Genomic DNA, 48,068 nt, shown 5'->3' with positions numbered 1-48,068 from the left:
TCACTCTCCACCACGGCCAGCCTTTCATTTTCGGTGCGGGTCATTTGCGCTTCCATAGTGCGAGCGCGTCGCCGATGAGAATGGCAGGGATGAGGATGTTGGCCGCATCCCAGATCCGGGGCGGGATGTCCAGAATGACGAGGGACGTGCCGAACAGCGGATTGATGATCGACACGACAAAGATGGCCGTCCACCAGATGCCCCACGGCAACACCACCAGGAGCCGCCCGATCCGCGTCGCAGACCAACGGTCTGATGCTTCGGCGAGCGCGATGTCGCGCGCCGCCTCCAGCCTCGCTATGGTCTGTTCGGCCTCGATGCGTGCCGCATCATTAGTCGCCGCCTGCTTCGCCTTGTAGGCATCAAGCAGCGGACCAGTGAACTGCTTGATAATCCCGCCGCCGAGCCAAGAGAGAATGGTGGCGAACATCAGGTGGCCCAACCCATGCGCTTGGCGAAGCCGTACCAACCTTCGGCAACGGCCCACAGCGTGAAGCCAAGGCCAGCCTCGGCGACCATGGCCACGTTCGGGTCATTGGTGACGAAGTCGAGGCCAGATGGGGACAAATAGCCCTTGGCCATCAGCGCGCCGGCCAGCACGCGAAGCAGGATGCGCGACAGTGGCCCGGCCTGCGCACGAAGCCAGCGCATGACCATACGAAGTGTGTTCATCGCTTCGCGCTCCTCTTGAAGATTGTGAGCAGGATGGAGATCAATGCAGAAAGCAGCGAGCCGACACCGACTGACTTGGTATCAAGTACGGGCTCGGGTGCTGTCGGCACGACAGCCGCCGCGGGCACCGGCGCAGCCACGGGAGCGTCGACTGCGCCCCACCCGGCAGCCATCAGCGCAGCGAGGAACACCGCGTGATAGTCGGAGATGGTGCGTGCCTTGTCCGTGCCGTTGATAATGCGGCGGGCATTGACCGGGTCGTCAGACTGCGCTGAGAAGTAGTGCACCAGCTTGCGGCCGGTGAACCACCCTTCCGCCATGCCCTTGAACATGATCGCCGCCGCGATGTCGGGGCGGAGCGCGAGGTCGAAATTCTTCAGCAGCGAGCCGCCGAGCCCGAGCTCCTTGTCGGCACGCTCGTAGTTCTCGTCCCACGTCAACTGCACGTAGCCGCGGCCATAAGCCACCTGACCGTACTTGCCCTTGACGCCGTACTTCTTGCCCTTGCCGCGCCCGTATTCGGCGATCGGCTGCATGGTACGTGCGGTCTCATGGAACGTGGTCGCCAGCGCATAGGCCAGATGACGCACGTCCTTGACGCCGTATTTGCCCGCCGCATCGATGAGGGTCGTGAGGCCGTTGACTTGGGCTTGCGAGAGCGAGCCGCCAAACGGCGACACTCGCACGCGGTCGAAAAAGACCGTGCGATTCATGGTAGGCTCCAGATTGTCAGGTGGCGATGAGAGGCGATATCTTGGCCGGCGTCGGGCCGGGCTCATCACGAACTGGTCACGGCCACGACCAGGCCGGGCGCCATGTGTGTCCGGCCCGAGACGTCGGTCGGGATGCGTTCCGCCCGGCATTCCGCCGGGCGCGCGAGTAGGCACACCCACAGCATGAGCGTCATGGGATGGTTCCGGGTTGTCAGGGGATGGAGGGCGTGAGGCGGCTCGCTACGCCGCCATGCGGGGCTCCGGACATGAAAAAGCCGCCTGGAGGCGGCTTGGTTGTCATTGCGAGCGACTATGGTGCCAATGCACTAAATATCGGCCCATGTCGTCCCGTTGTAGACCCTATATTTGTGGCTAACGAGGTTCCAGTACACGTCACCTTCCAACATTCCCGAAGCTGGATCGTTGTTAAATTGCGGCCCCACTCTTGCGCCATGACGCGACAGCGCAAGCGCATTAACGAGAGAAGAACCGTTTCGAACCTGAAACGACAAAGCGCCGTCAAAACTGGACCCAGAAGGAGTGCTGTCAATAACGCTCTCCACGAGCGCCGCTTGCAGCCAAGTCTCGTTAACGCGGGCTTGGTGATCCCACCGGGCAACTCGGTCAGCAAGAGTTAGATCGCCGGGAGATGCCGCTGTGCCCCTGGACCGACGCTGGACAAGATTTTGCCCGTTGGCATTAGCAACGTAGCGCGTCAGTTGAAGCTGGTCCGGCGTGAGAAGTAAGGTATCTATACCGGCAAAATTGACCCGGAAATTTGTTCCGTCAGACCGGTCCATTCTGACGACAGAGGTGGCGCCGCCGGTAAATTGTGTTGTTGTCTCCGGATATGTATTGAACGCAACGTATCCAGCCGTCGTGCCGGCGCTGAGATCGAAACCGACATCCATGCCACGAAACATATTGCCGATAGCATGGATGTTTCCAACGTTGCCTAGAGTCTTCAGCCCGGTGCCGGGGCCTCCGAGGCCGGTTATCTGGAATGTCTGGTTGCCGATATACGTGATGCCGGATGTAGTTCCTCCAGCCGACTGATCGAGAAGTAGGCCAACATATTCATCAGAGACGACGCCGCCACCTTGGGGTGCTCCATAAAACAAATTATGGAGAACATACACTTGCTGCATGTTAGCGACATGGACAGCACCCTGGTCAGCGTTGAAGTGGCACCCAGCAACGACAAGCTGAGGGCCAATTGTGTCTTTGTCGACCTTCACGACTACACGCATCAAGGAGCTTTGGCTATTAAGGACCTGCACACCCTCGCAGGTCCCCTCTACGTAGACGCCGTTCTCGGCCCCAACGAAATTTGCTCTGTTAACGATAGGATTAATAGTCTGCCCGGAGAACAATATTGACTTACCGCCCATAGCGCTAGTCGACCAACGGCCAGAGTAGCAGAAGTCCTCGATTATCGGGCTTCTAGCGTTGACGAATACTAGCCCGTTATCAAAGTAGTCGTTGAGGATCGTGTCTCCCCGAACTTGCACGCCCGCAATGCGTACTTGTGGCATACGCGCGCTCGTCGCTGGTATAGGATACTCAACGCGCAACGCCTCCGCAGAGCCTTCTACGCCCGATACCAAAGAAAGGTCGAAGGCATCACACGTATACGTCTCGGACGAAAAGTCGAAGTGCAGGCCGCCGGCTGCATCGCCGAACACTAACTCAACCGGCCCGCGCCCATCCCCGCGAATAGAGACAGCGTTGTTGAATACCTTCTCAATCTTGGACCCGATGTAGTAGCGTCCAGGGGGGACGACGATGTGCCCGGTTCGGTCTAGAGCCCGGTCAAAGTCCAGCGAGTTGTCCCGTCCGGTCGAACCGTCCCAGTCTCCTACTGCTCCCTCGTCCTTGATGCTGATCCAGTCGGATGATCTATCAGATGGGCTGCGGGCAGCCGTGGCTCCCGTCGCCAAATACGGCGTCGCCGGGATACCTCGAACGGCATCTCCCAACGTACCCGCTGCATACGTCTCATCTGGATTGAATCCCACAGCCCCCGCCCCCTTCTCCGGGTCGGAGGTGGAGGAAAGGTCGGAGCGGATGGCGGCAACCCGGTCGGCGCTGCCCTGGATGGTGTCGTCAGACTTCTTGACCCACGATCCTGTGCCAGACGCCCCTACCTTCCGGTAAATGCCAGACGCTGCACCATCGTCATCAACCACGCCCATCGTGCCGTCGGGATGAGCAAGATCGGCCTCAAGCTCGGAAAGCGTGTCATAGTAAACGCCGGGGTTGACGATAGCCTGGAAGGCGTCGTCCCTCGCCTCAAGCGCGACGTCGCGCGCATCCATCGCAACATCGCGAGCGGTCTCTGCCCCGACCCGTGCGACTACGGCACCACTGCGAGCAGCCTCAGCACCGGCTTCAGCGACGAGCGCCGCATCGCGAGCAGCCTCCGCCGCCGGCGTCGGATTACCAGGCGCGACCAGTTGCAGCCAATCGGCGCTAGCCCCGGGAACGCCAGACGTATCACGCTGTGCCAGCCACAGCGATCCGAGATGGGTCACGAGAGACTTGCGGCGGTACGTGCCCGCCGCCCACGGGCCGCGCACGTCACCGATGGCCGGCCCTGCCGGCCCCTGCTTCACGACCTCGATTACGGTCGGGCGGAAGGGTGTTGCGTCAGTCATTGTTGAGGCCCCCGATTCCGGAGATGGAGCCGCGCATCCAGACGACCTGTTCGCCGAAGGCGTCGGTCTGCTGGAGCTCGTATTCGGCTTTGGTGATGAGGCGGGATTGCTCGGGCGTGTACGCCCAGGTGAGCGCGGTGAAGGAGCCGCTGGTCTGGATGCCGTCCCGAATGACCGAGACGCCGGCCTCGACTACCATGGCGAGGCTACCGTTCTCGGTGGAGAGCAGGAGCGCCTCTCCACCTGATGGCTGGACCTTCATCTCGAAGATCGATCCGGTGAAATCGTAGGGCAGCCTGAAGACAATAGGCGGCTGGCTCGCGCCGCGATCGACGGCGAAGTTGTAGACGGCGGCCATGATGGGCTCCGGACATGAAAAAGCCCGCCGAAGAGGCGGGCTCGGAGAGGCGGCGGTGCGGCTGGCTTAGCTCAGCGTGCCGTAATACGGACTGACCACAGACACGTGGGCATCGCCTGAGAGATAGGCTTGGTTGATGCCGTTGGGTGTGCCCATCGAACCGACGATCGAGGTGATGTTCCGTGCCCGGTAGAACCCACCGAGGCTGATGGCCGAGGCGTTGAAGCTCGGGCCGTTGAACGTCACGTTCTCGATGTCGAGATCGAAGGTCTGCGGATCGGTCAGCAGACCGATCGTGCCTGTGCTAATCGTGGTCTTGAGATTCAGCCCGCTGATGCGCCCATTGAAGAGCGCGCCGGAGGTCTCAAAACCTCGGAAGCTGAACTGCTGCGCCGTGACGTCGGAGATGATGAAATCCGAGAGCGCACAGTACGGGAAGGTTCCCGGCACCACCGGCGGACCCGGATCATATGGGGTGGAAGCCCCCGTCGGACGCGGAGCGCCGATCAGGATCACGGCGCGCCGACCGCCAAGCGCATTGATGCCACGGGCCGTCCAGCGAGACAGGCTCGCGGTCGCGGCGTGGACGGCGAGTAGGCCGTCCGCATTGGCAGCCGTGGTCTCACCCATGACGCCGTCGATATCCACGACACCAGTGGTGGCGTACCAGTCGGATTTCAGAGCGAGGCCAGCCTGGCCATACTCACGCGCCTTTGTGTTCCTGACGACCCCATTGATGCCCTTAACCACCGTTCCAAACAGGCCTCGGTGGCTTTTCAGCCCCTCAAATTCGAAGCCGTCCAGCCCCTCCATCAGGATCGCGTGCACGCCGGACGTGTTGTTCTTGCAAAGGCCGACGAGATTGCGCGCCCGAATGTTCTTGCGGATCGTGCCGGCCGTGAAATTGTCAACGGCCCGCACGTTGATGGCGTCCGTAGCCGCTGCCGCCCCGAGCACGCCTGCGCCAGCATCGGCACCGAAGTCATCCAGAACAAGATTGTCGCCGTCGATGGCAAAACGACCAAGCCAGCGACTGCCGCCGATGAGCCAACTGCCGTCCGCCGAGACCTGTGGCACGCCGGAGCCCCTGACATAGATGTCGCTGCGGGTAATACCGCCCGGAGGTGCCCGAAAAGATGCTGCTGGGATTTCCAATGCCCCACCAAGGCGGACGCGATCGAAAGCGCGCAGGATCTTCGCGTCGTCGCTCGCGTCGTTCCCGCCATTCACGCCGAAGGCGGCGAGGTCATACCGCGGGCCGATGACCTGCCAGCGCTTTCCGTCCGCTGTCTGGATGTCATAGTCGCCGCCGACCGTCAGTCGGTACAGCGCATCTACCGGGAAGTCCGGCAAGGTCTTGGAGAAGATGCGCAGGATGTTGACGGAGCTGGGCACGCTCGCCGCCTGAGCGTCAGACTGGGTAATAAAGGTCTTTACGCCAGGCGCGTCGAGGCTCTCCTCGATCTCTTCCACGCGCACGGGAAGATTGGCCGACTCCAGGGCTGCCAGGCGCGCATTGAACGCGCTGACATCAGGAGACCAGATCTGAGCATCGGTGACGTCGGTCACCTCAATGACCTCGACGTCCGTCGAAGAGCCGACGCCCATTGTCTGTACATAGGGGCGGAAGAAGCGAGCCGTCGGCGGCGCCACGAATTGAATTCCAGCGCCGGCCGATGTCGACAAGATCGCCGTCACCTCCGTACGATTGTCGGCAGTGACAAGATCGTTGATCGATTGAACCCAGACCGATGGCTGACCAGAGATGTAGTTATAAGAGGATGTGAAGTACGTAATACCGAATATTACGGCATCGCCAGCTGGATCTGGCGTGTTGGCTCGGCGCTGAACAACGTAGCGGACCCGATATGCCCGCCCATTCTCGATCGACCAGCAGCGCCGGGAGGCAACGAGCTCTCCACCGGAGAGTCGGACCGTCCGGCCGGATGTATCGATTGTGCTGGTTACAGCGCCTGGCAGTTCTTCCGGCAGCCCTTCATAGGGGTAATTGGTCCACAGCGATGGCGCCTCGCCCGGCCGCTCCGGCGGGGCGATCTGCTCGCGTACGGTCTTGTTGGCGACGTCGACAAGCTGGTTCGTCGTGCTTCGCACAGCGCCATGCGAAGTGCTGCCCGGCAGGGGGGAGATGGCCATGTTGTCCTCAGAGATCAGAGCGCTTCGACGAGCGTGATGGTCGGGGTAGCGAAGCGGCCAAGATCGAGATCGAGGTCGCCGCCCTGCATGTCGCCAATCACGCAGAGGCACCGAAGGTCGCTAAAACTCACAGGCTGCGAGGCCGCTACGGCTGCACGCAGCGGGGGAAGGATGCGCAGCGAGATTCCATCGCCGACGTCTTCATCCGGCCATGCCTCGGCGTCGGACCATCCTTCGCCATCCTCCCAGTCGCCGCCTTCGTCGACCTGAATATCCAAGATCCGGTAGAGGCGGCCGGCGATCGAGAAATGCAGTCCCGGCTCAACCGTCGCGCCGGCCGGGTCGACTGCGATAACAGTTGCGCCTTTGCTCGCCGCTGCGGTCACGGTGGCGGAATCGCTTCCGCCGACGGCGCGCCACTTGTCGAATACCTTAGCCGACACGTCCCCTCCGGCGCGGAGGTGGGCCAATAAGGCGCGCCACGCCAGGGCTTGCGCCCGTGTGTGAACGGGGACCTCGTAAGTGATCTCCCATCGGCCAACGCCTGCGAAAACACGCTGCTCCGTGCCCACAATCGACCGTCCGCCGGACAGGGCGAAGCTTCGAAGCTCATGCGACATCGACCGCGGCTTGAGAGCCACGGGCCATTGAATGGTCATCGATGTGCCTCGTCAGCTAGTTGATATGAAGGAGCTTGCCGTCCATGCGCTGACCTGGCCGGAATTGATCCCGCCATAGCCCGTGTGCGCGGCCTGGACTTCGTAATCGGTGGCACCGTCAACGTAGTCGGACTTGAACGACCAGTCGCCGTCGTGGCCCATGTTGATCCAGTCCGTGGCGCCGACGATGCGGTACCTGCCGGCCGTGCTCCAGGCCGTGCCAGTTAGGGGATCTACCGATCCAAAGATGCGCAGACCGCCGACTGTGGAAATGCTCAACGCCAACCCGGTAGGAGTCGGCGGGGTTACGTCAATCGCCGCCGATTCTGGCGCTACCGGCGCCGTGCCTTCTTCAGCCGTCGTCCACGCGTAAGCGTCAGACGAAAGAGAGGCGAGGGTCATCGTGCCACCAGAAAAATCCCCCTGAAGCTCGAACTTCTCGACGAAGAAATCCTCGTCGATTTCCAACTCAGGGAGCGTGACGTGCACGATGCGCTCGCCCAACGCGTCAAGCGCCTTGGCATCGACCTGCAGTTCAAGCCGATGACGAGGGTTGCTCTTGTGGCTGAATATTTTTCCCAGCCGCCTTGCCTGCGTGAAGCTCGGCACCTGCGTGAGTGTTAGATCTTGCTGAAGCACACCAACCTGCGCTTGGCTGGCCAGGTCTTCCCAAGGGTCGCACTCGAATGGCTGGTAGTCGGCAGCGCGGAACGTGAACGTCAGCTTAAGGCGATTGAAAGCCGATAGTCCGTCGTTACCCTGTACGTAATGGAAGGCTCGAATATGCTCGGGGCCGATAGTTACCGTGGGCGCGGTCCACTCGCCGCCGCGAATGCCAACCTTGCCGTCAGGCGTTGGATAAAGCTCGGCGTCGCAACTCTGCAGCAACTGTTGCAGGATTTCACGCGGCTCTGTCACCATGTCGTAGGTGAACGCCACACGATATCGAGGCTCTGTCCCGCCAGCCGCCAGCGCTACCGCCTGGTCACATATATTGGCGAAAGCAATGAAGCTGGCGTCATCGATCAGCGCCGAACTGATCTTGAACCCGCGCGGGTGCGTGAGATAGTCGCGGATGCAAAGAGCAGAGTTCTCGCTAAACGCCGTCGCTGCGGTGCGCGGGTCGTATACCTGCGAAGTGCGCGCAACAACACGGACTGACGGCGAGCCGTTCGGATAGGTTTTAGAGAACTTGTCTTCGGCGACGGCCGACAGCCACACCACGGAATAGGCAAGGCCGCGCAACCGATGATCAGCGGTCCACGCCGGGAAGGTCCCCGTCAGAAGCGAAGCGGCCGGCTGGCTGTCGGTTCCGAGGAAACTCTCGAACCGAATGAACCCGGTCCACGGCGCGGTGCTGACAACGCCAGCCACCGGGGCGGCATTCTTGTCGTTCAGCCACCACTCTTCGATGGCGTCCCACGGCCCCTCGCCGTGGATGACGATCTCATAGAGGTTGCCAGCATAGGTCTGGATGAAGGCAAAGGCACCACTAACCTTAACGCGACCATAAGAGCGGGTGCGGGCCGGGAGGGACTGCTTTACGGTGAGCTGCTGCGGGTCGCCCTTCGGCTTGTCCGGGGTGAGCAGAAGCGACAGCCCAACAGTGATGGCAGTGGTCGCGGCATAAGCAAGGACGGAAGCTGCGGCGAACGTGCCGGTTGCAATGCCGAACCCAGCGCCGGCCGCAAGCGATATCGGGCCGACCGCGGGCAGAACAGCCGCGAATATAGGGATAAGAGCTGCGGGCAATTCAAACCGTCCATGCTTTCACGAGCTCATACGGGGCAACGACAACCCCACGCTCCGACTTGCAGGCCCACCCCGTAGAGGTGCGCACAGCCAGCGTCCCGCCCATGTCGGTCAGCACCACGCCAACGTCGCCGGGCTGCGGATCGGAGGTTTCTGCAAGCCCGGCGGCTGCCATGGCGCGGCTGACCACGTCCACGAAATCTCCGCCCTTCCGAATGTGCCGGAGCGCGCCGCGGGCGGTCCTATACCTGCCGCGCCAGGGGGCGCTTGGATCGACGCCGCGCTGTGCCAGCACCCACGAACAGGCCCAGATGCAGCAATCGCACACGCCCCACTCGAAACGGCGTGTGGCGCCGTCTCTGAGGAATTCAGCAAGTGTCATGGATTGGCCTATTAGGCTGGTGTAGGTGGCCGGTCAGTAAATCGGCCACTCAATGGTCTTCGACTGCATCGAAGCCATGAATTCCAAGCCACGGTCACCGGGGAACAGCGTCTTCTGGTCGCGGTCAGACAGATAGGCAAACGGTGGGATCGCGCGGCGCGTAAACAACCACTCGACACTAACTTCAATGGTTCGCGTATCAACTCCAGAGCCATCAATACTCATCTGGTCCATTGTCCCGATGAACAAGGCATATGGGCTATCAAAGTTCTGGAAGTTGCTGTCCTTGAACTGGACATAGATCGCAACACCTCGCCCCTTCACCTCATCAGATGAGTTGAGCGCCTTCGGCACGATCGCCGGGTCGACGCCAGACAGCGTCAACGTGACGATAGGCGCCGTGCCGTTCATCGGCACATCGATCGCCGAGATAGACCCTAGCTTTCCCAGCGCCTGCCACGTCTGCCCGGCGGACACCACGTCCCAGTCGGACAGGCACACCCGGATCGGGCCAGACGTGAAGTCGAGGTAGACAAGGATCACCGCCCACACCGACCGCCCTTCGGCAGCAGCGCGAGCGGTTTCAGAGAGATAGCCCATTGTGCGGGGTCCGCCGTTGTGGTGCCGCAGTTACGCGGCGCTACCGCGTGTCGAGCCGTCGGCTCTGCGTCTGGATGTTGGGCAGGAGCCGCTTGTCGTAAGCCGCCAGAGCCTGCTGCACGCCTTGCGCCGTGGCGGCCTGCGCGATCTGTGCAATCGTGGCGTCGCCGTTGGCACCCTTCAGGTCGATGCTGACACTGATCGGGCCGGGGGTGGAAGAGCGGGCACCGGCACCGCTGGACATGCGTGGCAAGGTTGGCGCCTTGGTCGGCATGCTAGACGGCAGAACTACGCCTCCAGAGGCATATCCTCGCCGTCCGTGGCGCATCGCCTCCACGACGCCGACGCCGCCTGCGCGACGCACGTCGTTCTGTGACCAGACAACCTCGCCCTTATGGACGACGCCAGCCGGCTGGTTCTTCCCGCCGGGGCCGGTGTAGCCGCCTTCGTCGAAGCCGAGCGCAGAGCCAAGTGCGCCAAATAGCCCGCCGCCAATACCGCCGTTCTGGCTGAACAAGGAGTTCAGCGCCATGTCCAGCAGTTTATCGAGGACGCGATCCAGCGCATTCGACAGAGCATCCGCGGCCGAGACACCCTCACGGATATCTGAAATAAAGCCGCTAAGCGCATCCTTGCCGAGGTCGTTCAGATCACCAAACGTCTGCTGTGCACGCTGACGAGATTCGGCCTGCTGCCCATAGGCGTCAGCCACTTCCTTGATCTTGGCTATCTGCTCTGGCGCCAACTGAACGCTCTCGAGGTCAGTCTCACCTTTGCGGCGAGCCTCCTCACGAAGGTCGGCGAGGGCCTGCGCTTCAAGGTCCAGTTGTGCACGGCGCGATTCCTGCGCCGCTACACTCTGACCGATCATCTGTTGTTCGGCAGCTAGCGCCGCGGTACGATCTTTGATGCCCTGCAGATCTTCGCGGAACTTATCGTCCGCGGTCTTGCGCCCGACCTTGGCGGCGGGAGCTGCAGCAGCGCCAGTGCCGTATCCGGCAGTTGGGGCGGAAAGCCCGGCAGCCGGGTTAGCCAGTCTCGTCTCTAGGTCTGCGAGCTCAGCCTTGCGTGCTTCCAGTTTTGCGATGGCAGACGTAACGGCTTCATCATTGAACCCCTGCTGCCCGGCCGCCAAGCCGGCGGCCTCGCCAAAGGCCGGGGCCATCGTCTGGCCGGCAAGCTGCACGGCTTTAGCCGCCTGCAATTGAGCATCGGCGTTAGCCACAGCCGCCTTGGCGGACTCGATGTGTGCGCGCGCCAGTCCGGCAAAACTCTCTTTCGCCCCATCCGCACCAGACTGGGCTAGCCCGAATGCCGTCTTAAGCTCATCGATCGCTTTCTTGTGCTCTTGCGCCGCCTTGTCTGCCGTTTCCTGATTGTATGACAGCAATAGAAGCGCAGCGGCAGCGAGCCCGGCCAAAATGCCTATGGGGCCGAGCGCGGCAGTGAATGTTGCGGCGATGGGCGCGCCAGCACGAAGTGCGGTGAGAAGCGCTCCAAGGGCGGTTACGGCCTGCCCAAGGGTTACAACCATCCCCGCCAGAGCGCGCCCCGTAAGGGCGCCGATAATCAGCGTTGATAGTACGACAACGGAGTCCGCCACAACACCAAAATTAGTGGATAGAGCCAGGAGCGCAGTTACTAGCCCGCGGCTCGCGCCGGACGATGCATCGGCATTTCCGATATAGGCCAAGAACTCATTATTAACGTTGGTGAGGCCGTCGCTTATCGTGGCATTGGTAGACTTGAACTGACGCTCGACCTCGTCCTGAGCATTCAAAAGCGCCCGGAACACGATGTCGGAGGTGATCTTACCCTCCGCGCCCAACTCCTTCAGTTGGGAGATCGACACCCCCATCTCCGCGGCGATTGCCTTGGCTACGACCGGCGCATTCTCTCGGATCGAACGAAGCTCATCGCCCTGCAGCACGCCAGAGCCGAGCGCCTGCCCGAGCTGAAGGATAGCCGCCGTCTGCTCGCTGGTGGACGCGCCACCGACCTTAAACGCCTTGGATACAGTCTCTGTGACCGTAGCAATTTCTTGCTCTGATTTGGCGACGCCGGAGGCATTGCGGATCAGCTTGGCATAGAGATCGACGTAGCTTTCCAGATCAGTACGGGCGGCATTGGCGCCGGCCTTCAGATCGTTAAGCGAACGAACCTGCACATTGGACGCGGTCGCGGCGGCACGTATCTTGTTGCCGGCATTGGTCCATGCGTCGGCGTAGTTGGCAATTTCACGCACGCCGAGCGCCGCGCCGATGCTAGACAAAGGCGCAATCAGGCCATTTGCCGCCCCCCGCCCGATGCCGTCGAGCCGCTTCTGCATGGTCTCGCCGCGGCGCTCGATTTCTCGCGCCTGCCGGTTCATAATGCCCGAGGCGCGGTTCATCGCGTTTTCGTAGGTCTTTATGTTAGCCGATAGGCTAACTACAAGCGTTTCTAGGTCAGTAGCCATAAAGGGGTGGCACCAGCAATGATGGCGTGGACAATCATTGCCGCAACTGCTTTTGTTAGCGGGTGCGGCGTCGCGGCCTACGCAACGTTATTAAAGACACCGAAGGTCGTCGCTGAATGCGCGGAAGTAACTAAGCAATTCGCCAGGACGCCGTCGTCATTCCGAATTTATGAATACAACGATTATTACATCATCCGTACGGCACTTATCAAATACGAAGCAAGCAACGCCTACGGCGCCAAAATAGGCGGTACCGGCAGGTGCGTATTTGATGAGAAGAACGCTCTGTCGGAGTATTCTATAGATGGAAGCGAAGATGCGAAGACGCTGTCTCTGGCCAACACATTTCTTGCGTCTTATAGGGCAGGGTTCTAATCGCTAAGCGCCCATTCTAGGAAGTCTTCGCTCGGCGGTTCGCTATCTTCGGAGCTGTTCGCCTTGGCGTACCCGTCTGCAGCGGCCATGAACTGCCACATGGTCATGTCTCCGACCTGCTGCGGGGTGAAACCCATAGCCGCGCCGGCTCCGTAAATCTGGGCGAATCTCAACTTACCGTTGGGGAGGTCGTCAATTCGCTCTCCACCAGATCCACCCCGTCGGCGTTTCCCAGGTCTTCCTCCGGCGCGCCGTAGAGGGCTGCCATTAGGATGCCTTGGGCGAAAATGGTGCTTTCGGTCGGCGGGCGGTCTTCGACGTAGGCGCGTACCTTCTTGAGAGCGTCGGCGGGCGCCATGCCGCCGCCAATCAGCCCGAGGCGGATTGTGTGGCTGATGTCCTCGACACGCCACGTACCGGACGTCAGACGCTGCAGCACGACGAATGGGCCAGCGTCCGTTTTCTCTTGGAGCTCGGCCAACTGCGCCCAGGCCAGACGGAACGAATACGTCCCGTCGGCCCAATCGAGCTCTATGCGCGCGTCGCGGCTCATTACGCGATCGTGCTAGCGTGCGTCAGCGGGCCGTCGCCCTGCAGGTCGACAGACACGGTGACACGGCCGCCCTGCTCGGCGCCAAGGCCGAAACTGGCAAGGTGGGCATTACCGGTGAACGTGATCGTTCCGGAGGTGAACTGTACCTCGATCTTCACGGCGACAGACTCGGTGCTGTCATAAGCATCAAGCCAAGTCGCAACCGATGCCGCAGCAAGCACGCCCTCGCCACCGACGTTCCAGTCATTGGTCTGAACGTCACGCGCCAGCGCGATAGCAGCATCCGGGTCGTCGCAATCCGGAATCGCGACGTCAGACAGATTCTTGATAAGGTTGAGCGACTTCGAAGTGAACCCGCACGGAGCGGCGTAAACTTCAGGGTCGGCGCCGTTGCCAAGGAGCACACGGAATTTTCCAAAGCGGGCAGTCTGCGGAATCGCCACGCGGGCCTCCAAAAAGAAAAGGCCCGCTCAATGGCGGGCCGTGACATGGGGTGGTTAGGTTGGTTGCGCGGCGCCTACGCGGCCCGCTCCACGACAGCGGTAAACGTCACCGCGGCGTGGCTAATCGTGGCGTCGCTGTCGCGAAACACGCGAGTCTGCCGGTGCTCGAAGAGCACCAATGCATTGCTGTTGATGGCCAGTTCGTCTTTCAGCGCCCGCCGCACCGCGTCTGCAATGCGGCGCACTTCCACGAAGCCTGACTCTTCCGACCAGCAGTCGATCTGCAGCGTGATCTCGTCGGCGTCGATGCAATCTGCATCGTCCGACACAGCATCGCTGGGGCCAAACGAGATGTATGGCCGCGGCGCCCCAAGGGGCACATTGTCATAGACACGCGCGCCGACCAGGCCGGTCACCGTGCCGTCGTTTTTTAGCCGCGCCGTCACGGCACCCTGTATTTCAAGGATTGTGTCAGTCATGCTGCGGCGACCTTCTTGACTGACGTGCGAATGGCCTTGTTGATCCGCGTCTTCGCGGGCCTCCGCAACGCCCGCCACGAGACAAAGAAGAATGGCTGCGCTTTTGTGCCGGGATGCTGTGTCCCCGGAAACATGCCGCCATTTATGTGCGGCGCCGTGGCAAACTCGACTAGATGCGCGTAGCGCACGCGCTCATTGCCGGCGTAAATCGTGATAGTCAGTTGCCCGCCGAGTTTCGACTTGGCGACCGCTATGGCCTGCGCATATTTCGGCTTCTTGCCCCAGGTCCAGCCGATGCTATCGCGTAGGTCGCCGCTATCTTCGGGCGCCAGCCGCTTCATCATAGCGACGATCTCAATCGCGCCGGCCTCCATGGCTGCGCGTATCGAGGTCACAGCGGCTTCCGGCAAACGTCGGAGTTTCTTGTCGAGTTTGGCCAGATTCAGGATTGTAACGGTGCGTGCCATGCGGCCTCCGGCATCAGGCCGCTACGCCTTCAACAACCATGATATCGAGATATGCACCGCGGTCGTCCGGATCGGTGATCGTCTTGACCTGCAATATCTGCCCGCTGCGGGTATCCACGGCACGCCAGTCTGTACGGATCAGCCTCGCCGCCTCACACTGCCGAATTTGCAGCACATAGGGCTGCGTTCCCTGTAGGCGGGAAGCCTGCACGCCCTCACCGCCCCGCATGGGGATGCGCCGCGAATGGCAGCGGTATTGCTCGGCCCAGTCGGAGCGGGTGTTGCCGTAGTCGTCTGGCGCGTCAGGGTTCGTCTCGACGCGCTTCTGCCACGAGAGTAGGCGCGTCATCGCGCCAGCCCCGCTGGGTGCTGCTGCCATTGTCCGGCCTCTGGATTTCTGTAGCCACGCCCGCCGCAATCGCCGCTGCGAGCGCCTTGGCCGTCAACGGGCCGGCATATCCGGCCCGGAATGCGATGGTGATTGCCGGGCGCGGCTTAAAGTCGAAGTCGCGACTAAAGAGCGCCAGCGGCACTACGGCCACCAAAGGCGAACGACGGTTGGAATGGCACCTCGAGTTTGGCGTGTAGGTGTTGCCATGATGGGTGTCCTATAGGGCTAGGCGGACAACTTCTGCCGAGGAAAGTTAAGGTAATAGTCGTCGCCCCACGCCGCATAAGCGGCGGCGTCATAGGCGCTGGCGGCTTCTTCTGAAGATGCGAAGGTGCCAATATGCTTCTCGTTACCGTTTATTTTTATCCTGGCACCCCATCTGGCGCTTTTCTCGATAAACCGCACTCCCTTCATGCCTGACGCTGGCGGACGATTGCGCACTGACGTAGTTGACGCAGCCAGCGCTTCAGGACTCATCTGGCCCATTTTCACGCCGAGGCGAAGAGCGCGTTTTTTCTCCCTTGTATCATGGCTTACGGGCCGTCCTGTTAAGCCAGCGGATATGGCCGTGCGGTGTTCCTGGACAGTTTCACGCCAGACTTAAGCAAGCTCAGGTGATCTTTAAGCCACTGCGGTCGCGGCTTGCCGATTTTTGACGCGGCAATTTTCCCCCTCGCATCCTGAGAACGGGTTGCCCCGCTCGCGCCGTCGCCACCGTCAGTCTGGTTGACCAAACATCCTTCCAGCCTATCGGCCCGCCCGTAGCGCTCAATCAACTCACATTCGTGAGCAAACGCCTGAGACTCAAGGATAAACTCATCAACCATTTCGACGGTGCATCCGCCGTTAGCGTGAATTGCCTTGAACTCTTTTGAGCGCATAGAGACATTGCGCGAGCGCTTGCCGTTGTCGTTTCCGCCCTTGCCGACGTAGAACGGCAAGCCCGCGCTGTCGCGCCAAATGTAAGTGTAGAACACCGAGTATCCCTCTCGATCCAGAAATGTAGGTGCTTGGCAGGAGTGCTGGATGACACTCTTTTCGGGCTGCAGACCCTAGCCAAGCAAACTGTATATAGGCGTTGGCGCCTATACTTTCAAGTTACATACTGACACCTGGGTATTGGATATCGACCGCCAGCGTCGTCGTCGACTTGGCTAAACCGATCTGACACACATATTCTCCAGAGCCGACATCGGCCAGTGGGCAAAGGCCGCCCGGAGTGTCGCTTAGCATCACCGCCTGGCCCGCCGTCAACGTAGCACCGATCGTGATGTCGCCGCTCTTGTGCACGACCACAGGCTGGTTTAGAGACGACCCGGTAAGCGCAATACCAGTGGCCAGGCGCGCCTCGGCAGTCGCGCTGTTCGAGTCGGCTAGCATCCACTTCTTGGTGGCAGCCGCCTTGTAAACCGCCTTGCCAGCGGTGACGGCCTCCCCGGCTAGACCGGATTCGGTAACGGAGTTCGAGCCCGCGACGACACTCGTCGCAGTGATGGTAAGATCGGCCATGGGATTGTCCTATTGCCCTACGCGGGCAAGTTTTTGCAGGAATGAGGCACTAGAGAACGAAGATCGATATCTCCGAAGTGCCGGCTACCCGATCCACAAAGATGCCATTTGGGCAGTCAATCGCGGGCAAGGTGGCGGTCTGCGATGCGTTTGCGCCAATCTCAATGAATGCAATGGCTGGGGCAGCGGCGCTAGTTCCATGACGCAATATGACGGTAGCAACAGCTGCCGATGCGGCGCTTTCCCTAACCGAATAACCGGTCAAGGTAGCCGCCCCGGCCATGGCCTGAGCTCCAACAGTATCAGATGCCAAAGCAATGCTTCTGGGCATCACGCGCTCCTAACCATAATGTTTACGTCTACAGAATTTTGGGAGATAGCCCATAACTCATCACCTGGGCGCACCTTGGTATGGAATGTGTTAGCGCTGCTGCCAAATAGCCGCAGGCCATTGGCCGTGGTTACGCCAGGTCCACCAATAAAATACGTGTCATTCGGGTCAATATTAACCCAAGCGTCAACATCTCCGGCTTGAGCGGAGATGACAAGGGTAGGAACTCCAGCAGCAAGACTAGCGTTAATATTTCTAAATGCCATTGTGGTTCCTATATGAAAGAATGACTTAGCAGGCACAGGCCGGCAATGTGCTATTACTAAAGTTCAGCGCCAAACGCGAAGCGGGTTTAGAAGAGCGGCGACGCCCATTGGCAGTTCTGCCAACTTTGCGTCCTCGACCGCCTCTCGGTTGCGAAACCAATGGCCAATCATGAGCAGAATGGCATGCCGTACCGGCGCGGGGATGCCGTTACCGTATCCAGCTGTGAATTCAACCGTTACGCTTCCCGGATCGCAGTGCGTGCGTGGCCAGTCCTGCCCCAAGGGCGGCAGAACGTAACCTCCGTATGGAGCGCCGACACCGAACACACGGAAGCCGGCAAGAGATTGCTCGGTGCCGCTACCGTCGATATATGAGACCGCCTCCACCGACACCAGGGGCGGCAGAGGGATGCTAAGGCGCCGTCTTCCACAGGGGAATGCGTCGAGGGTCAGCACTAACGACTGCTCGCCAAGCGCCCGCCCAAGCCACCCCTCCGGGCCGTCTATATTGGCGACCGCCGCCCCAACGAGAGAGGCGATATAGGCGTCGTCATCGTCGTAATCGACGCGGAGGTGCCGCTTGGCATCAGGCAACGACACAACGTCGTCGATCGGCGCGGTAACGACGCTCAACATGACTAACTCCTGGACGGACGGCCACGCTTCTTGGGCTGCTCGACATCAGATTCTGGCGCCACGGGCGGCGTTTCGCTTTCGGAGGGGTCTTGCGCTTTGGGCGCCGCGATCAATCCAGCCGACGCCAGCCCTGCCGCAACGGCACCGAAGTCCCGTTCATCGCCAGGCTTGAGCCATTCGACTGTGTAGCCGTCCCCCGCATAGGGGAACGGCATCAGTACGGTAGCCACACTCAAACCGGCGGGTTGGCGGTCGGGGCAAGGGTCGGATGACCCAGCAGCCAGACACCAGCGACGTAAATATTGCCCGCCGCGTTGTTTGCCGGAGTGATGGTCACGCGGACGTAGCGCTTGTTGCCGATGTAGCCAATCTTGCGGATTTCGTTGTCGTCATCGAACGCGAAGCCGGCGAGAGCCTCGGTGCCGAGCAGTTCAGCATCCACAACCGCGGCGGCATCAGAGAGGTTCGAGGCGTCGCCGTCTTCAACGAGCGTCACGAACGTGGCGTCGGCGTCGGTGTTGGCGCCGATAAGGGTCAGCCACTCGACCGAGCCGTAACCGCGAGTGTCGACGATCTGAGAGACATAAGCAGTGTTGTCAGTGCCCGCCGCGGCCGGAGAGATGCCGCGCTTGGCATCAATATTCGAATGAAGGTCAAACTTCGCCATGGAAGCCCAACTCCTTTTTGATGTGGGGAAAAGAAGAGGGGCGCCAGCGCGGCGCCCCTTGTTAGGCTCAGGCCGAGGTAACCATCAGCTTGATGGCTTCGAAGTTCACGACATCACCACCGACGCGGCGGCGATTGTAAAACTTCACGTAGGGCTTGGCGGTCAGGTTGTCGCGCAGCAGGGTGATGCCGAGGCGGTCAACGATGGTGTAGGCAGCGCGGAAGTCGCCGAAGGCAACCGACAGGCTGGAGGCTGCTACGGTCGGCATGTCCTCGCAGCGGTCAACCGGGAAGCCGAGGATCGTCGCCGGCTGGCCACCCTTGATGTCGCCCATCTGCCAGAGGTAGTTGCCATGGCCGTCCTTCAGCTTCATGACGTCACGCACCGAGGTGCGCTTCATCAGGAAGCGAGCATTCTGCGTGTAGTAGTCCTTCAGCTGGAACACCAGATTGTAGAAGGCGTCCGCAGTCAGCGACGTGGCGCCACCAGATACAACCTGCTCGATGGTGCCATTGGCCGTGCCGTTGCCGTAAGTCAGCAGGCCACGCGGCTGATTGACGCCGGTGCCGGTGAAGAACGCAGTGGCCTCAATGCGGCCCAGCTTCTCGCCGACCTTGTTGGCAACCCACGCCTCGATGTCGAGGCCGGCATCTTCCAGCATGTTCTGGGTAACGCGCGGCTCGGCGAACATCTCGTGCGCGAAGATCTTGGACACGCCGAGCTGCGAGGTAGTGGTTTCGCTCGGCGCCGTGGTCTCACCGACCCAGCCACCGTACCCGAACTCACCCTCATCGCGCGGGATCTCAAGTTCCTTGCCGCCGATGGTCTCGACAGTGGCCAGGGCGCGCAGGTTGGAGGTCTCATAGACCTTCTTGATGATGCGCGAGCTCACCGTGGTCGGGACCAGGTAGCCGCCGTCCGGGTCGGAGCCGGTCTGCATCGCAGCCTGGAAGTCACGCGGCATGGCGGCTTCGGTGCGGGCACGCAGATACGACGGGAAAGCCGCGGCATACGCAGCATAAGCCTCGGCGTCGGGCTCGATCTTGGTGTTGACGCCGAGCTTGCCTTCGGCGATCAGCCGCGCCTTGGCAAAGTCGAACGCCGCCTTGGCTTCAGCCGCGGCCTCGTCGCCGGCCCAGCCGCCATTCGCGCCGGGGCGCTTCAGAACGGCGTCGATCTTCTCGACCTGTTCAGTCAGGGCCTTGATGCCGTTCTGAAGCACGTCGTGCTTGACGTCAACCGCTTCGGAGATCTTGTTGACCTTCTCGGAGACGATGGGGTCGAGCTTCTTGCCGGCCGCGTCGAGTTCGTCGCGCAGGGCCTTCAGGTCGCGCTGGGTGTCGTCGCGCAGCGCCTTGAAATCGTCGCCGAACTTGTTGATGTCCTTGGCGATATCGTCGATGGTGGCCATTCGGCCCTCCTAGCTCTGAGAGTGGATAGCCGCACGTGCGCGTGAAAGCGCGGCGGCGAGTGCGGTGAGGTCCACGTCGTCAGCGCCAGGCTTGACTTCGGGTTTACTCGTCGTGGTGCCGGCCCGGATGTCCTTGATCAGGGAACGAGCCTGCGTCCGTGTGCGCCCAGCGTCTCGCATGAGCACTTTTTCGATGTCTTCTTCGGTGTCGTATTCGTCAGCCGTCTCTTCGTCCCAGCACAGCGCCTTGGGCGCGTGTGCATAGACGGACAGGTCGAACATGGCTGAAGGTGTAACGACATGCGCCGCAACGGACGTTGCAAACCCGGACTCCACAGCCTCCTTGGCCGTCATCCAGGTCTCGTCATCCATCATCCGCTTGATTTCACGAATGCCTGACTTGGTCCGCGCCGCGTAAGTCCGGGCCAGCGCATCGTCGATCTTGGCGAGCACCGCCGCCGTATCGCCGAAGTCGTGGCGATTGCCCACCGCGATGGTCCAAGCGTTGTGGATCATCAGGAAGGCGTTCTCGGCCAGAATAACCTCATCTCCAGCCATCGCGATGATGGAGGCGATCGAGGCCGCCATGCCGGTGACTTCCACCCGCACCTTGCCATCGTAGGCTAGCAAGTCGTTGTAAATGGCGATGCCATCGAACACGTCGCCGCCAGGCGAGTTGATCTTCAGAACGATGTCGCCAGTGGTTTCCTTCAAGCGAGCCCGGAAGCCCTTCGCCGTGACGCCCCAGTAACCGATCTCGTCATAGAGTTCGATTTCGGTGATGGCCTCGCCGGCTTTCGCTGCAAACTTGGTGCCGACGGCGCGCGCGAAAAACCGCTCCCGGCGCTCGCCCGCCGGCGCTGCAATGTCTATCTTGTCCATTGATGTTCCTAAGCGGCCTTAGCCGCGCCGGGCGTTGCCGAGGCGGGCTCTGTGCTGGCCGAAGCGGCAGGCTCGTTCACCTGAATGGCCGGGTTCTCGTAGACGTCGCCACCCTCGCGCGGGTCCATATTCTCGCGACGGCGAACCTCGTTCACATTCATGATCTTGTTTTGGATGGCCGAGCTATAAGCCTCGTACCGAGTCTTAATATCGCCACGCAGAATGTCGTCGAACAAAAACTCGGCGAAATATTCGTCTTGCTCAGACGGAGCCAGGAGGTCTTGGCCGATCCTGGACTCAATACGCTTAGCCCAAGGCCGCAGCACTTGGTTCACAAACTCCAGCGACTGGTGCTCGATGTTGTTGTTGGTGCTACGCTCAAGGTCGCCGATCATGTGGGCCGGAACGCGGAAAATACCTGCGATCTCGCTGCGCTGGAACTTCCTAGTCTCCAAAAACTGCGCGTCATCCGGGTTGATGGAGAGCGCTACCCACTCCATGCCCTCCTCGAGGAGGAGCGGCTTGCTGGAGTTCGACAGTCCGCCGTACTTGTCCTGGAACTGCTGACGAAGCGTCTCTGTTGCCTCTGGTCCGATCTTCTGCGGGTGCTTCAGGACACCGCTTGGCTTCACACCGTTTTTGTAGAGGTGCGCGCCAAACTTCTCGGCGGCCATGCCGAGTCCGACCGCCTCGCGCGCTAGCGTAATCAGCGACTGCCCGACATAGCCCTTCGGGAGCGGGCCTCGGATGTGGTGGATCTGCGATGGCCGCATCTTCGATCGGCTGTTGTCCGGCATGGTGGCCGTATAGATCGGCGACCAGTCCCGAGCCTGCTCAATGGTGACGCCGTCAGGGTTCAGCGGGACAAGGCCGATGCAACGACCATCCCGATCACGCTCAACATATGCATAACCGTTGCCGCGCGTGGCCAGATTAATCATCTGGCCTTCGAAATACTCGTAGGAGGTGTTCCACCCATTCGCGCGATCATGCAGAACATGATAGAGCGGGTGATCTGTCGCGCGGTCCTTACCACCGTCGGCGCGGCGCCGGTACAGGATGCACGGCAGGCTGGCCAGGCTTTCGGAGAGAACGCGGACACACGCCAAAACGGTCGTGTACCGCATGGCTATTTCCGGCGAAACGGCAATGCCCGTGTCGGTTTCAACGCCCGCGCCAAGCGCCAGAAGCGCATCGCGCGAGTTCTCTATGCCACGCTCGACAGTGCCAGAGTTGACGATGGCGCCAAAAAGTCCCGCCATTAGCTACCCCTGGACAATGCTAGTACGCCGGCGAGCAATAGAGCTCCGACAACTATGAAGCCTGACGGTTCATAGATCAGCCATGAGCCATATGAAATAGATGCGGCTCCAAGTAACCCGAAACCGTCACGAACGATAACCTTGATATTATTCATAAAGGTCATAGTACTCGCGCCGGTTTGTCGGGGATGTTTATGTAGCAACCAGCACCAAATGCTTTGTGTGCAGCTACATCATATGCGATAGCCGCTTCCACTTGATCATCAAATATGCCGAGATATTGCTGTCTGCCGCCTACGGTAATTTTTGCTACCCAACGACCTGAGCGGTGGAGATTAACACCCTTGAACGGCGATGTCGCACTAGAGCGAGGCGCCCTACGCTGAACAATTGATGCCAACGAAAGCTTATGTTCTTCGGAGTATAGCCGGCCACGTACCGCATCTCCAATTTTACGACGAGATTTAGGAGACATTGTCTTGCCGGTTTGCGTGGCCCGCATTTTTTCTTTAGTCTCTTGCGTGCGCTTCTGCCCGGTATTGGAGGCGGCGCCCTTGGCAATAGATGCGGCCGAACGCGTCACCCCCCGCTTAGAGGCCGACATTTTTGCGCGACTATCAGCACGGTGAACAAGCCCACCCATACCCTCGCCGCCATCAGTAAGGTTGGTGAGTGGGCCGGCGCCCAAGTCTCTGCGCCCACGCAAGGCAATCTCGCGCCTCTCTATCTCGAAGGCATCGGACTCGCTGAGATCTTCGTGAATTCTTTCGACTATGGGCTCAAAACCAAGTTGCTTAAGCTTGTTCACGACATTTGAGAACAGCGGGTTCTTAAGCTTTGGTGTTATGTCGCGCCGACCAGAACCTTTTCCAACATAGAATACTTCGTTGGTATCAGGCCTGGTCCATGTGTAAATGTAGAAGGTCACGTTATCCCCCTAATTTACCGCCTAAAAATCTATGAACCCGCGTTTTGTGTAGACGCTTGTGGTGTCAGGCGCCGCCCCATCCACCGCCGCACCGACCGCCATACAAAGCGCAATCGCCGCGTCGATCTTCTGCGTTGACTTCTTGCGCGACAGCCACTGATTGCCCATCAGCGGATCCGTTTCGACATGCACCGCCATGATGGCGCCAAGCACAATCGGGTTCGCCCGGATACGGATGCGCTCCTCAAGAATGAGCGTTTCCAGCGCCGACATGCTGCCCGGCATCCAGAGCCCCAGCGGGGCCTCCTCGCCAGCCTTGCGCGCGGCCTCAACCTTGGCTGGGTTCGCCTTCGCACGTCGCTGCCCGCCCTGCGGGTGCATCACGCAGTTGATGTCGACGCCGTATCGGTCGATCTCGTCTTCGAACTTGTCGAAGGTGTATCGATCGAACGCTAGCACATCGATGCCGTGGTCGGCGTGAACCTTCGCGATGAAGGCCGCGACATGATCGTGCCGGATGCGCGCGCCTTCCGGCGCGTGCAGATACCCGGAATCATACCACTGCCGATATGGCAGGCTCGACGCCTTGGAGCGCTCGTCCATGGTGTCGCGGGGCGTCCATGCCTCAACCCACGCATCGTAGGTCGGCAGGTCCGTATCTGTGCCGTCGGCGCGCATGACGCGCTTCGTGCCGGACTCAACGACGAACGCAGCCGCAGTCAGATCGATGGCGCCAGAAAGGTCCAGTCCTGCCGCGTTGATGCGCCGGCCCTTGTGAACCTCATACGGATCGAACTCCTCCATAACCCTCTCGACAAGAGGACGGGGAATCCATGTCGTGTCGGACTCAGTCCAGACACAAAAATGCAGGCGAAGGATGCCGCCGCGCTTGGAAAGAATGTCCCGCGCCTGGGCAACGTTCCCCTCCATGTACTTATGATCGAGGATCACGCCAAGTAGCGGGTTTGCCTTGACCCAGCACGAAGGATCCGTAAAAGGGTCGTCGTCTTTGTCCAGTGCGCACACGTAGCTGAACGTGTTGTCGCTACCGTCCCACGTCTCGCCGACGTAGGTGAAGTCTTCGTCCAGTTGCTCCTTCGGCACGCCCGCGGCAACGGCAACGGCGTGCTGGTGCTCATCCCAGCAGATCGACCCGCGGTCGCTACCGGAGTTGGTAATCATGAGCAGGAGCGGCTGGCGGCGGAATTTGAACCCGCGCTCCAGCATCTCGATGACGTCGCCATTCGGGTGCTCGTGCAACTCGTCGCACAGCGCAACAGTCGGACGCGGGCCAGAAGATGCACCCTCGCGCGAGATGACGCGGAAGAACGAAGACGTCTTTAGGTAGGCCAAGTTCTCGACGAACGCCCCGGTGCCGCCAGACGACACGATGCGGCTCGACAGCAGCGGCGACTGGCGCACCATCGACACCGCGTCGCGGAACAGCACGAACGCCTGCGCCTTGTCCTTGCCGCAGGCGTAAATCTCTGCGGATGCCTCTCCGTCCGCCACAAGCCCATAAAGCCCGATCGCCGCCGCCATGGGCGACTTGCCGTTGCCTTTGCCCATTTCGATATAGGCGCGGCGATAACGGCGGAATCCGTCCGCCTTCTTCCATCCGAAGATGGACCCGATAATGAACTCCTGCGAGGCGTGCGGAATGAACGGCTTGCCGTCGAACTGCCCGTCCTTCAGCCTGCAGACCGTGCGGCAGAACCGCAGCACACGGTGGACAGCCTCAATATCGAAATGCAGCCCGCGCTCATGACCTTTGACCAGATCGTCAAGATGCCTGCGGCAGGCATTCCGCACATGCGGGCCGGCGATGATGTCGCCAGCCAATACAGCCTTGGCATACAAGGTTACAGGGTCGTGCAGCAGCGCGTGCGTGCTGCTCTTGCGGGGCGATGGTCTATTCGAAGAACTCTTCGCCGGGCTCTTTTTCGTCTTCATTCGGTTTAGCCCCGGCCTTGCTTGCGTCGGCCGGCGTTGCGCCCATCTGACCCAGGCACTGGCGGAGAAGGTTCATGGCTTGAATGCCGACCTCTTGTCCCGCGATCATCCGTCCGAGTACTACGGAAGCCTCAGCCACAAGTATTCGGTGGCTCGAGTTGAGCCACGGCACTTCCTTGCGAATAGTCGCCCATGCCTGGCGCTGTTTGCTGCCGTCCGTATCGGTCAGCCAGTCAAACGCGGGGCCCAGATCGTCATTGACGATCGGCTCGTTTCGGCCCTCAAAGCGCGACTTCTTTTTGACATCAGAGCCAAGCGCCTTCGCCTTGGCTATTGGCAGCCTTGGGCGCGCCATAAGAATATTAACCCAACTTTTGATTTGGCTTTACGTGCGCGAAACACCCACGCCGGTCCTGAGGCCAAAACGCCCAAAAGAATCGACCCACCCCCAGGTATGTGGTATACCAAGAACAAACGAAAGAATATTGCGCGGAACGCGTAATAAACGCAACTTTATTGCGCATTGATGATGTATTGCATGTTGTATTTGATATACCACGAAATGCGTCCGTGGCGGCAACGCTTATATGCTTGTGCCTGCCTTAGTGTAGTGTCCGCCATAGCGTGCCCTACACTGGCCACCCATCAGGTCCATACGTCACCACTACTTGTCCTCTATCCTCGCGCTGACCGCGCGAGGAGTGGCACGACTTGCATGTGCTGATGAATGGACCACCCCAGAACAGGTCTAGGTCGCCTTTATGCGCCACGGCGTGGTGCACCTCGGTTGCCGGCTCGACCAGGTCGCGCTCGAGGCACCACTCACAAAGAGGCTGCTCGCTCAGCTTTGCCTGCCTGATGTGCTGCCACCTTGAAGTGTGATAAAGTCGCGTCCATTCGGCCCGTCTATCGTACTTAGCCATACATCAGCAATGACCAGCGCAGTCGCCGATGTCGTCCTCGTCATCTTCGGACAGCAGCACCAGCATCTCGGCTGCGAGCTGATCACGCAGAGGGCCCACCCAGCCATCCTCGTCGCTGCCCTCGAACCACACCACGTCGACCGTGCCGCAGTCCTCACAGTAGCTTTCAACGGTCATGGGGCACCCACCGGACACCAGGGCGACAACGTCGCCAACTTCCGGTCCGACGGCAGGGAACAAGCCCCAAGGCGTCGGCGTGTATTCGTCATCGTGGATCATAGAGTCTCCTCAAACATCTACGGGTGTCGAAATAGGCGGTTACGATCAGGGCGCAGCCGACGGCCACCAGGGCAGTCAACATGCGGCCGACGGTGCGTTTGCCGGCACCATTGGCCAGATCATCGCGCCGGTAGCCGTACAGATAAGCATGACGCCGGGGCCGCCAGTCTGCGGGTTACTCGTCAGGAATCGTGCGAGGGCGTGGGAACACTTGAGCAAGGTGACCTGCCGAGATTATGAGGCTGTAGGTTACTGACGCCGGACGCGACGGCCATTAGCCAGAACCAGAGGGCGAAGGGTGGGAGCATGTGGACCTGCTGTAGTAGTGGAGCCGCCTGCCGGAATCGAACCAGCGTCCGCCGCCTACAATGCGGCGCCTCTACCATTGAGCTAAGACGGCTAATTGATCGACGCGGGCGAAATCCGCAACCGTCTTGCCTAAGCTTGGCGGCACGGCCCGAGGGCCATTTCAGCAAGCAACGCGTCGAACTGTATGACCGGGCCGGGCTTTCGCCCGGTGCTGTTCGCAGAAGCTATGCTTTCCGCCGGGTCGCCACACCCTGACCTCGGCTGTCCGAGGTGCCGGTCATCTCGTTGCCCCGAGGGGCTAAATGGTCAGGTCGGCAGGACTCGAACCCGCGGCTTCCGGTTTCCAAAACCGGCACGCTACCAACTGCGCCACGCCCTGATAGGTCGTGGGTAGCGGTCGACTATCGTCTGTCATGTCCGCCTCCAAAATAACCGCCGCTGTTCCCGGCCCACGCTAGGGCCGGTGTGGCTTCGGGCTTGCCAGCCAGTGACGAACCACCAGCTTCCGCCGCTCGCGGCGCTCCACGCTTGAATCGATGGCTCCACATCCGGTATTGTGGCCACGCCACCGGATGCACCGTGTTGTCACGCGTTGATATGCCTGAATCCTTGCGGACGGCAGGGATCGGAGCCTACTTCGCTGAAGTCGCCAACGTGACGACCTCGAATGCGCATCCCGCACATGGCGGGATGCAATCCTAAACGCGCCGGCCTCGACCACACTCGCGAACGCAGGGAGGCCGGCGCAGTCACCGCGGCGAGAGGAGGCGCCAGCGGTGATGGGTAGACCCAGGTACTGCATGACGAACATATCGCCGTGGCTCACTGCGTCTATTAGGTATGAGGCGGGTCGTAGTATTGGCTGCCCGTTGGCTCGCGTGCTCGACGCAGACGCCTCAATCTCGTCGGAGGCTGCATGTCCTCCTACATATACCCGCTTCCGGCCCCAATTTGGTCGGACCAACTACGCTGCGCGTAGCGACGGAGCCGCCTCGTCCATGCGGATACGTTGAAGTTCGGAGGCGACGACATACAGCGCCATGATCACGATCGCCTTTCCGGCCGGGGCGGCGCTTGACTTGCTCGACGCACGACCAACTCCGCGACCGATATCCTCAAGCGTACGTCCTGACAACACGGCATCCTCGAAAGCGTCTACCATGGGTCCGAGAACGCCACGCAGGCGCGCCAACCTGTCCTTGTCGTCGATCATGGCGTTTACCTTGGCATCGCCATTCCACGGCTTCGGCGCCGGTTGTGCGGGCCGCATCATGCCTTCCGTCTGCCGTCCGGCCTGCGTCGGGGCTACGTCGGCATACGCGGCTGACGTCAGCTTGCGCTCGCCCTTGGTAACCACCTCGCCCTCGCGGTTAACCCACGTCTTTTGGTCAAGCCGTACAGGCTCCAGCCCCAGCGCCGTGCCGCCAAGCTGTGATCCGCTATTCGCGCTTGCCTCAATGCGCCGGTATTCCATCGCGGCTCGCAGCAGATGCTCCTTGCCGTCAGCCTTCAGCGCCTTGGCGAGCGGCCAGCCGATGTTGTCGTTGTCCGCTTTGCCGTCCCATCCATCGCCGAGTATCTGCCGATGACGGGCTGGCGCCCCGGCTCGGCGACACGCTTTCGCCTCAGCCTTACGTGTGGCGGCAAGCCCGGCACGGTACGAGGCGTGTGCGGCACTGGCCTTGGCGCGATCGTCGTCGGTCCACTTCTCGGCGTTGTTGTCGTTGTCAGCACACACGGCTGGCTCCTTGGTGGATGATGGGTGTGCGCTGTACTGCATGTAGTGTAATTGGCTTTATTCTGGCCGCGGCGCTACTGGTCGGGTGAAATATTGTTATGCGGCCAGTCGGCAGGGCTCGCCATCATTCGCCACCACACCGCCCATCGCCAGCCACTCCTCGACGGTCGCCTCGACGAGGTCCGCGCATTCGTCTTCAGTGCTGGCGTGGATCGTCACCACCATGTAGCCGAACCCGATGAGCAGGGCATGCCGTTCAAGTTGGTCGTCGCTAGGCTTGCCGCTTTTCGCCTTGAGCTCGATCATGAGCAGCCGGCCGTTGGCTGCGTACACGCGCAGATCGGGGTCCCCGGGCGTCAGGCCGGTCGCCTTGGCCTTGGTTGCCTCCTGCGGGCTGCGACGGCCTGCCGCGAAGTCACCGGCGAGGGTGAACTCCAGGTCGTAGTCGTGCCGGGCCCGAAGCCGGCGCACACTTGCCGCCTGCAGGCGCCATTCGAGATCGGGCGCCTCGACCTTGCGCAACGTCACCACCTTCGTGCCGTTCGCCGTCGTGGTGGTCTTGCGGCGGGTGATGGTGCGGGGCATGGGGTGCGGTCCTGGGGTTGGTCCAAGGTTGTGGGGTTAAGCACGGGGGTCCTTATATAGACCCCCTGAATCAGACGAAAACTACTGAATCTACTATACACTTAACTAAAACCTATAAACCTATATATAGAGTATTAAGATATTGATTTCAGTATAGAATTTTGAATGAGGTTTTCAGTTTTTGGAGGAGGTTTCTAGTTGCTTGAAACCTCCTCCCGAGGTTTCGTGTATCGCTAGAAACCAGTTTCGAGATGCGCGGGAACCGGGGGGCTTTTATGCGGCCCGGTCCATTATCTCGTCGACCCAAAACAGCATTTTGGTGGGCCGCCCGCCCTTCGGACCTGGCATTTTGACTTCCTCAAGGAGCGTGCCCGCCTCCACCATGTCCTTGATTATTTCTTCTCGCTGCCGTGTATCCACGCCGCGCAAGGACTGGATTAGTTTGCCGCGGGGGATGCCCGCCTTGCCTGCTCTTTTTACAATAGCCCCGATGCGCTTGTAGTTAGCCTCGCGCAAGGTGTCTGACAGGTACTGCTCGCCCTGCGATATCATCGTGGACGCACATGTCCACGCGAGCCGCCCGGCCCAATCCATCATGCGCCCCGTTATGCACGGCTGGCCGGGATTAGTGCCCGCAGCCGCTATCATGGCCAGCTTGACCGTGTTCTCTGCAACGCGGCGCACGAAGGGCTGTACCTCGGCAGAGACGGTGTTCTCCGCCTCCTCAAGCTGCAGCCGCAAGCGCTCGAATGCTGCCGTGGCTGCGTCATCCCAGGGAATGCGGATGACCTTGTGCGGCACCTGTCCAGCGTCTGCCATGACGCGCCCCAAGCCCCGCTTGCTGGCCACGTCTATGCCGGCCAGCAACGCCATGCGCTCGAGGATGAACGTCGGAACGTCCACCACCTCACGGGCGGGCGCTGCCGGTTTTGGCTTGTCCGTGACATGAAACAGCAGAAAGCGCGGCAATAGGCCGTCCTCTGCCGAGGCGGAGGACAGCGCGGACCAGAATTGCTCCGGCGTGGACGTGCCATGCAGGCACAGCACTGGGTTGTAGATCTTCTTGGCCGGCGCCCCTCGGTATGCCGCCCCCTCGAAATAGGTGGCGCTGGCACTGTAGTAGTCGCGTAGGTCGGCTGAAATAGCCTGCTGATGCGATCCCGCCCGTCGATCGGTGATGTTGCGGATGAAGCCACCGAACTCATCAATCTGACAGATGATGGAGTTATGTTTTTCCAGGGACTCACGCAGCGCCGAGGCCGACATGATGCGCGCCGGCCCGCCGTACAGGGCGAATACATCGTGTGACACCTCCGGCATAAACAAGCGCTTGATCTGGCTGCGGGCGTGATCCTTGCCGAACCCGGAACCGGCGAGCGCCACGGTGTAGATGTTGGGCCGCGTGTCGCGCGTTCCGGTGCTGTAGCGCGAACCCATCAGGGCCGCGAGCAGCGGCAGCACGCCCGCCAGTGCCAAAGGACGGCACGGGGATTCCGATGACGATACGATCCAATCCACCATGTCTTCGATGAGTCCGCCGGGGCGTGTGAATGCCTCCAGCGGCTCGATGTCGAGCTTGGCGGGGGGGCGGGGCGTGTCGATGGCACGCTCCTCGGCGATGGTCGCCAGGTTGCGTTCGCGGATCTTCGCAAGCGTGTTCTGCACGATCAGCGCGGCGTCGAGTTCCGGCGTGCCCTCATCACGAGCGGCGCGGGGTTCCGGTATGCTGCGGGGCTGCAGAATGCCAGCCTTTAGGCCATTGCTGATGGTGCCATTGGACTTCGGGAAGTTAGGCCACTGCCGGGCGATATCCTCCAGCCAGCCGCGAGCGCTGGATTCCTGAATGGCTCCAGCACCGACGAACGTGCCGACAGCGAAGGCCGCATCGTTCAGGGCATTATTGCGGTTGCCAGGCGGCTCTGACGAGAGTTCGGACAGAATGCGGTCGATCGCCGCCTCGACATAGGCATCGTTGGCATAGGGGCCGACATGAGGCTGGGCAGCCACTGCGGGTGCTGGCTTGCGCACCACGATGTCGAGCAGCCACTGCGGCGCGTCCAGGATGGGCGCGTCGGGGTTGATCCACTCGTAGGACCGGCCGTCGGCCATGACGGATCCAGCCGAAATACAGAATCCGCCATTTCCACGAATATCCAGGCCAGCACCGAGGGCGCCGCGGTTCCTCACCGGCCCGGTGTATTTGAAGTAGTGGTGGGTGCCTCCGCGTGGTGTCCGCACCCGGCGCGTGTCCGGCAGGGGGGCGTGCTCGGCCTCAAGAGCCGCGAGCGTCTTATAGCCGTCAATTCCCTTATCAGGATCGACATCTACGTCGAGGACCCACGCGCCGATCTTTTCCCCTGTCGGAATACCGACCATGGCGCACGGGTAGCGCTCTAGGAACCAAATATCCAGAATACGTCGGCTAGTTGTAGCCCCCTTAAAGCCGTTTGGAGTATTTGGCGTTTTCTCTTTTGCCAGGATAACCTCTCCGGTGGATGTGTCCGTCACCTCTTCCGGCGCTGATCTGCATGGGAAGCACGGCCAACCCATTTCGGCATATGAGATTGCAAGTTCGTGGGGAGTCATGCTGCGCTCCTGGCAATAGGCAGAAGATCGGGGAGATGGGCGCGACGCTCGACCCAGTCAGTGGCTAAATCAGCGGCGGCCATCCATGCCTGCCGCGTCCCATAAAGCCTGCATGTCGAAGATCTGAGGACTTCGGTATCGATGATCTTCACATCTGTGGGCGCGCCGCATATCCATGAAAAAAGCTGAACTGCATATGCGTCATTACCTACTGATCTAATTACCTTGAACTGCCAGTGGATTTTGCCATCGGCGTCCAAGCTGTGCCCATACATGCCAATCAGGCCATCCAGAGAACCACGTTCACGCGGTGACACATCTACATCCTTCACACCTTTTCCTTGGTTGCACTCTGAACATGACGTGGTCAGATTGCCCATATCATCGGTCCCGCCGAGAGCGGCGGCTTTGACGTGGTCGACGTGCAGAACCACCTCTGGCGACTCCCTGCCACAATAGGTGCAACGAAACTCGTCTCGGCGAAGCACATTGAATCGAAGCCCTTGCGGCATCAGCTTGCGTTTGCCACCCATCAGAACGGACTTTCGTTCGCGAGACTCGTAGTCAACGCCACCCGATACCCCGCGATCATCCGACGGCAGAACTCGAACCACTCTTCCTCGGCAAGCTCGGCCATGTCGGACTTCCCGATCTCATCGAGATACGCCCCGGCCGCCTCACCGCCCTGCCCCGAAGCCAGGCTATCCACCCGGGCGAACTGTTCCTGACGCATGCTGTAGGTGTCCTTTGCAATTTGAACGCAGGCCGGGTCGTCACACAGCCACGCTATGGGCGGCTGGCTGCCCCACGTAGGTGGCGGCGCCCATCCGTGACCGGTGCCGGGTCGGGCGCAGACGGCGCAGACCAGGTAGTTGCCGAGGCGGCGGGTGGGGTCGGGGTGTGTGGAGGGGGGTTGGGTCATGCCGCACCTGCTTGCGCTGGAGCCGCACCAAAGAGCGAGAGTTGCGGGCTGTTGTCGTTGTCGGCGGCAGGCTTCGGCGCCATCTCGTCGAGAGCCCAGCGAATGCGTGCCTCGGCGATCGGCATGTACTCGTCCTCGCGCTCGCAGCCGATGAACCGGAAGCCCTCTAAGAGCGCAGCCTTACCGGTGCTGCCCGAGCCCATGAACGGATCCAGCACAACACCGCCGGGAGGAGTGACCAGCCGGCACAGCCACTGCATGAGGCTGGTGGGCTTGACGGTTGGGTGGGTGTTGGCGCGTTCGGTAGCGCCGCGCTGATATGCGTTGTCAGCAGCGACGGCCCGGCCGTCGCTTGTTACGCCTTTCGTGAACCCATCCAACCCCTGCTCACGGTCGGCGCGGCTGGCCTTGGCGGCATAGAAAAAGCGGGCGGCGGAGCCTGAGTCTCCATATTGAGGGCCGCACGGCGCGTTGCTAACACCCGACCATATGCCGCCCGTGCCACGGGCGGCAGTCTCAACCCCGGACTTGCTGTCGGGAAACGCCGCCACAACCTCATCGCTGCCGTCGTGGACGATGTTGGCGGGCCAGCGGCCTGATGATGAGTCTGGCTTAGCCGGTCGAGCGTAGTTCTTTCCGCTCATCGAACCATTTTCGGACTCCTTGCTGCCGGACTTAGACCAGCCGCTGACGAACTCACCCTCAACCCGGCACCCATCAATATTGATCGCCCCAGTGCCGTGCAGCGCCAGATTGGCGGCCACGGTGCTGATGAGCGGCTTGCGGGCGAGGCAGATAGGCTCGTATGCCGGTTTCAGCGCTGTTCCATATCCACCAGGTTGATTGTGACTCTTCGGAAACCCCGACCCGTATTCCCACGCCAGTTCCGAGCCGCCGTCGCAATAGTCGTTCAGCAACTCCAGGAGCGCCCCGCGCTGCTCATCATTCATGCTGTCGAGTAGCGGGCCATATTTGGTGTCGAATGACTGTTCGAACCTGATGCGGTCCCTGATCTCAAAACCAGCATCCTCGATCGCGACAGCCATGCGGTGATAGGTGCGCGTGCCCGAGAACGCGACGACGTGCCCCCCCGGCTTGAGCACCCGCAGGACTTCAGCCCAGAACTCGGTGGCGAAGGCAGTTTCACCGTTGTCCCACTTCTGGCCCATGAACCCGCGCCCAGTACGGCCATATGGGTTTTCGGTGTTTTCCGTCGCCTCACTGCGCGGGCTATTGGCGAACCGCTTGACGATCGACACCAGCGCATAGGGAGGGTCGCAGACGCAACTATCAACGGAGTTGTCCGGCAGGCTGCGCAGCACATCGCGGCAATCCGCATGATACAGGCGCGCGTCGCCGATGATGACGGTTGGGTTCATTCTATACCCCTATGAGTATATTTCCGGGTTATGCGGCTTCGCGTATGGCGCGGCCTAAAAAGGTATGGAATCGTCCAAATCACCCGACCACGTCGGCGCATTCATCACCCGCTTACGCTGCAGCGGCTTACCCATGGCCGGATAGTTGTCGTTCGCGGCGCCGGGGAGCCAATCCTTAACGTCGGTGTACTTGGTGCCGGGGCGCGGCTTTAGGCTGATCTCGCGCGTGATGAACAACTCGTCCACGCGGTCAATCCACTCGTCGACTGTCTTTGGGAACGGCCGCTGGCCCCCGTGCTTAGCCCAATAGCGGTCGGCCTTTGCTTTGGGGTAGCCTGTATGTTCCGGGCACAGCCACTCCTTCTCCGCCGTCATTCCCAGCATATAGTCGCACCGCACAGAGGGCAGCCCGCCAGGCTTCTCATGGCGACGGAAGGTGCGGGCGGTGACGGCATGCCAGACTGGGGCGGCAGTGCTGAGTATCGGGGCGATGTCGGCTTGAGCGGTGAATTTCACCTCTTCACTCGGGGGGAACTCGTGCCCGCAACACGGGCAGGTCATGACCGAGATGTGGACCAGTTCCTCGCACTGCGGGCACAGGCGGACAGGCGCCTCACCCTGTCCCTTGCCTGGCTCTTTCGGTTTGACCATGTCAACCGGCCCGTGCTTGCGCACTAGCCCGGCAAAGTCGAGAACCAGGCAGTCCGGTTTCGGACCAGCAGCGATGGCGGCACGTCGTTCGTCAACGTCTCCTTGCGGCATGCCGGGAGCATAGATTGGCCTTGTGCCGCGCCCCATCATCTGCAGGTAAAGTGACGCGGACAGCGTCGGGCGAAGGGCCGCGATGAGGTCGACACCCTTGTGATTGAAGCCGGTAGTCAAGACCGAGTTGTTTGTGACGGCACGCAGGCGGTAGCTCTTGAAGTCCTCGATGATGCGCCGGCGCTCCTCCTTCGGAGTCTCGCCCGTCACCGTCTCGCAACTGATTCCGTGCCTGCGGATCTCGTCACGGACATGGATGGCGTGCTCGACGCCGGAGCAGAAGCAGAGCCAGGAGCGACGATTGTGGCCTTTGGCGACGATCTCCTGAACTGCTGCGGCAGTAACCGCCTCCTTGTCCACGGCAGCCTGCAGCGCGTTCTGCTTGTAGTCCCCGCCGACTCGTCCCACTCCGGTGAGGTCAAAGCCGGTGTCAGTGCCCTTGCTGGAGAGTGGGGCCAGCCAGCCGTCAGCGATGCCGTCCCCTATGCCGTATTCATAGACGGCATCATCGAATAACGTCCCATCCCCTACAAGTCTCCCGCTATCGAGGCGGAATGGGGTTGCTGTAAGTCCAACTATTTTTAGGTCTGGGTTGATATTCCACAGATCAGAGATGAATTTACCGTACATCGTCTCTGATTTGGCCGGGATGAGGTGGCATTCATCGACCATCAACACGTCGGCGTGGCCGATGCGATCGGCCTTGTTCCAGACCGTCTGGATTCCAGCGAATAAGATACGCGAATGAGCGTCGCGCCGGCCGAGCCCCGCTGAGAATATGCCGGCAGGCGCAAATGGCCATGCGCCGAGGAGCTCGAGGTAATTCTGTTCGATTAGCTCTGCGACGTGGGTGACCACCAACACACGAAGATCGGGCCAGCCGGTCAATAGGCGCTGTATGAGCTCGGCCATGACAAGGCTCTTGCCGCATCCAGTCGCGAGATCGACTAGCGGGTTACCTGGTTTGTCCTGCCAGTAGTCAAAGACCGCCTGTACGGCATCTGCTTGATATGGCCTAAGCTCAAGCGGCATGGCGCACCGCGTCACCACGCCCGCACGCCACAGCAAGACGGCGGCGTTCAGCAGCTTCGATCTGCTGAACACGTGCGCGACTTAGTCCGACCTCCTTGGAGATATCCTCGAATATCTCACCGTTGATGACCCGGCGCAGAATGATCTCACCACCCATGCCGTCGATCTTCCCGACCACCTGAGACAGTTCGACATAGTCTATCTGGTTCGGCTGGCACGACATGCTGCTGGCAAGCCTGTCGTCCGGGTCCTCGACCAGCACGACGCGGTGCTTCAACAGATCTTTCTTGTTCGATGCTACACTGCGCATCGTCCAATAGAGATATGACCAGGCGCTCTGGCCCGGCCGGTAGTTTCGCCAATTGCGTAGGCAATAAACGATCGTATCAGTTACAAGGTCGGATCTGGCCTCGCCGGAATACCCTAGCTTATGTGCCAGATGCGATAGGCCGGCGCGATATTCGACCAGCATCGCATCGAACGCGGCGGGGCGCGGCTGGTTGTCGTTGGCATGTGTGTGTTTGCGCATGGTGGTGTGTCCTCGTGGTGATATGGCAGAAGGCGGGCCGTGTGGTGTACGGCCCGCCTGGTAGTGTGGGTTAGGCCGCAACCGGCCAGCCATCGGCATCGAGCGCCGGCGGCACGAACTGCTCGCCCTTCAGCCCCGCGATATGCCGCAGAAGGCCCTCCGCGGTCCCGGGCATGTTGTCGTTCGCCGGCTGCCGCCATGGCTCATCCTTGGCATCGTCGACCGTCAGGGCATCGATCGCGGCCGCCAGGTTAAACGGCGTGCCCTCTGTGCCGAGCACAACCTTATCGCCGTAGGCGCCGCCGATCTGGTCTTTCAGGTCATCCCACGTTTCGATCTTCACCCCGCGCACGGCGAGCGCGATCTTCATCATATCGCCCTTGCCGATGGTGTATCCGCGCTGCTGGTACTTCAGCACACGACAGGCCGAGGCGAGCGGATAGCGGGTGCCAGGGTTGAAGCGCAGGAAGCGCTGGCTGTTGTGCTTAAGGAAGTCGTCGTGAAGGACGAAGCCGGAGTCTGGGTGCGTACTGTCCGGGCTGATAATCAGCGGGCCACGGTACGCGGGTTGCGGCACGTCACCCAGATCCAGCGCGCCCATCACCACCGTGAAATCGAACGCCGCGAAAATGTCTTCCGCGGTCGAGAAGAAGTCGAAGTGCATGAGTTGGGCGATGTTGTTCGACTGGTCGGCAAACGTCACCGCCCGCTTGCTGGCGGCCACGCACCACAGGCCGTCTTCATATGCCTGGTATACTCCAAGCTCGAACGCCTGCCGCGACTTGAAGTACAGGTCGACGTCGTTGATCTTGGCGCCGGTGAACACGCTGGTGACAGCGCCGCCGGCAACATAGGCATGGTCGAAATGCAGGGGCAGGGCAGACATGATCTGTCTGCGTTCGGCTTCATAGGCCATGGGTGGTGCTCCTCTGTGGTGTGGTACCGCCTAGGCGGCCTCTTGTTCATGCGCGCCATCTATCCAGAGCGTGCCGTCGGCCATGCGATAAGTCACGGTGCCGGCCTCATCATCTGCATCTACCTGTTCTCCATCGATCAGCGTCGGGAGCCAGAGATGGCACGGGCAGGCTTCTTCTTGTTCGGTTATTGACAGCGGTTTCGCATGACGTGCGCAGGACCAACTGCCGCCAATCTCGGGCGCGGAAAACAGACACGTCCGGCAGTTGACGCGCGGCTGAGTGTTCTCTTTGCAAACCGGCTTATGACGGCACCACTGGCACTTGAAAAAATCAGGCTTGTCGCTGATTGGTGGAGGCGTGTCGTGGCTGTCGATAATTCTCTGTGCTTTGGCGAGAAGGCGCAACACGTAGTCGACGTCCAGGTGCAGCCTCTCCGCATATAATTCGTCAGTATCCTTACAGACCGCGAGATAGATTCCACGATCCAGGCCGCGCAGATACATGTAGGTCTGCAACTGCCCGAAATGCAGTTCCTTGGCCTTGCGCACACCGTCCTTCTTTACCCCGGCGAACGACTTAGCGTTGTGCGACTTGATTTCGCCGACGTGGATCGTCTTCGGCGCCTCGGGCAGACCAAGGATTTCCGAGTCGAGGTAGCCGCGCACATGTCCGCCGCATGCCTCCACCTTTATCTGATTGCCGTTCTCGTCGCGGTCCCAAACCTCACACCCGATCATGCGCAGGTTTTCTATCCAACGCTCCTCCTCCCGGACGCCGGTCTCGAAGATGCGCAGCGTTCGGCCCGGTACCTCCTCCTGCGGCGAGCACCAGCGGAAGTCGTACCAAAGCTTGCGTTGGCATTCCTCCGCGAGCGTGCTTACCGATATGGACCGCCCGTCACGCTTCTCTGCCCGCTCCTCATATGCGCGGTAGATGGCAGTGACGGTGCTGGGCTGGGCTTTGGGGATTACGACCACGGCTAGCCGCCAGCCCGAATGAACTGAGCAATAGGACTCGCCGCCGGATATAGGCCGCCCATCGGATCCAGATACGAACCGTCTTCCTGCACACCCCCGCCGAACGCGCCGTCATAGGCTTCATTCTCGGACCATGCGCACGACGTGCAGCCCCACGGGCCATAGATGACGCCGACTCCCACGTCGACACTGTCCTGCTCGCACTGTTCGCTGCAGCGTGGGCACTGACCGGGTACGGTCATGGATTCGTGGTGCATGAGCCTGACTCCAGTTCGATCCGCCTATGGTCTGCCTCATCGAAAGTTCGATATGCGCCGGAGCAGACGCGGGTGCGTGGCCCTTCGCTGGTGGTGTAAGTTTCGATGAGGCGGTAGGGTCTCTGGTTGCTCGCGCCGACGAGACATACGACCTGGATGAGTCGCCATGTGTCAGAAAACTGCATAGGTTTTTCGGACATCACTCTCCTCCGAAGCCGAAGCGTGGGCATTCATCGCACCGCGTAACGTCTGTCGCGTAGCCGGCAGGCGGGCAGTCCTCGCAATGCGGATTAGACTTTCGCAGGGCCTGGATCATTTCATCCACACGCACCCATTCCCTGTTTTGCTCGATAGCGGCATTGCGCATCATGGTGGCCTCGACAGGGGCGCCCATGCGTTCGAAGGTGATGGCTGACGCCTCATTGGCCGAGGCCCACCGGCTCAGGTCGGCGCGCGACTTGACGAGTTCCTTGACGGTGCTGCCCCAGTACTTTTCGCCGAGCATCACGCGGTCTCCGCCTTGTCATAGACATGGAACGACGGCGTGAAATCGGTATGGACGACGTGCCGGGTCCGCAGCCCACACGGGTGCATCACCTCGATCTCGTCACCCTTCGGATAGCCCTCGGTGAAACTGCCAAGGCCGTCCTGATGGCCGCACCATTCGAGCACGGCGTCTTCGGCATCAAGCCCGGCGACAGGGACGGCGGCCCGTTCGTCCTGCTCCCATGTAATGGAGCGGACGCGGTAGCGCTGAAGGTTCATGACAGAAACTCGCGGAGGTCGACAAAGTCTAGTTTTGCGTTATAGACGCCGCCGTCAGGGCCAACAAAAGTGATGGCGGATAGGACTTCGTGGCGTCCAAGCTCTTTGGAGTCTTCGAGCGCAGCGGCAATCTTGTCGATCAGCGTGTAATGATCGAGTTCGTAGCCAGTGCCGTCGTAACTTTCGTTGACGATCTTCTCTGCAAGGTCGCGCATCACCCCACCCTCCCCTTCTCCAGCCCCATCACCTTCTCGTATTCGCGCCGACACTCCGCCTCATCGGCGTAGTGCGGGAAGAACTCGGCCTCGAGCGCGGCAATGCCGTCGTCGACGCGCCCGGTCTTGAGCATGATGAGTGCGTCTAGGATGGACTCGCGGTTGCGGGCTGCCTCCGACCGATTGAGTCCAACGGCGCGGCCGATGAAGTCCACTTGTGCGTTCTCGCCCATCACGCCACCCTCATCGGCATACAAACTGCCAGCAGGCCCACACCCGCCTGAAACACGGCCGGCGCCATAGGATCGGCGAGGCACATGTCCACCTCGGCGCCTGCGAACGCGGCGAGCGTGGCGACCAGATAGGAGCCGTTGAAACCCATAGTGATCGGCTCGCCGCTGTACTCGGTGGCGATGTCAGCGCCGGCTTCACCACCGGGACCGCGCGCCGAAACCTGAATGCCCCCGGGCGCGATTTCCAGGCGCACGGTCTTCGACACGCCGTCCGACATGGTCATGGCGAGATCGGCGGCCTTGCTCAGGGCGACCTTGTCGACGCGCACCACCTTGTCGTTGCCGAGCGGGATGACTCGGCCATAGTCCGGGAAGGTGCCGTCGATCAGCTTGGAGGTCAGCACCGTGTCGCCCGTCGCAACGCGGATCTTCGACGACGACAGCGACACGGTGGCCGGTCCCTTCGGCAGCACCGCGATGGCCTTCTTCGGGATGATCGACGCAGGCACTTCGCCGACGTCAGCCCCAGTGCGGCGGGCCAGAACGTGGCCGGTGGTTGCCACGGCGGTCAGCCCGTCGGCGGTGGAGTGCAGGAACGTGCCGCAGAGATAATAGCGCGTAGCTTCATCCGACTGTGCATAGGCGATCGGCGCGACGAACTCGGCGAGATCGAGATCGAATTCAGTGGTGAACTCGCCAACGTTGAGCGTCGGGTAGTCGTCGGCCGGCAGCGTCGGAAGCTTGGCGCGGTTGCGGCCAGCCTTGAGCGACAGCGTATCGTCGGCGAGCGCGATGTCGATCGTCTCGCCTGCCGCGCGCTTGACGAAATCACCAAGTTTGCCGGCGTCCACGGTGATGGAGCCGTGCTTGGTGATGGAGGCCGGCAGGGTGGCGGCGATCTCGATATCGAGATCGGTGGCGCGCACGGTCAGGGTGTCTGCGCTGGCATCCAGCAGCACGTTGGAGAGAATCGGAATGGTGTTTCTGCGCTCGACGACGCGCGTAACGGCGCCAAGCACGCGCGCCAAATCGGCGCGCTGCACGGTGATGTTCATGTGATGTGTCCTAGGACTGGGGACGGGTCAGGCGCCGAGATACATGGCCATGGCCATGTACAGGTGATAGGCGAGCCAACTGCCGCCGATCAGGGCAATAAGTGCTGCGCAGGCGATGCCGAACATGGCGAAGTAAATGAGTGGGGTGAGGTCGGGCATGCGGCCCATTAGGCGGCCCTCCTCTGGTCCCGCTGGTCCGTAATCACATTCTCAGACAGCCGCTTCATCTCGCTCGCCAGCGGCCCGACGTCCTGACCAAGCTCGTTGCCGAGATCCACGACTTTCGCCAGAGCGGCGAGGAACGTGTTGCGCTTGGTTTCCTCGGCGCTCGGCAGTGCGGCGATGAACTTTACCGCTGCGTCGAGCGCGTCCTGCGGGGTGTCGGCGCCGCAATGCTGATAGGCGTAGTTGTAGGTTTCCGTCCCCTTAAGCCAACAGAGCACGGTCACGGGGCGCTCATTCGCGACCAGCCGGAAGCTGACTTCGGGCTGCCGCAGCCCCTTGTCGGCCATGCGGGCCGGCAAGGCGTTGATGAGGGTCTGGATGTCGGCGGTGTTCATGCTCGTTGCGTGCTCAGCCACACTCTGCGCCGCCGCTGCCGCAATATACGACTTGCGCTTGGTCATCGGGCGACGCGCTCCTCTGTCACCTTGAACCCCGGCACCTTCCGCATCCCGCTGCGCACCGCCTCATCGGCAATCTGCTGCGTCAGGTCGCGGAACCGTTCCGACGCCAGCCCGTAGCCCCAGTCCATGGCGGCCCCTTCGTCCACCATCACGGCGCTCCACACGCTGCGCAGCCCCGTTTTGGTGGTCGCCGCCTTGTCGGCACGCTTGGCCACACGGGCGATGTCCTGCGCCGCCTGGTACAGTTCCTCGGCCTTGTCGCGCTCCTCGAGATTGCCCCGGCTGGCCTGCATGGCGGCCTGTGCCTCGGCAGCGGCGTCAGCAGCCTCCTTGGCCAGCCGGGCGGCCTCGGCACGGCGTTCGGCCTCCAGCTTGTTGCGCCACGGCGTCAGCAGCGTCTGCAGGGCTTCCTTGGCCATGACGGCGCGGCCGGTCAGCTTCGTGGTCTTGCCGATCAGCGCGTTGTATCGACGTTGGATCTCGTCAACGGCTTCGTCCAGCGGGCGCTTTTCTTCCTTGCGGGCTTCGTCGGCGCGCTTCATGGCGTCGGCGATAAGCTCCAGCAGCTCCGTCACCGCGTCGGCCTGCTTCTGGTCGGCTATCGGCTCGCCGTCCGCCCAATTCTTGGCCTCGAGGAATAGATCCTCGATTTCCTGCTTGATGGTGTCGTAGGGCGACGGGGGTGGGTTGTTGTGGCCAACCGTGGGCTGGGTCCAGGAGTCCGGGACGTGGCTCAGGTGCGGCGCACCGTCCGGTGGCACGTACCTGTCGGCTATTGCCTTGGCGTTTGTGTTCATCTATCCAACCTGCAGTGTGTGTGGTGATTGCCGAGCGGCTATGTGGTGTGGCCGCCCGGCAGGTTGCGCAGTGGACTAGGCTAGGCGGCGCGCTTGGCCCACGGCTTCGCGCCGGTGGCCGCCGGACGCTGCTGCGTGGCAGCAGCCTGCGCGGGGCGGGCCACCTGACGGTTGTCGTTCGCGGCGGGCTTGGGAGTCGCGCCTTCGATCAGGCCGAACTCCGGCACCGGCTCCTTGGCCATGTCGTCCGTATAGAAGAACTTGCGAACGGCGTTGCGGTCCTTGTACTTCTCTCCCGGCGCGCCGTTCTTCTTCGGCCCGCCGATCTCGATGTCCACCTCAGCGGCGAAACTGCGGAAGGTGAGGTCGTCGGTGTCGGTATCGGCGTGCAGATCGACGCCGATGGCCCGGCCAAAGGCGTCGAACTTGCCCTTGCCGTACTTGTACTGGCCATTCTGGAACCCTTCCGGGTGCACGATGGTCCAGTAAACCGGGAATTTCTGGCCGGCATAATCAATCGGCTCGATCACTTCGAAAAAGATGTTCGCCTGCCAGCCGCCCTTGCCATCCAGCGTCTCCTTCAGATCAATGCTTTCCGCCTGCAACAGCGCGTACATGTGCGGAAGAAGCTGGAACGAGCCACCCTGCTTTTCGGTCGCGTCAAAGTCCGCCTGGTAGTCAACGCCAGTAGTCACGCCAATCTTGGCCATGTGGTGTGTGCTCCGTGCTGTGTGATGTCAGGCTGCGCGCAGTGCGTCGGCAATGCGCTGGAACTGGTCGGCGAGGTAGTTGGTGAGCGACGATGTGTCGACGGAGAGGGTGACGATCAGGTCGGTGGAGGTGGCGTCACCGGGCCCCGCAGCCGGGGCCTCACGCACCAAGCGCCATGGGCTGGCGTCGCCATCCCTCGCATGGCGGCAGGCGCCATTGGTATTCCAAACGAACCCGTCGCCTACCTTGCGGATGAAGCCATCTACTGCCAACGCGTCGACAATCGTCACGAGCTCTCCGTTTGCGGCCACATAGGTCTTGCCGACTTCGACGGTCAGCCCCTCCACCTTCTCTACGGCATCCAGCGGCAGCCACGAGCCGTGCTTGAGCAGCACGATATCGTCGCGCACCGAGTCCACGCAGGCCGTATAGTTACCAGTGGTGAAGGGCTCGCTGGACTTCAGGCGGACGGTGTCGTTGGGGTAGAGGGTGGGGACGAGCGCCCATTCATTGCCCCAAGCGCCCCATTCTTTTCCGTCGTCATCGATAAAGTACGGCTCGCCGTCACAGGCTACGCGACGGACTACGTAGTTATTGCCCTCGGTATAGCCGAGCGCCGAATCGATCGGCGTGATAACTTCGCCGACCTTGGCCCTGATGTTGCCTTGATAATTCATCATCTCCTCCTCACGCTGCCTTGCGGCGGGTTGCTGCGCCCGTCGGCGCGGTGTCGTTTGCTGACTGCGGGAAATACTTCGACAGTTCGGCGAAGCCGTTGCCCTTTCGATAGACAACGCTGTCAGGCATGGAGTAGCGATTCTTCGCTACGAAGCCTGCGCCTTCATTCAGGTGGATGAGGATTTCCTTTCCACCTTCGGCGTGCGCGATGCTCTTCTTCGGGGCGATTTCCTTTTCCTTGATGGAAACCCGCTTGTTCATGAAGGCGACGATGTCGCACTTGGAACGCACCAGCGGGGCAGCGCGCTTATTGATGCCGATCTGGTACCGATCGTAAGGATCCGTGAGCGGGCTATCGAAGCGCTTGATTTCGGGGTGCGCGATAAGCACCACGAACATGCCCGCAGCGCGCAAGGCGTCGCAGCCATCCATGAAGTCCGTCCACTCGACTTCGGACTCCTTCATGCCGTTGCCGTAGGATGCCGGCGAGCCCTTGGAGTTGTCGTCGATCGAAGCCGCGCCGATCCGGTCGGCTGTCATACGCTCGATGGAAGGGGCCAGACCATCCAGGCTATCAATGATGACGGTCTGATAATCGTGCTCGCCTGAGAGCAAGAAACCGAACGCGGCCTCAACATCTGCCCAGCTTTCAAGCGTGCCGGGAATGTCGATATCGACATCAGACGGCGGGCGCTCGCCCTTGGTGGGCAGATAAACCGGGTTCGGGAATTCAGCGGCAAGACTGGTCTTGCCGATGCCGTCGACGCCATAGATTAGCGTGATGGGCGGCTTGGTGTCGTCGATTGACCGACGCAATTTGTCGAACGATATCGCCATCTACCCGCCCCTACGCCATCGCGTCCGGACCGCGCCCGTCACTGCAAGCGGCGAGCACGCCGATAGCAGCCAGGAGCAATGCGCCGGCCCACATGAAATTGCCGATGGTTTCCAGCATCAGTGCACCGCCACGGCGGCGCGGATCGGGATGACGTTGCTAGCCGGCGCCGAGCTGCGCAGGTGCTCCTCGGGAAGTTCGAGCTGTGCCCCGTCAACGACGCGGCGGGCGGTATAGAAGTCGCCATAGTCTGTGCGGTGCTGCTTCAGCACCGTGGCGAGCTCGCCAGTCTTCGCAATGCGCACGGGTTCGCCGAGCGCGAATCTGAACTGCGTCATGTGGTGTGTGTCCTGGTGGTGTCAGGCGGCGCGGGTGACGAACGCGGGCAACGGCGTGGTGTCAGGCGCAGAAGCCGGCAGCACGAACTGTTCGTCGATGAACTTGTGGTAGCGGTCGCCGGTCGGCTCTTTGCCCGTCACGCGGTAGGAGTAGTAGCCATTGCCATATTCGGTGATGGCGGTGACTTTTCCGCTGATCACGGCAACTACGTCGTCACCGATGTCGTACTTGGGCTTGTTCATCATATCCCCTATGCGCTGGGGTGGGCGGTGCCCTATGCGGGCGGCTGCTAGTGGCGCAGATATGGCGCCGTGTTGTAGTTGGCTTTGTCGGGCGTGTGGCGCTACTGGGAGGGAGAAATAAAAATCAGATAGACAGTTCGCCCGCCTTATAGGTCGCATAGACGAGCCAGTTCATGGTGCCGCGGCCCTCGTTGCAGGATCTGCACGCCAAAGCTAGGTTGTGAATGCCGTCAGACCCGCCGTCAGCGCGGCGCTGCAGGTGTTCTATGGTCTCGGCATACGGAGAGCCCAGCTTCCCCGTACGCATGACTTGGCCGCAATAGCAGCACTTACCGTTCTGGTGCGTGCGCAATCGGCGTCTTATGCTGTCTCGTTGTTTCGTGGATAGTGCCACGTTCGCCTCCTCCATTTGCCAAGCACGAAAGCGCCGGTCGCGTTTCAGCGACCAGCGTCCTCTCATTGCTACGGCGGTTGAGGTAGGCACGAGGGGCATAGTCTTAGGTACTTGTCGAAGTGTCCGGGCATCGAGTCGCTCCGTGATTGGCTGATGATCGCGAATGTAACCAGATTCGCTACCACGTCAACCAAAATCGTATCCATCATAGTTACTGCAAACCGTAGCCGGATAGGTTACGAGGGCCTATGGATGATTTTGCTGCAAACAGGTGGGCGAAGGCCGCTATCGAGCGTTGGAAGAACGCTGATATGAAAAGGTCTTACGTGCAACTCGCCGAAGAAATGAACGCGCGCATCCCCGGCGGGCGCCTTACCAAGCAGTCGATCAACAAAATCAAGCACACCCCGGAAGACGGGGGCGGCAAACCACGGCAGCTCAAGCCGGCAGAGATACAAGCATTAGAGGCCATCACCGGGGTAGCTGCACCCGTGCTGGTTCAGACTCTGCCAGCTGCAGTAAATCGCGACATGCTCCGGCGCGCCGTAGTGCTTGTGCGCGCAGTGGATGGCGTACTGCAGCGCGCCGGGATTGCCGATGATGAGTGGGCGGAGATCGCTGAGGGCTACCGCCCATTCAGCCGAGCCCTTGCGGATCAGGTCGCGCGCGCCGCCGGCGTGCCGCCCGAGTTCGTCATCGATGGCGATTGGGAGTGCCTGCCCCCGGCCATCTCTAAAAAAATGGCGATGCTAGCGACTCAGATTGTTCCCATCTGACTGCCTGGGACGAGAAACCCGTCGATTACTCTTGCAGCCATAGCTAGGACTCGGTGCGCATCCGCCTGGTTCGATGGAAGATGTCCGACAACCTGTAACGCCATGAGCTTGAGCATGCGCTCGCGCTGCGCATACGGGTCGTTCTGTATCGAATTGGTTAGCGGCTGGCTGCTTTCTCTGTGTTTCATTGAGCTCCCCTCCTGGGTTAACGAGACACTAATCCACCTACAGGAACAGAACAAGAACATTTTCCCCGCACTGGGAATAAATTCCACTGCCTGACGGTTTGGTCCTAGCCGGCATCCCCCGGCAGGCCAAACATATGACGACATTTTGGTGGCAGGCAAACACCTATCCACGTCAGAAAAATATTGACGTTACCGCATCGCTAATTTGCGATCGATCATGCGGCGCAGCAATTGAGTAACCAAATTCGATACGTTTTCTGTTGACGAGGTCACTGTTTCGGTTACTGTCCAATTCAACACCGGCAGAGTCGCCGGCCAGAGGAGAGCAAGATGCAGCCCGCGAGACGCAATTCTGCCCAGTCCATCCACCCCAACGGACGCCAGGCGGCTAAGGCCGGAAAGTCCACCTCCCCGCGGCGCCAGCGCGCCGCTACCGATGCGCACCGCAAACACGTCGAACACCACCCCACCGACGCTATGTCGGCCGCTCGCCTTTCCAAGCTCGACAGCGGGAAGGCTTGAGCCATGGCCACGCACATGCCCGTGGCGGGTAACGCCACCCCCGTCGACATCGCCCACCGTCGCGCCCCTATGGCGGCGCCCGACGACATCCTTGCGGCCGCCGCCAAGTGGAACCGGCAGCGCGCCAAGAGCGCGCACGGCGCTTCCCGAGTACGGTACCTGCTGAACGCCACGGAATGTGACACACGCATTGCCGAGCTTCGGCTGGCCGATATGCGGGAGGCCGCGTGATGTCCGCCGAGCAGAAGCATACGGCGGGGCCGTGGGTGCCGGGGCTCCCTCCGGGCCATTACTACCCCGGTATGGCGGCGGACTACGAGGTCTATTTCAGCCCGGCCGGCGCAATCTGGCATCGCCGCCGCGCCACGGGAGGGCAGTGACATGGCCAGCCCCGACATGGCCCCGCACGACAGTCCCCAGGCCGCCATGACCTACACCATCATCCTCGACGGCGTGCCGTTGTCTCCCGTCGGCATTGAACGGGCGGCGCCAGTGTTTGCGGCTGCAATCGCGGCGGGCATGCGGGTGTCGCTGGTTGGAAGGCGGGAGAGATAGCGATGCGCACGCTGAAAAAACTGGCGAGCACCGCCAGGATCGTAGCGACGCTCGCGATGGCGCGAACGTTTGGCGAGTACCTACACACCGTATGGGATGGCGAGCTTACCTACGCCAAGTATCGCTGGCGGGGCCAGACGTGGGCAATCCCCTCCTCCGCTATGGAGGATCCACAATGACCCTCCTCCTTCTAATCTGCCTTGCCACGGCGCCCAACCAGTGCCGCACCGAGCAGATCCCCACCACGGCCCAACTGCCAGCGCAGTGTTTCGCAGCCGCCCAGGAATGGGCCGTGCAACACCCCCGATACCGGCTGGCTAAGTGGCGCTGCGGGCGCCGCGTGGTGGAGATTTGACCATGGGCAAGCACGAGATGGCCATGACGACGGCCCGGTTGCTCGCTGAGCAACTGCGCATCGTAGAGCGCAAAGCCGAACGGTACGAGGCAGCGCTGCGGGCGGTAGCTTCCGCCGTCACCCACGCCGAGGCTCGCCGCATCGCGCAGGGTGCACTCCAATGACCCCGCCCGCATGGTGCTTCTGGCTTCTCGCCGGCCCGTTCGTCGGTTGGACCGCAATCGCCGTGGTGCTGATCTGCCAGCGGTTGCTGGGGTAGCGCCACGCCACCCATCACCCACACCACCATCCCCAGGAGCACACCATGCTCGTCACCGCCACACCCACGCCGCTCGTTCCGTTCTTCGCCATCCACCACAACGACAACTATGCGGACGGCAAGCGCGATCCACTCCCACTGCTGTTCGCCACCTATACGGCGCGCGACGGCACCAGACGCCGCGTCAGATGCGTCACCGCATCGAAGCTCGGCAGAGTAGGCATCACCGAGCGACTCGCCGACGACACCACACCGCAGGAGTACGTGCCGGCGGGCAGCCTGTCGCAGTTCCTGCCAACGCCGTACCCACAGCGTCGCCCGCCAGCGAAGCAGGTGGTTGGCGTTATAGCGGCCCGCATTCACGCCGATG

62 protein-coding genes and 2 tRNA genes are annotated in these 48,068 nt (G+C 61.3%); 8 read left to right on the top strand and 56 right to left on the bottom strand.

Translation table 11 applies throughout. The features are described 5' to 3' along the window. Positions 1-40: 40 nt before the first annotated feature. From OJJ21_RS16955 to OJJ21_RS16900, 12 genes are all read right to left on the bottom strand, one after another. A complete protein-coding gene (locus OJJ21_RS16955; protein WP_297688023.1) occupies positions 41-430 on the bottom strand; it encodes a hypothetical protein in 390 nt (129 codons plus the stop codon). Further along, positions 430-672: a hypothetical protein gene (locus tag OJJ21_RS16950; protein ID WP_297688022.1), complete on the bottom strand. Its 243-nt coding sequence runs from the start codon at positions 670-672 to the stop codon at positions 430-432. The genes OJJ21_RS16955 and OJJ21_RS16950 overlap by 1 nt, the downstream gene beginning before the upstream one ends. Beyond that, positions 669-1,385 carry a hypothetical protein gene (locus OJJ21_RS16945; protein ID WP_297688021.1) on the bottom strand — a complete coding sequence of 239 codons (717 nt, stop codon included), beginning with the start codon at positions 1,383-1,385 and terminating at the stop codon, positions 669-671. The genes OJJ21_RS16950 and OJJ21_RS16945 overlap by 4 nt, the downstream gene beginning before the upstream one ends. Positions 1,386-1,450: 65 nt before the next feature. Continuing rightward, entirely contained in the window at positions 1,451-1,579 is a 129-nt protein-coding gene (locus OJJ21_RS16940; RefSeq protein WP_297688020.1) for a hypothetical protein, read from the bottom strand. Between the two features lie 132 nt (positions 1,580-1,711). Then, positions 1,712-4,042, bottom strand: coding sequence for a hypothetical protein (locus OJJ21_RS16935; RefSeq protein ID WP_297688019.1), 2,331 nt, complete (start codon positions 4,040-4,042; stop codon positions 1,712-1,714). Beyond that, entirely contained in the window at positions 4,035-4,400 is a 366-nt protein-coding gene (locus tag OJJ21_RS16930) for a hypothetical protein (protein WP_297688018.1), read from the bottom strand. The genes OJJ21_RS16935 and OJJ21_RS16930 overlap by 8 nt, the downstream gene beginning before the upstream one ends. A gap of 66 nt (positions 4,401-4,466) precedes the next feature. Beyond that, on the bottom strand, positions 4,467-6,554 hold the full coding sequence (locus tag OJJ21_RS16925; RefSeq protein WP_297688017.1) for a hypothetical protein: 2,088 nt from the start codon (positions 6,552-6,554) through the stop codon (positions 4,467-4,469). A gap of 14 nt (positions 6,555-6,568) precedes the next feature. After that, a complete protein-coding gene (locus tag OJJ21_RS16920; protein WP_297688016.1) occupies positions 6,569-7,213 on the bottom strand; it encodes a hypothetical protein in 645 nt (214 codons plus the stop codon). Between the two features lie 12 nt (positions 7,214-7,225). Continuing rightward, complete coding sequence (locus tag OJJ21_RS16915) at positions 7,226-8,965, bottom strand: hypothetical protein (RefSeq protein WP_297688015.1); 1,740 nt, start codon at positions 8,963-8,965, stop codon at positions 7,226-7,228. A gap of 1 nt (position 8,966) precedes the next feature. Then, positions 8,967-9,161 (bottom strand): hypothetical protein, encoded by a 195-nt coding sequence (locus OJJ21_RS16910; protein WP_297688014.1) that lies wholly within the window; start codon positions 9,159-9,161, stop codon positions 8,967-8,969. A gap of 219 nt (positions 9,162-9,380) precedes the next feature. Beyond that, a complete protein-coding gene (locus tag OJJ21_RS16905; RefSeq protein WP_297688013.1) occupies positions 9,381-9,947 on the bottom strand; it encodes a hypothetical protein in 567 nt (188 codons plus the stop codon). 40 nt (positions 9,948-9,987) lie between these two features. Then, positions 9,988-12,339, bottom strand: a complete 2,352-nt coding sequence (locus tag OJJ21_RS16900; RefSeq protein WP_297688012.1) for a tape measure protein — start codon at positions 12,337-12,339, stop codon at positions 9,988-9,990. Between the two features lie 84 nt (positions 12,340-12,423). Here OJJ21_RS16900 and OJJ21_RS16895 point away from each other — a divergent pair, with 84 nt between their 5' ends. After that, positions 12,424-12,780, top strand: a complete 357-nt coding sequence (locus OJJ21_RS16895; protein WP_297688010.1) for a hypothetical protein — start codon at positions 12,424-12,426, stop codon at positions 12,778-12,780. Positions 12,781-12,949: 169 nt separating this feature from the next. Here OJJ21_RS16895 and OJJ21_RS16890 read toward each other — a convergent pair whose 3' ends face one another. From OJJ21_RS16890 to OJJ21_RS24415, 43 genes are all read right to left on the bottom strand, one after another. Beyond that, a complete protein-coding gene (locus tag OJJ21_RS16890) occupies positions 12,950-13,333 on the bottom strand; it encodes a gene transfer agent family protein (RefSeq protein ID WP_297688008.1) in 384 nt (127 codons plus the stop codon). Continuing rightward, positions 13,333-13,776: a phage tail tube protein gene (locus OJJ21_RS16885; protein WP_297688006.1), complete on the bottom strand. Its 444-nt coding sequence runs from the start codon at positions 13,774-13,776 to the stop codon at positions 13,333-13,335. Before OJJ21_RS16885 ends, OJJ21_RS16890 begins: the two co-directional genes overlap by 1 nt. Before the next feature lie 74 nt (positions 13,777-13,850). Next, positions 13,851-14,255, bottom strand: coding sequence for a DUF3168 domain-containing protein (locus OJJ21_RS16880; protein WP_297688004.1), 405 nt, complete (start codon positions 14,253-14,255; stop codon positions 13,851-13,853). Continuing rightward, positions 14,252-14,722, bottom strand: coding sequence for an HK97 gp10 family phage protein (locus tag OJJ21_RS16875; RefSeq protein WP_297688003.1), 471 nt, complete (start codon positions 14,720-14,722; stop codon positions 14,252-14,254). Before OJJ21_RS16875 ends, OJJ21_RS16880 begins: the two co-directional genes overlap by 4 nt. Before the next feature lie 13 nt (positions 14,723-14,735). Next, entirely contained in the window at positions 14,736-15,101 is a 366-nt protein-coding gene (locus tag OJJ21_RS16870; RefSeq protein ID WP_297688001.1) for a head-tail adaptor protein, read from the bottom strand. A gap of 237 nt (positions 15,102-15,338) precedes the next feature. After that, complete coding sequence (locus OJJ21_RS16865; protein WP_297687999.1) at positions 15,339-15,599, bottom strand: AP2 domain-containing protein; 261 nt, start codon at positions 15,597-15,599, stop codon at positions 15,339-15,341. Positions 15,600-15,661: 62 nt separating this feature from the next. Beyond that, positions 15,662-16,090, bottom strand: a complete 429-nt coding sequence (locus OJJ21_RS16860) for a hypothetical protein (RefSeq protein WP_297687997.1) — start codon at positions 16,088-16,090, stop codon at positions 15,662-15,664. Between the two features lie 121 nt (positions 16,091-16,211). Then, positions 16,212-16,622, bottom strand: a complete 411-nt coding sequence (locus OJJ21_RS16855; protein ID WP_297687995.1) for a hypothetical protein — start codon at positions 16,620-16,622, stop codon at positions 16,212-16,214. 660 nt (positions 16,623-17,282) lie between these two features. Further along, positions 17,283-17,855, bottom strand: a complete 573-nt coding sequence (locus OJJ21_RS16850) for a head-tail connector protein (protein WP_297687993.1) — start codon at positions 17,853-17,855, stop codon at positions 17,283-17,285. Positions 17,856-18,087: 232 nt separating this feature from the next. Beyond that, positions 18,088-18,522, bottom strand: a complete 435-nt coding sequence (locus OJJ21_RS16845; RefSeq protein WP_297687991.1) for a hypothetical protein — start codon at positions 18,520-18,522, stop codon at positions 18,088-18,090. A gap of 67 nt (positions 18,523-18,589) precedes the next feature. Beyond that, entirely contained in the window at positions 18,590-19,933 is a 1,344-nt protein-coding gene (locus OJJ21_RS16840; RefSeq protein ID WP_297687989.1) for a phage major capsid protein, read from the bottom strand. A 9-nt stretch (positions 19,934-19,942) separates the two neighbouring features. Next, a complete protein-coding gene (locus tag OJJ21_RS16835) occupies positions 19,943-20,815 on the bottom strand; it encodes a head maturation protease, ClpP-related (RefSeq protein ID WP_297687987.1) in 873 nt (290 codons plus the stop codon). An 8-nt stretch (positions 20,816-20,823) separates the two neighbouring features. Beyond that, positions 20,824-22,077, bottom strand: a complete 1,254-nt coding sequence (locus OJJ21_RS16830) for a phage portal protein (RefSeq protein WP_297687985.1) — start codon at positions 22,075-22,077, stop codon at positions 20,824-20,826. Between the two features lie 160 nt (positions 22,078-22,237). Further along, on the bottom strand, positions 22,238-23,005 hold the full coding sequence (locus OJJ21_RS16825) for an NUMOD3 domain-containing DNA-binding protein (protein ID WP_297687983.1): 768 nt from the start codon (positions 23,003-23,005) through the stop codon (positions 22,238-22,240). A 21-nt stretch (positions 23,006-23,026) separates the two neighbouring features. Next, positions 23,027-24,958, bottom strand: coding sequence for a terminase TerL endonuclease subunit (locus tag OJJ21_RS16820; protein ID WP_297687981.1), 1,932 nt, complete (start codon positions 24,956-24,958; stop codon positions 23,027-23,029). Beyond that, on the bottom strand, positions 24,918-25,313 hold the full coding sequence (locus OJJ21_RS16815) for a hypothetical protein (protein ID WP_297687979.1): 396 nt from the start codon (positions 25,311-25,313) through the stop codon (positions 24,918-24,920). Before OJJ21_RS16815 ends, OJJ21_RS16820 begins: the two co-directional genes overlap by 41 nt. Positions 25,314-25,884: 571 nt before the next feature. Next, on the bottom strand, positions 25,885-26,160 hold the full coding sequence (locus tag OJJ21_RS16810) for a DUF2158 domain-containing protein (protein ID WP_297687977.1): 276 nt from the start codon (positions 26,158-26,160) through the stop codon (positions 25,885-25,887). A 326-nt stretch (positions 26,161-26,486) separates the two neighbouring features. Continuing rightward, positions 26,487-26,560 (bottom strand) — tRNA-Thr (locus OJJ21_RS16805). Between the two features lie 212 nt (positions 26,561-26,772). Beyond that, a tRNA-Pro gene (locus OJJ21_RS16800) sits at positions 26,773-26,848 on the bottom strand. Between the two features lie 585 nt (positions 26,849-27,433). Further along, positions 27,434-28,207, bottom strand: coding sequence for a hypothetical protein (locus tag OJJ21_RS16795; protein WP_297687975.1), 774 nt, complete (start codon positions 28,205-28,207; stop codon positions 27,434-27,436). 96 nt (positions 28,208-28,303) lie between these two features. After that, entirely contained in the window at positions 28,304-28,792 is a 489-nt protein-coding gene (locus OJJ21_RS16790; protein WP_297687973.1) for a VRR-NUC domain-containing protein, read from the bottom strand. Positions 28,793-29,065: 273 nt separating this feature from the next. Then, positions 29,066-31,378, bottom strand: coding sequence for a bifunctional DNA primase/polymerase (locus OJJ21_RS16785; protein WP_297687971.1), 2,313 nt, complete (start codon positions 31,376-31,378; stop codon positions 29,066-29,068). Further along, a complete protein-coding gene (locus tag OJJ21_RS16780) occupies positions 31,375-31,911 on the bottom strand; it encodes an HNH endonuclease (RefSeq protein ID WP_297687969.1) in 537 nt (178 codons plus the stop codon). Before OJJ21_RS16780 ends, OJJ21_RS16785 begins: the two co-directional genes overlap by 4 nt. Continuing rightward, positions 31,911-32,300, bottom strand: coding sequence for a hypothetical protein (locus OJJ21_RS16775; RefSeq protein ID WP_297687967.1), 390 nt, complete (start codon positions 32,298-32,300; stop codon positions 31,911-31,913). The genes OJJ21_RS16780 and OJJ21_RS16775 overlap by 1 nt, the downstream gene beginning before the upstream one ends. Continuing rightward, positions 32,297-33,679, bottom strand: coding sequence for a site-specific DNA-methyltransferase (locus OJJ21_RS16770; protein ID WP_297687965.1), 1,383 nt, complete (start codon positions 33,677-33,679; stop codon positions 32,297-32,299). Before OJJ21_RS16770 ends, OJJ21_RS16775 begins: the two co-directional genes overlap by 4 nt. A gap of 54 nt (positions 33,680-33,733) precedes the next feature. Further along, positions 33,734-35,473 (bottom strand): DEAD/DEAH box helicase, encoded by a 1,740-nt coding sequence (locus OJJ21_RS16765; RefSeq protein WP_297687963.1) that lies wholly within the window; start codon positions 35,471-35,473, stop codon positions 33,734-33,736. Next, positions 35,463-36,002 (bottom strand): sigma-70 family RNA polymerase sigma factor, encoded by a 540-nt coding sequence (locus tag OJJ21_RS16760; RefSeq protein WP_297687961.1) that lies wholly within the window; start codon positions 36,000-36,002, stop codon positions 35,463-35,465. The genes OJJ21_RS16765 and OJJ21_RS16760 overlap by 11 nt, the downstream gene beginning before the upstream one ends. Before the next feature lie 70 nt (positions 36,003-36,072). Next, complete coding sequence (locus OJJ21_RS16755) at positions 36,073-36,918, bottom strand: hypothetical protein (protein WP_297687959.1); 846 nt, start codon at positions 36,916-36,918, stop codon at positions 36,073-36,075. Positions 36,919-36,948: 30 nt separating this feature from the next. Beyond that, a complete protein-coding gene (locus tag OJJ21_RS16750; protein ID WP_297687957.1) occupies positions 36,949-37,896 on the bottom strand; it encodes an oxidoreductase in 948 nt (315 codons plus the stop codon). Positions 37,897-38,352: 456 nt separating this feature from the next. After that, on the bottom strand, positions 38,353-38,658 hold the full coding sequence (locus OJJ21_RS16745; protein ID WP_297687955.1) for a hypothetical protein: 306 nt from the start codon (positions 38,656-38,658) through the stop codon (positions 38,353-38,355). Then, positions 38,658-38,918, bottom strand: a complete 261-nt coding sequence (locus OJJ21_RS16740; RefSeq protein WP_297687953.1) for a hypothetical protein — start codon at positions 38,916-38,918, stop codon at positions 38,658-38,660. The genes OJJ21_RS16745 and OJJ21_RS16740 overlap by 1 nt, the downstream gene beginning before the upstream one ends. Then, the gene (locus tag OJJ21_RS16735) at positions 38,915-39,133 is read right to left on the bottom strand and encodes a hypothetical protein (RefSeq protein ID WP_297687951.1); all 219 of its coding nucleotides are present in this window, start codon (positions 39,131-39,133) and stop codon (positions 38,915-38,917) included. Before OJJ21_RS16735 ends, OJJ21_RS16740 begins: the two co-directional genes overlap by 4 nt. Beyond that, positions 39,133-39,366: a hypothetical protein gene (locus OJJ21_RS16730; RefSeq protein WP_297687950.1), complete on the bottom strand. Its 234-nt coding sequence runs from the start codon at positions 39,364-39,366 to the stop codon at positions 39,133-39,135. The genes OJJ21_RS16735 and OJJ21_RS16730 overlap by 1 nt, the downstream gene beginning before the upstream one ends. Continuing rightward, positions 39,366-40,421, bottom strand: coding sequence for a DNA polymerase III subunit beta (gene dnaN / locus OJJ21_RS16725; protein ID WP_297687947.1), 1,056 nt, complete (start codon positions 40,419-40,421; stop codon positions 39,366-39,368). Before dnaN ends, OJJ21_RS16730 begins: the two co-directional genes overlap by 1 nt. A 27-nt stretch (positions 40,422-40,448) precedes the next feature. Then, positions 40,449-40,589, bottom strand: coding sequence for a hypothetical protein (locus OJJ21_RS16720; protein ID WP_297687945.1), 141 nt, complete (start codon positions 40,587-40,589; stop codon positions 40,449-40,451). Beyond that, positions 40,589-41,047: a hypothetical protein gene (locus OJJ21_RS16715; protein ID WP_297687943.1), complete on the bottom strand. Its 459-nt coding sequence runs from the start codon at positions 41,045-41,047 to the stop codon at positions 40,589-40,591. The genes OJJ21_RS16720 and OJJ21_RS16715 overlap by 1 nt, the downstream gene beginning before the upstream one ends. Then, entirely contained in the window at positions 41,044-41,844 is an 801-nt protein-coding gene (locus OJJ21_RS16710; RefSeq protein ID WP_297687940.1) for a hypothetical protein, read from the bottom strand. Before OJJ21_RS16710 ends, OJJ21_RS16715 begins: the two co-directional genes overlap by 4 nt. Positions 41,845-41,924: 80 nt before the next feature. Next, the gene (locus OJJ21_RS16705) at positions 41,925-42,554 is read right to left on the bottom strand and encodes a hypothetical protein (protein WP_297687938.1); all 630 of its coding nucleotides are present in this window, start codon (positions 42,552-42,554) and stop codon (positions 41,925-41,927) included. A gap of 27 nt (positions 42,555-42,581) precedes the next feature. Continuing rightward, positions 42,582-43,235, bottom strand: coding sequence for a hypothetical protein (locus OJJ21_RS16700; RefSeq protein WP_297687936.1), 654 nt, complete (start codon positions 43,233-43,235; stop codon positions 42,582-42,584). 7 nt (positions 43,236-43,242) lie between these two features. Then, a complete protein-coding gene (locus OJJ21_RS16695) occupies positions 43,243-44,070 on the bottom strand; it encodes an ATP-binding protein (RefSeq protein ID WP_297687934.1) in 828 nt (275 codons plus the stop codon). A 117-nt stretch (positions 44,071-44,187) separates the two neighbouring features. Then, a complete protein-coding gene (locus OJJ21_RS16690; protein ID WP_297687932.1) occupies positions 44,188-44,406 on the bottom strand; it encodes a hypothetical protein in 219 nt (72 codons plus the stop codon). A gap of 21 nt (positions 44,407-44,427) precedes the next feature. Continuing rightward, a complete protein-coding gene (locus OJJ21_RS16685) occupies positions 44,428-44,652 on the bottom strand; it encodes a hypothetical protein (protein WP_297687929.1) in 225 nt (74 codons plus the stop codon). A gap of 121 nt (positions 44,653-44,773) precedes the next feature. Further along, complete coding sequence (locus OJJ21_RS24415) at positions 44,774-45,058, bottom strand: HNH endonuclease (protein ID WP_366093188.1); 285 nt, start codon at positions 45,056-45,058, stop codon at positions 44,774-44,776. Between the two features lie 233 nt (positions 45,059-45,291). Between OJJ21_RS24415 and OJJ21_RS16680 the strand changes: the two genes are divergently transcribed. Further along, the gene (locus tag OJJ21_RS16680; protein WP_297687927.1) at positions 45,292-45,819 is read left to right on the top strand and encodes a hypothetical protein; all 528 of its coding nucleotides are present in this window, start codon (positions 45,292-45,294) and stop codon (positions 45,817-45,819) included. A gap of 377 nt (positions 45,820-46,196) precedes the next feature. On the opposite strand, the gene OJJ21_RS16675 is transcribed toward OJJ21_RS16680, so the two are convergent. After that, positions 46,197-46,469, bottom strand: a complete 273-nt coding sequence (locus tag OJJ21_RS16675) for a hypothetical protein (RefSeq protein WP_297687925.1) — start codon at positions 46,467-46,469, stop codon at positions 46,197-46,199. Between the two features lie 63 nt (positions 46,470-46,532). Here OJJ21_RS16675 and OJJ21_RS16670 point away from each other — a divergent pair, with 63 nt between their 5' ends. From OJJ21_RS16670 to OJJ21_RS16645, 6 genes are all read left to right on the top strand, one after another. Then, entirely contained in the window at positions 46,533-46,760 is a 228-nt protein-coding gene (locus tag OJJ21_RS16670) for a hypothetical protein (protein ID WP_297687924.1), read from the top strand. A gap of 150 nt (positions 46,761-46,910) precedes the next feature. Next, positions 46,911-47,084, top strand: coding sequence for a hypothetical protein (locus OJJ21_RS16665; RefSeq protein ID WP_297687922.1), 174 nt, complete (start codon positions 46,911-46,913; stop codon positions 47,082-47,084). A 2-nt stretch (positions 47,085-47,086) separates the two neighbouring features. Further along, positions 47,087-47,263 (top strand): hypothetical protein, encoded by a 177-nt coding sequence (locus OJJ21_RS16660; protein WP_297687920.1) that lies wholly within the window; start codon positions 47,087-47,089, stop codon positions 47,261-47,263. After that, positions 47,260-47,439: a hypothetical protein gene (locus OJJ21_RS16655; protein WP_297687918.1), complete on the top strand. Its 180-nt coding sequence runs from the start codon at positions 47,260-47,262 to the stop codon at positions 47,437-47,439. The genes OJJ21_RS16660 and OJJ21_RS16655 overlap by 4 nt, the downstream gene beginning before the upstream one ends. Positions 47,440-47,441: 2 nt before the next feature. Continuing rightward, positions 47,442-47,603 (top strand): hypothetical protein, encoded by a 162-nt coding sequence (locus OJJ21_RS16650; RefSeq protein ID WP_297687916.1) that lies wholly within the window; start codon positions 47,442-47,444, stop codon positions 47,601-47,603. A 140-nt stretch (positions 47,604-47,743) separates the two neighbouring features. Next, on the top strand, positions 47,744-48,068 hold a 325-nt coding region (locus OJJ21_RS16645), incomplete at its 3' end, for a hypothetical protein (protein ID WP_297687914.1).

It is taken from the genome of Ferrovibrio sp., assembly GCF_025869515.1.
In the GTDB taxonomy this organism is placed as follows: Bacteria; Pseudomonadota; Alphaproteobacteria; order Ferrovibrionales; family Ferrovibrionaceae; genus Ferrovibrio.
The sequence above is the reverse complement of the archived record's forward strand: the minus strand, read 5'-3'. Positions and strand labels throughout refer to the sequence as shown.

What these genes read in the sequence shown, in the direction of transcription:
- OJJ21_RS16855 (WP_297687995.1), bottom strand. Translation starts at nt 16,622, where the DNA reads ATGGCCGATCTTACCATCACTGCGACGAGTGTCGTCGCGGGCTCGAAC.
- OJJ21_RS16900 (WP_297688012.1), bottom strand. Translation starts at nt 12,339, where the DNA reads ATGAACCGCGCCTCGGGCATTATGAACCGGCAGGCGCGAGAAATCGAG.
- OJJ21_RS16890 (WP_297688008.1), bottom strand. Translation starts at nt 13,333, where the DNA reads ATGAGCCGCGACGCGCGCATAGAGCTCGATTGGGCCGACGGGACGTAT.
- OJJ21_RS16840 (WP_297687989.1), bottom strand. Translation starts at nt 19,933, where the DNA reads ATGGCCACCATCGACGATATCGCCAAGGACATCAACAAGTTCGGCGAC.
- OJJ21_RS16950 (WP_297688022.1), bottom strand. Translation starts at nt 672, where the DNA reads ATGAACACACTTCGTATGGTCATGCGCTGGCTTCGTGCGCAGGCCGGG.
- OJJ21_RS16680 (WP_297687927.1), top strand. Translation starts at nt 45,292, where the DNA reads ATGGATGATTTTGCTGCAAACAGGTGGGCGAAGGCCGCTATCGAGCGT.
- OJJ21_RS16650 (WP_297687916.1), top strand. Translation starts at nt 47,442, where the DNA reads ATGGGCAAGCACGAGATGGCCATGACGACGGCCCGGTTGCTCGCTGAG.
- OJJ21_RS16935 (WP_297688019.1), bottom strand. Translation starts at nt 4,042, where the DNA reads ATGACTGACGCAACACCCTTCCGCCCGACCGTAATCGAGGTCGTGAAG.
- OJJ21_RS16940 (WP_297688020.1), bottom strand. Translation starts at nt 1,579, where the DNA reads ATGACGCTCATGCTGTGGGTGTGCCTACTCGCGCGCCCGGCGGAATGC.
- OJJ21_RS16955 (WP_297688023.1), bottom strand. Translation starts at nt 430, where the DNA reads ATGTTCGCCACCATTCTCTCTTGGCTCGGCGGCGGGATTATCAAGCAG.
- OJJ21_RS16930 (WP_297688018.1), bottom strand. Translation starts at nt 4,400, where the DNA reads ATGGCCGCCGTCTACAACTTCGCCGTCGATCGCGGCGCGAGCCAGCCG.
- OJJ21_RS16670 (WP_297687924.1), top strand. Translation starts at nt 46,533, where the DNA reads ATGGCCACGCACATGCCCGTGGCGGGTAACGCCACCCCCGTCGACATC.
- OJJ21_RS16705 (WP_297687938.1), bottom strand. Translation starts at nt 42,554, where the DNA reads ATGGCCAAGATTGGCGTGACTACTGGCGTTGACTACCAGGCGGACTTT.
- OJJ21_RS16735 (WP_297687951.1), bottom strand. Translation starts at nt 39,133, where the DNA reads ATGCGCGACCTTGCAGAGAAGATCGTCAACGAAAGTTACGACGGCACT.
- OJJ21_RS16765 (WP_297687963.1), bottom strand. Translation starts at nt 35,473, where the DNA reads ATGCCGCTTGAGCTTAGGCCATATCAAGCAGATGCCGTACAGGCGGTC.
- OJJ21_RS16815 (WP_297687979.1), bottom strand. Translation starts at nt 25,313, where the DNA reads ATGGCGCGCCCAAGGCTGCCAATAGCCAAGGCGAAGGCGCTTGGCTCT.
- dnaN (WP_297687947.1), bottom strand. Translation starts at nt 40,421, where the DNA reads ATGAACATCACCGTGCAGCGCGCCGATTTGGCGCGCGTGCTTGGCGCC.
- OJJ21_RS16920 (WP_297688016.1), bottom strand. Translation starts at nt 7,213, where the DNA reads ATGACCATTCAATGGCCCGTGGCTCTCAAGCCGCGGTCGATGTCGCAT.
- OJJ21_RS16720 (WP_297687945.1), bottom strand. Translation starts at nt 40,589, where the DNA reads ATGGGCCGCATGCCCGACCTCACCCCACTCATTTACTTCGCCATGTTC.
- OJJ21_RS16780 (WP_297687969.1), bottom strand. Translation starts at nt 31,911, where the DNA reads ATGGGTGGCAAACGCAAGCTGATGCCGCAAGGGCTTCGATTCAATGTG.
- OJJ21_RS16770 (WP_297687965.1), bottom strand. Translation starts at nt 33,679, where the DNA reads ATGAACCCAACCGTCATCATCGGCGACGCGCGCCTGTATCATGCGGAT.
- OJJ21_RS16685 (WP_297687929.1), bottom strand. Translation starts at nt 44,652, where the DNA reads ATGATGAACAAGCCCAAGTACGACATCGGTGACGACGTAGTTGCCGTG.
- OJJ21_RS16700 (WP_297687936.1), bottom strand. Translation starts at nt 43,235, where the DNA reads ATGATGAATTATCAAGGCAACATCAGGGCCAAGGTCGGCGAAGTTATC.
- OJJ21_RS16835 (WP_297687987.1), bottom strand. Translation starts at nt 20,815, where the DNA reads ATGGACAAGATAGACATTGCAGCGCCGGCGGGCGAGCGCCGGGAGCGG.
- OJJ21_RS16845 (WP_297687991.1), bottom strand. Translation starts at nt 18,522, where the DNA reads ATGGCGAAGTTTGACCTTCATTCGAATATTGATGCCAAGCGCGGCATC.
- OJJ21_RS16660 (WP_297687920.1), top strand. Translation starts at nt 47,087, where the DNA reads ATGCGCACGCTGAAAAAACTGGCGAGCACCGCCAGGATCGTAGCGACG.
- OJJ21_RS16830 (WP_297687985.1), bottom strand. Translation starts at nt 22,077, where the DNA reads ATGGCGGGACTTTTTGGCGCCATCGTCAACTCTGGCACTGTCGAGCGT.
- OJJ21_RS16880 (WP_297688004.1), bottom strand. Translation starts at nt 14,255, where the DNA reads ATGACTGACACAATCCTTGAAATACAGGGTGCCGTGACGGCGCGGCTA.
- OJJ21_RS16875 (WP_297688003.1), bottom strand. Translation starts at nt 14,722, where the DNA reads ATGGCACGCACCGTTACAATCCTGAATCTGGCCAAACTCGACAAGAAA.
- OJJ21_RS16820 (WP_297687981.1), bottom strand. Translation starts at nt 24,958, where the DNA reads ATGAAGACGAAAAAGAGCCCGGCGAAGAGTTCTTCGAATAGACCATCG.
- OJJ21_RS16710 (WP_297687940.1), bottom strand. Translation starts at nt 41,844, where the DNA reads ATGAACACAAACGCCAAGGCAATAGCCGACAGGTACGTGCCACCGGAC.
- OJJ21_RS16945 (WP_297688021.1), bottom strand. Translation starts at nt 1,385, where the DNA reads ATGAATCGCACGGTCTTTTTCGACCGCGTGCGAGTGTCGCCGTTTGGC.
- OJJ21_RS16905 (WP_297688013.1), bottom strand. Translation starts at nt 9,947, where the DNA reads ATGGGCTATCTCTCTGAAACCGCTCGCGCTGCTGCCGAAGGGCGGTCG.
- OJJ21_RS16665 (WP_297687922.1), top strand. Translation starts at nt 46,911, where the DNA reads ATGGCCAGCCCCGACATGGCCCCGCACGACAGTCCCCAGGCCGCCATG.
- OJJ21_RS16775 (WP_297687967.1), bottom strand. Translation starts at nt 32,300, where the DNA reads ATGACCCAACCCCCCTCCACACACCCCGACCCCACCCGCCGCCTCGGC.
- OJJ21_RS16655 (WP_297687918.1), top strand. Translation starts at nt 47,260, where the DNA reads ATGACCCTCCTCCTTCTAATCTGCCTTGCCACGGCGCCCAACCAGTGC.
- OJJ21_RS16810 (WP_297687977.1), bottom strand. Translation starts at nt 26,160, where the DNA reads ATGATCCACGATGACGAATACACGCCGACGCCTTGGGGCTTGTTCCCT.
- OJJ21_RS16740 (WP_297687953.1), bottom strand. Translation starts at nt 38,918, where the DNA reads ATGAACCTTCAGCGCTACCGCGTCCGCTCCATTACATGGGAGCAGGAC.
- OJJ21_RS16895 (WP_297688010.1), top strand. Translation starts at nt 12,424, where the DNA reads ATGATGGCGTGGACAATCATTGCCGCAACTGCTTTTGTTAGCGGGTGC.
- OJJ21_RS16865 (WP_297687999.1), bottom strand. Translation starts at nt 15,599, where the DNA reads ATGGGCCAGATGAGTCCTGAAGCGCTGGCTGCGTCAACTACGTCAGTG.
- OJJ21_RS16785 (WP_297687971.1), bottom strand. Translation starts at nt 31,378, where the DNA reads ATGACTCCCCACGAACTTGCAATCTCATATGCCGAAATGGGTTGGCCG.
- OJJ21_RS16690 (WP_297687932.1), bottom strand. Translation starts at nt 44,406, where the DNA reads ATGACGCAGTTCAGATTCGCGCTCGGCGAACCCGTGCGCATTGCGAAG.
- OJJ21_RS16925 (WP_297688017.1), bottom strand. Translation starts at nt 6,554, where the DNA reads ATGGCCATCTCCCCCCTGCCGGGCAGCACTTCGCATGGCGCTGTGCGA.
- OJJ21_RS16850 (WP_297687993.1), bottom strand. Translation starts at nt 17,855, where the DNA reads ATGTTGAGCGTCGTTACCGCGCCGATCGACGACGTTGTGTCGTTGCCT.
- OJJ21_RS16695 (WP_297687934.1), bottom strand. Translation starts at nt 44,070, where the DNA reads ATGGCGATATCGTTCGACAAATTGCGTCGGTCAATCGACGACACCAAG.
- OJJ21_RS16790 (WP_297687973.1), bottom strand. Translation starts at nt 28,792, where the DNA reads ATGCCCCGCACCATCACCCGCCGCAAGACCACCACGACGGCGAACGGC.
- OJJ21_RS16730 (WP_297687950.1), bottom strand. Translation starts at nt 39,366, where the DNA reads ATGGGCGAGAACGCACAAGTGGACTTCATCGGCCGCGCCGTTGGACTC.
- OJJ21_RS24415 (WP_366093188.1), bottom strand. Translation starts at nt 45,058, where the DNA reads ATGGAGGAGGCGAACGTGGCACTATCCACGAAACAACGAGACAGCATA.
- OJJ21_RS16755 (WP_297687959.1), bottom strand. Translation starts at nt 36,918, where the DNA reads ATGGCCTATGAAGCCGAACGCAGACAGATCATGTCTGCCCTGCCCCTG.
- OJJ21_RS16760 (WP_297687961.1), bottom strand. Translation starts at nt 36,002, where the DNA reads ATGCGCAAACACACACATGCCAACGACAACCAGCCGCGCCCCGCCGCG.
- OJJ21_RS16745 (WP_297687955.1), bottom strand. Translation starts at nt 38,658, where the DNA reads ATGCTCGGCGAAAAGTACTGGGGCAGCACCGTCAAGGAACTCGTCAAG.
- OJJ21_RS16870 (WP_297688001.1), bottom strand. Translation starts at nt 15,101, where the DNA reads ATGGCAGCAGCACCCAGCGGGGCTGGCGCGATGACGCGCCTACTCTCG.
- OJJ21_RS16715 (WP_297687943.1), bottom strand. Translation starts at nt 41,047, where the DNA reads ATGACCAAGCGCAAGTCGTATATTGCGGCAGCGGCGGCGCAGAGTGTG.